General features: G+C 64.6%; 53 protein-coding genes (1 of these 53 only partly in view). 32 read left to right on the top strand and 21 right to left on the bottom strand.

All coding sequences use genetic code 11. The annotated features are described in order from the left end of the window. From ileS to dut, 5 genes are all read left to right on the top strand, one after another. Window positions 1-2001: the 3' portion of an isoleucine--tRNA ligase gene (gene ileS, locus F3J19_RS11775; RefSeq protein ID WP_167041128.1), read on the top strand. The gene continues 837 nt to the left of window position 1, outside the view; the window shows 2001 of its 2838 coding nt (coding positions 838-2838); its start codon lies beyond the left edge, outside the window; the stop codon is at window positions 1999-2001. Beyond that, window positions 2001-2510, top strand: a complete 510-nt coding sequence (gene lspA, locus F3J19_RS11770; protein WP_167041125.1) for a signal peptidase II — start codon at window positions 2001-2003, stop codon at window positions 2508-2510. Before ileS ends, lspA begins: the two co-directional genes overlap by 1 nt. Before the next feature lie 129 nt (window positions 2511-2639). Further along, window positions 2640-3854 (top strand): bifunctional phosphopantothenoylcysteine decarboxylase/phosphopantothenate--cysteine ligase CoaBC, encoded by a 1215-nt coding sequence (gene coaBC / locus F3J19_RS11765; protein ID WP_167041122.1) that lies wholly within the window; start codon window positions 2640-2642, stop codon window positions 3852-3854. An 84-nt stretch (window positions 3855-3938) separates the two neighbouring features. Further along, window positions 3939-4955: an LLM class flavin-dependent oxidoreductase gene (locus tag F3J19_RS11760; protein ID WP_167041118.1), complete on the top strand. Its 1017-nt coding sequence runs from the start codon at window positions 3939-3941 to the stop codon at window positions 4953-4955. A 77-nt stretch (window positions 4956-5032) separates the two neighbouring features. Then, entirely contained in the window at window positions 5033-5479 is a 447-nt protein-coding gene (gene dut / locus F3J19_RS11755) for a dUTP diphosphatase (protein WP_167041115.1), read from the top strand. A gap of 181 nt (window positions 5480-5660) precedes the next feature. Here the strand turns inward: dut and clpA are convergent, their stop codons facing one another. Further along, complete coding sequence (clpA, locus tag F3J19_RS11750; protein ID WP_167041112.1) at window positions 5661-7958, bottom strand: ATP-dependent Clp protease ATP-binding subunit ClpA; 2298 nt, start codon at window positions 7956-7958, stop codon at window positions 5661-5663. After that, window positions 7955-8269: an ATP-dependent Clp protease adapter ClpS gene (gene clpS, locus F3J19_RS11745; RefSeq protein WP_008919570.1), complete on the bottom strand. Its 315-nt coding sequence runs from the start codon at window positions 8267-8269 to the stop codon at window positions 7955-7957. The genes clpA and clpS overlap by 4 nt, the downstream gene beginning before the upstream one ends. A 560-nt stretch (window positions 8270-8829) precedes the next feature. On the opposite strand from clpS, the gene F3J19_RS11740 reads away from it, so the two are divergent. Next, a complete protein-coding gene (locus tag F3J19_RS11740; RefSeq protein WP_007180614.1) occupies window positions 8830-9036 on the top strand; it encodes a cold-shock protein in 207 nt (68 codons plus the stop codon). On the opposite strand, the gene F3J19_RS11735 is transcribed toward F3J19_RS11740, so the two are convergent. Both F3J19_RS11735 and icd read right to left on the bottom strand, forming a co-directional pair. Then, a complete protein-coding gene (locus F3J19_RS11735) occupies window positions 9021-9296 on the bottom strand; it encodes a hypothetical protein (protein ID WP_167041109.1) in 276 nt (91 codons plus the stop codon). The two genes, F3J19_RS11740 and F3J19_RS11735, sit on opposite strands and share 16 nt — an antisense overlap. Before the next feature lie 3 nt (window positions 9297-9299). Further along, complete coding sequence (icd, locus tag F3J19_RS11730; RefSeq protein ID WP_167041106.1) at window positions 9300-10556, bottom strand: NADP-dependent isocitrate dehydrogenase; 1257 nt, start codon at window positions 10554-10556, stop codon at window positions 9300-9302. Window positions 10557-10988: 432 nt separating this feature from the next. On the opposite strand from icd, the gene F3J19_RS11725 reads away from it, so the two are divergent. The 10 genes from F3J19_RS11725 (at window position 10989) to F3J19_RS11680 (ending at window position 23683) form a co-directional block, all read left to right on the top strand. Further along, window positions 10989-11558 (top strand): pseudouridine synthase, encoded by a 570-nt coding sequence (locus F3J19_RS11725; protein WP_167041103.1) that lies wholly within the window; start codon window positions 10989-10991, stop codon window positions 11556-11558. Between the two features lie 451 nt (window positions 11559-12009). Continuing rightward, a complete protein-coding gene (locus F3J19_RS11720) occupies window positions 12010-12201 on the top strand; it encodes a hypothetical protein (protein WP_167041100.1) in 192 nt (63 codons plus the stop codon). A gap of 144 nt (window positions 12202-12345) precedes the next feature. Further along, on the top strand, window positions 12346-12861 hold the full coding sequence (locus F3J19_RS11715; RefSeq protein ID WP_167041096.1) for a DUF192 domain-containing protein: 516 nt from the start codon (window positions 12346-12348) through the stop codon (window positions 12859-12861). Between the two features lie 394 nt (window positions 12862-13255). Beyond that, window positions 13256-15361 carry an elongation factor G gene (gene fusA, locus F3J19_RS11710; RefSeq protein WP_167041093.1) on the top strand — a complete coding sequence of 702 codons (2106 nt, stop codon included), beginning with the start codon at window positions 13256-13258 and terminating at the stop codon, window positions 15359-15361. A 285-nt stretch (window positions 15362-15646) separates the two neighbouring features. Then, window positions 15647-16165: a cupin domain-containing protein gene (locus F3J19_RS11705; protein ID WP_167041090.1), complete on the top strand. Its 519-nt coding sequence runs from the start codon at window positions 15647-15649 to the stop codon at window positions 16163-16165. Between the two features lie 432 nt (window positions 16166-16597). Continuing rightward, window positions 16598-18304: an ABC transporter substrate-binding protein gene (locus F3J19_RS11700; protein ID WP_167041087.1), complete on the top strand. Its 1707-nt coding sequence runs from the start codon at window positions 16598-16600 to the stop codon at window positions 18302-18304. A 77-nt stretch (window positions 18305-18381) separates the two neighbouring features. Then, complete coding sequence (locus tag F3J19_RS11695) at window positions 18382-19395, top strand: ABC transporter permease (RefSeq protein WP_167041084.1); 1014 nt, start codon at window positions 18382-18384, stop codon at window positions 19393-19395. Further along, window positions 19392-20345 carry an ABC transporter permease gene (locus tag F3J19_RS11690; protein ID WP_205192757.1) on the top strand — a complete coding sequence of 318 codons (954 nt, stop codon included), beginning with the start codon at window positions 19392-19394 and terminating at the stop codon, window positions 20343-20345. The genes F3J19_RS11695 and F3J19_RS11690 overlap by 4 nt, the downstream gene beginning before the upstream one ends. 42 nt (window positions 20346-20387) lie before the next feature. Further along, entirely contained in the window at window positions 20388-22646 is a 2259-nt protein-coding gene (locus F3J19_RS11685) for an ABC transporter ATP-binding protein (RefSeq protein ID WP_167041082.1), read from the top strand. Window positions 22647-23212: 566 nt separating this feature from the next. Continuing rightward, window positions 23213-23683, top strand: a complete 471-nt coding sequence (locus F3J19_RS11680) for a hypothetical protein (protein ID WP_167041080.1) — start codon at window positions 23213-23215, stop codon at window positions 23681-23683. A 100-nt stretch (window positions 23684-23783) separates the two neighbouring features. On the opposite strand, the gene F3J19_RS11675 is transcribed toward F3J19_RS11680, so the two are convergent. Next, entirely contained in the window at window positions 23784-24629 is an 846-nt protein-coding gene (locus F3J19_RS11675) for an aldo/keto reductase (protein ID WP_167041078.1), read from the bottom strand. Window positions 24630-24941: 312 nt separating this feature from the next. On the opposite strand from F3J19_RS11675, the gene F3J19_RS11670 reads away from it, so the two are divergent. Then, window positions 24942-25688, top strand: a complete 747-nt coding sequence (locus F3J19_RS11670; protein ID WP_167041076.1) for a GntR family transcriptional regulator — start codon at window positions 24942-24944, stop codon at window positions 25686-25688. A 343-nt stretch (window positions 25689-26031) separates the two neighbouring features. Here F3J19_RS11670 and F3J19_RS11665 read toward each other — a convergent pair whose 3' ends face one another. Continuing rightward, entirely contained in the window at window positions 26032-27429 is a 1398-nt protein-coding gene (locus tag F3J19_RS11665) for a CoA transferase (protein WP_167041074.1), read from the bottom strand. A 126-nt stretch (window positions 27430-27555) separates the two neighbouring features. Here F3J19_RS11665 and F3J19_RS11660 point away from each other — a divergent pair, with 126 nt between their 5' ends. Next, window positions 27556-28791: a citrate synthase family protein gene (locus F3J19_RS11660; protein WP_167041073.1), complete on the top strand. Its 1236-nt coding sequence runs from the start codon at window positions 27556-27558 to the stop codon at window positions 28789-28791. A gap of 150 nt (window positions 28792-28941) precedes the next feature. On the opposite strand, the gene F3J19_RS11655 is transcribed toward F3J19_RS11660, so the two are convergent. Continuing rightward, window positions 28942-29247 carry a DUF2917 domain-containing protein gene (locus tag F3J19_RS11655; RefSeq protein WP_167041071.1) on the bottom strand — a complete coding sequence of 102 codons (306 nt, stop codon included), beginning with the start codon at window positions 29245-29247 and terminating at the stop codon, window positions 28942-28944. A 180-nt stretch (window positions 29248-29427) separates the two neighbouring features. Here F3J19_RS11655 and F3J19_RS11650 point away from each other — a divergent pair, with 180 nt between their 5' ends. The 3 genes from F3J19_RS11650 to F3J19_RS11640 all read left to right on the top strand — a co-directional run bounded on the left by F3J19_RS11650 (window position 29428) and on the right by F3J19_RS11640 (window position 34037). After that, window positions 29428-30846, top strand: coding sequence for a PLP-dependent aminotransferase family protein (locus F3J19_RS11650; protein ID WP_167041069.1), 1419 nt, complete (start codon window positions 29428-29430; stop codon window positions 30844-30846). A 120-nt stretch (window positions 30847-30966) separates the two neighbouring features. Further along, the gene (gene mdtD, locus F3J19_RS11645) at window positions 30967-32421 is read left to right on the top strand and encodes a multidrug transporter subunit MdtD (protein ID WP_205192755.1); all 1455 of its coding nucleotides are present in this window, start codon (window positions 30967-30969) and stop codon (window positions 32419-32421) included. A gap of 341 nt (window positions 32422-32762) precedes the next feature. Continuing rightward, window positions 32763-34037, top strand: a complete 1275-nt coding sequence (locus F3J19_RS11640) for an EAL domain-containing protein (RefSeq protein WP_167041263.1) — start codon at window positions 32763-32765, stop codon at window positions 34035-34037. Here the strand turns inward: F3J19_RS11640 and F3J19_RS11635 are convergent. After that, window positions 33993-35039, bottom strand: coding sequence for a sigma-70 family RNA polymerase sigma factor (locus F3J19_RS11635; protein ID WP_167041260.1), 1047 nt, complete (start codon window positions 35037-35039; stop codon window positions 33993-33995). The genes F3J19_RS11640 and F3J19_RS11635 overlap by 45 nt on opposite strands. Before the next feature lie 268 nt (window positions 35040-35307). On the opposite strand from F3J19_RS11635, the gene clpP reads away from it, so the two are divergent. After that, window positions 35308-35958 carry an ATP-dependent Clp endopeptidase proteolytic subunit ClpP gene (gene clpP, locus F3J19_RS11630; RefSeq protein ID WP_167041064.1) on the top strand — a complete coding sequence of 217 codons (651 nt, stop codon included), beginning with the start codon at window positions 35308-35310 and terminating at the stop codon, window positions 35956-35958. Window positions 35959-36110: 152 nt separating this feature from the next. Then, window positions 36111-37577 carry an NYN domain-containing protein gene (locus tag F3J19_RS11625; RefSeq protein ID WP_167041054.1) on the top strand — a complete coding sequence of 489 codons (1467 nt, stop codon included), beginning with the start codon at window positions 36111-36113 and terminating at the stop codon, window positions 37575-37577. Window positions 37578-37726: 149 nt separating this feature from the next. Here F3J19_RS11625 and F3J19_RS11620 read toward each other — a convergent pair whose 3' ends face one another. Both F3J19_RS11620 and F3J19_RS11615 read right to left on the bottom strand, forming a co-directional pair. Then, on the bottom strand, window positions 37727-37957 hold the full coding sequence (locus tag F3J19_RS11620) for a hypothetical protein (RefSeq protein WP_167041051.1): 231 nt from the start codon (window positions 37955-37957) through the stop codon (window positions 37727-37729). Window positions 37958-37997: 40 nt separating this feature from the next. Next, window positions 37998-38549: a glycine zipper family protein gene (locus tag F3J19_RS11615; protein ID WP_167041048.1), complete on the bottom strand. Its 552-nt coding sequence runs from the start codon at window positions 38547-38549 to the stop codon at window positions 37998-38000. A gap of 276 nt (window positions 38550-38825) precedes the next feature. Between F3J19_RS11615 and F3J19_RS11610 the strand changes: the two genes are divergently transcribed. Continuing rightward, the gene (locus F3J19_RS11610) at window positions 38826-39086 is read left to right on the top strand and encodes a hypothetical protein (protein ID WP_167041046.1); all 261 of its coding nucleotides are present in this window, start codon (window positions 38826-38828) and stop codon (window positions 39084-39086) included. A gap of 351 nt (window positions 39087-39437) precedes the next feature. Here the strand turns inward: F3J19_RS11610 and sodB are convergent, their stop codons facing one another. Both sodB and xseA read right to left on the bottom strand, forming a co-directional pair. After that, a complete protein-coding gene (gene sodB, locus F3J19_RS11605) occupies window positions 39438-40016 on the bottom strand; it encodes a superoxide dismutase [Fe] (protein ID WP_167041043.1) in 579 nt (192 codons plus the stop codon). Window positions 40017-40235: 219 nt separating this feature from the next. Further along, window positions 40236-41615, bottom strand: coding sequence for an exodeoxyribonuclease VII large subunit (xseA, locus tag F3J19_RS11600; RefSeq protein ID WP_167041040.1), 1380 nt, complete (start codon window positions 41613-41615; stop codon window positions 40236-40238). A 585-nt stretch (window positions 41616-42200) separates the two neighbouring features. On the opposite strand from xseA, the gene lpxK reads away from it, so the two are divergent. From lpxK to F3J19_RS11575, 5 genes are all read left to right on the top strand, one after another. Continuing rightward, the gene (lpxK, locus tag F3J19_RS11595) at window positions 42201-43217 is read left to right on the top strand and encodes a tetraacyldisaccharide 4'-kinase (protein WP_167041037.1); all 1017 of its coding nucleotides are present in this window, start codon (window positions 42201-42203) and stop codon (window positions 43215-43217) included. Further along, window positions 43198-43401, top strand: coding sequence for a Trm112 family protein (locus F3J19_RS11590; RefSeq protein ID WP_007180583.1), 204 nt, complete (start codon window positions 43198-43200; stop codon window positions 43399-43401). The genes lpxK and F3J19_RS11590 overlap by 20 nt, the downstream gene beginning before the upstream one ends. 232 nt (window positions 43402-43633) lie before the next feature. Further along, window positions 43634-44428 (top strand): 3-deoxy-manno-octulosonate cytidylyltransferase, encoded by a 795-nt coding sequence (gene kdsB, locus F3J19_RS11585; protein ID WP_167041034.1) that lies wholly within the window; start codon window positions 43634-43636, stop codon window positions 44426-44428. Between the two features lie 219 nt (window positions 44429-44647). Beyond that, window positions 44648-45313, top strand: a complete 666-nt coding sequence (gene adk / locus F3J19_RS11580; protein ID WP_167041031.1) for an adenylate kinase — start codon at window positions 44648-44650, stop codon at window positions 45311-45313. Between the two features lie 218 nt (window positions 45314-45531). Continuing rightward, window positions 45532-46290: a 3-hydroxyacyl-CoA dehydrogenase gene (locus tag F3J19_RS11575; protein WP_167041028.1), complete on the top strand. Its 759-nt coding sequence runs from the start codon at window positions 45532-45534 to the stop codon at window positions 46288-46290. Window positions 46291-46461: 171 nt separating this feature from the next. Here F3J19_RS11575 and F3J19_RS11570 read toward each other — a convergent pair whose 3' ends face one another. The 3 genes from F3J19_RS11570 to F3J19_RS11560 form a co-directional block, all read right to left on the bottom strand. Continuing rightward, window positions 46462-47304 carry a SirB1 family protein gene (locus tag F3J19_RS11570; RefSeq protein ID WP_167041257.1) on the bottom strand — a complete coding sequence of 281 codons (843 nt, stop codon included), beginning with the start codon at window positions 47302-47304 and terminating at the stop codon, window positions 46462-46464. A gap of 5 nt (window positions 47305-47309) precedes the next feature. After that, window positions 47310-48860: a murein biosynthesis integral membrane protein MurJ gene (murJ, locus tag F3J19_RS11565; protein WP_167041026.1), complete on the bottom strand. Its 1551-nt coding sequence runs from the start codon at window positions 48858-48860 to the stop codon at window positions 47310-47312. A gap of 422 nt (window positions 48861-49282) precedes the next feature. Then, window positions 49283-49453: a hypothetical protein gene (locus F3J19_RS11560; protein ID WP_167041025.1), complete on the bottom strand. Its 171-nt coding sequence runs from the start codon at window positions 49451-49453 to the stop codon at window positions 49283-49285. Here F3J19_RS11560 and rpsT point away from each other — a divergent pair. Continuing rightward, window positions 49452-49730 (top strand): 30S ribosomal protein S20, encoded by a 279-nt coding sequence (rpsT, locus tag F3J19_RS11555; RefSeq protein ID WP_167041022.1) that lies wholly within the window; start codon window positions 49452-49454, stop codon window positions 49728-49730. The genes F3J19_RS11560 and rpsT overlap by 2 nt on opposite strands. A gap of 219 nt (window positions 49731-49949) precedes the next feature. On the opposite strand, the gene F3J19_RS11550 is transcribed toward rpsT, so the two are convergent. Then, complete coding sequence (locus F3J19_RS11550) at window positions 49950-50297, bottom strand: DUF3579 domain-containing protein (protein ID WP_167041020.1); 348 nt, start codon at window positions 50295-50297, stop codon at window positions 49950-49952. Window positions 50298-50793: 496 nt separating this feature from the next. Between F3J19_RS11550 and argF the strand changes: the two genes are divergently transcribed. Next, window positions 50794-51723: an ornithine carbamoyltransferase gene (gene argF, locus F3J19_RS11545; RefSeq protein WP_167041017.1), complete on the top strand. Its 930-nt coding sequence runs from the start codon at window positions 50794-50796 to the stop codon at window positions 51721-51723. Between the two features lie 191 nt (window positions 51724-51914). On the opposite strand, the gene murB is transcribed toward argF, so the two are convergent. After that, window positions 51915-53051 (bottom strand): UDP-N-acetylmuramate dehydrogenase, encoded by a 1137-nt coding sequence (gene murB, locus F3J19_RS11540; RefSeq protein ID WP_167041015.1) that lies wholly within the window; start codon window positions 53049-53051, stop codon window positions 51915-51917. Between the two features lie 204 nt (window positions 53052-53255). Between murB and F3J19_RS11535 the strand changes: the two genes are divergently transcribed. Further along, window positions 53256-53741: a YajQ family cyclic di-GMP-binding protein gene (locus tag F3J19_RS11535; RefSeq protein ID WP_167041012.1), complete on the top strand. Its 486-nt coding sequence runs from the start codon at window positions 53256-53258 to the stop codon at window positions 53739-53741. A gap of 175 nt (window positions 53742-53916) precedes the next feature. Here the strand turns inward: F3J19_RS11535 and plsY are convergent, their stop codons facing one another. The 4 genes from plsY to F3J19_RS11515 all read right to left on the bottom strand — a co-directional run bounded on the left by plsY (window position 53917) and on the right by F3J19_RS11515 (window position 56891). Continuing rightward, window positions 53917-54552: a glycerol-3-phosphate 1-O-acyltransferase PlsY gene (plsY, locus tag F3J19_RS11530; protein ID WP_167041010.1), complete on the bottom strand. Its 636-nt coding sequence runs from the start codon at window positions 54550-54552 to the stop codon at window positions 53917-53919. 148 nt (window positions 54553-54700) lie between these two features. Then, the gene (gene ybaK, locus F3J19_RS11525) at window positions 54701-55192 is read right to left on the bottom strand and encodes a Cys-tRNA(Pro) deacylase (RefSeq protein WP_167041007.1); all 492 of its coding nucleotides are present in this window, start codon (window positions 55190-55192) and stop codon (window positions 54701-54703) included. A 248-nt stretch (window positions 55193-55440) separates the two neighbouring features. Continuing rightward, a complete protein-coding gene (gene xerD / locus F3J19_RS11520; RefSeq protein ID WP_205192753.1) occupies window positions 55441-56418 on the bottom strand; it encodes a site-specific tyrosine recombinase XerD in 978 nt (325 codons plus the stop codon). Between the two features lie 2 nt (window positions 56419-56420). Then, window positions 56421-56891: a methylated-DNA--[protein]-cysteine S-methyltransferase gene (locus F3J19_RS11515; RefSeq protein WP_167041005.1), complete on the bottom strand. Its 471-nt coding sequence runs from the start codon at window positions 56889-56891 to the stop codon at window positions 56421-56423. Between the last annotated feature and the right edge of the window lie 55 nt (window positions 56892-56946).

Below are 56946 nucleotides of genomic sequence, written 5' to 3'. Positions count from 1 at the left end.
GCCGAGGAACGCGTCGAGGCGTGCCTCAAGCTCTACGGCCTCGAAGGCACCGTCATCGCGACCACGCCGGGCGCGAAGCTCGTGAATCTGCGCTTCAACCATCCGCTCGCGTCCGCGCATCCAGCTTACAAGCGCACCGCGCCGGTCTATCTCGGCGACTACGTGACGACCGAAACCGGCACCGGCGTCGTGCACTCGTCGCCCGCCTACGGCGTGGAAGACTTCGTGTCGTGCAAGGCGCACGGCATGTCGGACTCGGACATCATCAACCCGGTGATGGGCGACGGCCGCTACATCGAATCGCTCGCGCTGTTCGGCGGCCTGTCGATCTGGGCGGCCAATCCGCAGATCGTCGAGGCGCTGCAAGGCGCCGGCTCGCTGCTGCGCACCGAGAAGTACACGCACAGCTACATGCACTGCTGGCGCCACAAGACGCCGATCATCTATCGCGCCACCTCGCAGTGGTTCGCCGGCATGGACGTGAAGCCGAACGACAGCGACAAGACGCTGCGCGAAACCGCGCTCGAAGGCATCGAGAACACGGCCTTCTATCCGTCGTGGGGCAAGCAGCGCCTCTTCAGCATGATCGCCAACCGCCCTGACTGGACGCTGTCGCGTCAGCGCCAATGGGGCGTGCCGATGGCGTTCTTCGTGCACAAGGAAACCGGCGAGCTGCATCCGCGCACGCTCGAACTGCTCGAACAGGTCGCGCAGCGCGTCGAGCAGGCGGGCATCGAGGCGTGGCAGACGCTCGATCCGCGCGAGCTGCTCGGCGACGACGCGAATCTGTACGAAAAGAACCGCGACACGCTCGACGTCTGGTTCGACTCGGGCACCACGCACTGGCACGTGCTGCGCGGCTCGCACAAGGACGAGCTGCAGTTCCCGGCCGACCTGTACCTCGAAGGCTCGGACCAGCATCGCGGCTGGTTCCACTCGTCGCTCCTGACCGCTTCGATGCTCGACGGCCGTCCGCCCTACAACGCGCTGCTCACGCACGGCTTCACCGTCGACGGCGAAGGCCGCAAGATGAGCAAGTCGCTCGGCAACGGTATCGATCCGCATGAAGTGGCGAACCGCCTCGGCGCGGAAATCATCCGCCTGTGGATCGCCTCGACCGACTACTCAGGCGAACTCGCGATCTCCGAGGAAATCCTCAAGCGCGTGACGGAAAGCTATCGCCGCATCCGCAACACGCTGCGCTTCCTGCTCGCGAATCTGTCGGACTTCGACTTCGCGCAGCACGCGCGTCCGGTCGAAGACTGGCTCGAAATCGATCGTTACGCGGTGGCGCTCTCGGCAAACCTGCAGAACGACATCCTCGCGCACTACGAAAAGTACGAGTTCCACCCGGTCGTCGCGAAGCTGCAGACGTTCTGCTCGGAAGACCTCGGCGGCTTCTACCTCGACGTGCTGAAGGACCGCCTCTACACCACGGCGGCCGATTCGGTCGCGCGCCGCTCGGCGCAAACCGCGCTCTACCACATCGCGCACGGTCTGCTGCGTCTGATGGCGCCGTTCCTGTCGTTCACCGCCGAAGAAGCGTGGAAGGTGTTCCAGCCGGATAGCGAAACCATCTTCACCGAGACCTACCACGCGTTCCCGGCCATGCCGGACGCGGGTGCGCTGCTCGACAAGTGGACGCTGCTGCGCGCCGCGCGCGGCGACGTGACGAAGGCGCTCGAAGAGGCCCGCGTGGCGAACCTGATCGGCTCGTCGCTGCAGGCCGAAGTCGAAATCCGCGCGAGCGGCGCGCGTTACGACGCGCTCGCGAGCCTCGGCGAAGACCTCAAGTTCGTGCTGATCACGTCGGCGGCGAAGGTCGTGAAGGTGGACAGCGAAGCGGACGAAAGCGTCGAGGTGATCGCCTCGAAGTATCTGAAGTGCGAGCGCTGCTGGCACTATCGCCCGGACGTCGGCACGATCGCCGAGCATCCGTCGCTGTGCGGCCGCTGCTTCAGCAATCTGTTCGGCAATGGCGAAACGAGGAGCGCGGCATAATGGCGGGAAGCATCTCGAAAACATCGGCCCGAAGCGGCTCGCTGGCCCCTTGGCTCGGCATCGCGCTGATCGTCATCCTGTTCGACCAGTTGACGAAAATCGCGGTCCGCAAGGTGTTCGCCTACGGTGTGCCGCACGAGATCACGCCGTTTTTCAACCTGATCCTCGTGTACAACCGCGGCGCCGCGTTCAGCTTCCTCGCGATGGCGGGCGGCTGGCAGCGCTGGGCGTTCACCGCGCTCGGCGTGGTCGCCGCGCTCGTGATCTGCTATCTGCTCAAGCGGCATAGCGGGCAGAAAATGTTCTGCACGGCGCTCGCGCTGATTCTCGGCGGCGCGCTCGGCAACGTGATCGACCGGCTCGCCTACGGCCACGTGATCGACTTTCTCGATTTCCACGTGGGCGGCTGGCACTGGCCGGCGTTCAATCTCGCCGACAGCGCGATCACGATCGGCGCGATCCTGCTCGTGATCGACGAGCTACGGCGCGTGCGCGGTTCATCACGCTGACGCCACCGACGCGAGGCACGGCCGCGCGGCGCGTCGGGTTTGAAACGCACGGCAGCGGCAACGGGTGACGGGTAACACCACCGCGCCCTTGCGCCGCCGGGCGCCATCATGCTTTGTCGGAGGCTTTCGTTGGCAACCGCAGAACTCGCAGGCAAACACCTCGTCCTCGGCATGACGGGCGGCATCGCCTGCTACAAGATCGCCGAACTCACGCGTCTGCTGACCAAGGCGGGCGCGACCGTGCAGGTCGTCATGACCGAAGCGGCCACCCAGTTCATCACTCCCGTCACGATGCAGGCGCTCTCGGGCCGGCCCGTCTACACGAGCCAGTGGGACGGTCGCGTGCCGAACAACATGGCGCACATCGATCTGTCGCGCGAAGCCGACGCGATCGTGATCGCGCCCGCCTCGACCGACTTCCTCGCCAAACTCGCGCACGGCATGGCCGACGATCTGCTCTCGACGCTATGTGTCGCGCGCGACTGCCCGCTGCTCGTCGTGCCGGCGATGAACCGGCAGATGTGGCAGAACCCGGCCACGCAACGCAACGTCGCGCAACTGCGCGCGGACGGCATCGAGGTGCTCGGCCCCGATTCGGGTCCGCAGGCCTGCGGCGAAGTGGGCGACGGGCGCATGCTCGAAGCAGCCGCGACCTATGAAGCGATCGCGTCGTTCTTCGCGCCGAAAATCCTCGCCGGCCGCCGTGTGCTGCTGACCGCCGGGCCGACCTTCGAGCCTCTCGATCCGGTGCGCGGCATCACGAACCGTTCGAGCGGCAAGATGGGCTTCGCGCTCGCGCGCGCCGCGCAGCAGGCCGGCGCCGAGGTACACCTGGTGGCCGGTCCGGTCGCCCTCGAAACGCCGTGGGGCGTGTTCCGCGAAGACGTGCAAACCGCGCAGCAGATGCACGACGCGGTGATGCGGGCTGTCGCCGACGCGGACGTGTTCATCGGCGTCGCCGCCGTGGCCGACTGGCGCGTCGATCACGTCAGCGAACAGAAGATCAAGAAGACCTCCGAGCGCACGCTGCCGAGCTTCTCGTTCGTCGAGAATCCGGACATCCTCGCCGCGGTCGCCAAGTTGCCGAAGCCGCCGTTCACGGTCGGTTTCGCCGCGGAAAGCGGCAACCTCGAAGTCCACGGCGAGGAAAAGCGCGCGCGCAAGAACGTGCCGCTGCTGATCGGCAACCTGGGCCCGCTGACGTTCGGGCTCGACGACAACGAAGTGATCCTGTTCGAAGCAGGCAACGCCACCAGACTGCCGCGCGCCGACAAGCAGACGCTCGCGCGCGCGCTGATCGCCGAGATCGCCGGGCGCCTGCCCGACACCGGCCCGGGGCGCTGAAGGCAAACGGCGGCGAGCCCGCGTGGCTGCCGTCGGCGCTGACTACGCTGACTCGTGGCCGGAATCATCTGGAGCACTACTGACATGACGCTACTTTCCGTGCTCGATCAAACGCCGGTGATCTCCGGGCACTCGGTGGCGGACGCCATCGCCGCCACGGTCGAACTCGCGCAGCTCGCCGACGACCTCGGCTACACGCGCTACTGGTGCGCCGAGCACCACGGCCTGCGCGGCGTGTCGAACCCCTGCCCCGAAGTGATGCTGGCGCGCCTCGGCAGCGTGACGAAACGTATTCGCCTCGGCTCCGGCGGCGTGATGCTGCCGTACTACAGTCCGTTCAAGGTCGCCGAGCAGTTCATGATGCTCGAAGCGCTGTTCCCGAACCGTATCGACCTCGGCGTCGGACGCGCGCCGGGCGGCGATATGCGCACCGCGCAGGCGGTGGCCGCCGGCGCCTACAATCGCGGCGAAATTTTCCCGCAGCAGGTTGCCGATCTGCTCGGGCTCATGCACGGCACGCTCCCCGCCGATCACCTCGCGCAAGGCGTGCTGCTGCAACCGCAAATCGATACGCGCCCGCAACTGTGGATGCTCGGTTCGAGCGAATTCGGCGGCCTGCTCGCGGCGCAGCTCGGCATTCGTTTCTCGTTCGCGCATTTCATCAATGCGCATTTCGGCAGACAGGTCGCGCTCGCGTATCGCGAGCGTTTCCAGCCGAGCGCGGAAGCGTCGCAGCCGTATCTCGCCGCGGCGGTTTTCGTGATCTGCGCCGACACCGACCAGGAAGCCGCCGACCTCGAAAAAGCCGTCGATCTGCGCCGCGTGCAAATGGCGCACGGCCTGAACGAGCCGATTCCGACGATCGAACAAGGCGTCGCGCAGGAGTACGGCGAGCGCGAACGGCTCGTGATCGACCGCGAAAAACCACGCAGCATTATCGGCACGCCGGAGCGCGTCACCGAGCGGCTCGCGGATTTGCAGGAGCAGTTCCAGGCCGACGAACTGATGGTGCTCACGGTCGCCGGCAGTTATCGCGCGCGGCTGCGCTCCTATGAACTTCTCGCCGAGGCGTTCCAGCTCGGCTCGCATCCGGCGGCTTGACGGGCGGCACCTCCGTGCCCCTGCCCGCCGTCCATCCCAACGACCACGACAACCCCAACATTCCCGATCGAACCCGAATGAAACTCGACCTGAAGATTCTCGATGAGCGCATGCGCGAACAGCTTCCCGCCTACGCGACGACCGGCAGCGCCGGCCTCGATCTGCGCGCCTGCCTCGACGAACCGCTGACGCTGAAACCGGGCGAAACCGCGCTGGTGCCGACCGGCCTCGCGATTCACGTCGGCGATCCCGGTTATGCGGCGCTGATTCTGCCGCGCTCGGGTCTCGGGCATAAGCACGGCATCGTGCTCGGCAATCTGGTCGGCCTGATCGATTCCGATTACCAGGGGCAACTGATGATTTCGACGTGGAATCGCGGCGCAACGACGTTCGTGCTGAATCCGATGGAACGCCTCGCGCAACTGGTGATCGTGCCGGTCGTGCAGGCCGAGTTCAATATCGTCGATGACTTCGAGGAAAGCGCGCGCGGCGCGGGCGGATTCGGCAGCACCGGCAAGCATTGATTGCCTGATTGCCGCGGTGCGACACGGCTGCCGCGTTTTTCAGCGCACCCGGCTAGCGGAAAACCGGAGCGTAAACGGAGCATAAAAAAACGGCGCGGGATAAAACCCGCGCCGTTCTGCTTCTGGCCTTTGGTCGTTTAGCCGGCTTGACGCCACACCGGCCACGCCGACCTCACCAACATCACTCCACTTCCACCGCTTCCGGATTCGGATTGCGCGGCGCCGGATGCTCGTCGAAGGTCAACTGCACCTTGTCTTCGGCATCGACGTCGACCGTCACCCGGCCGCCGTTCATCAGCTTGCCGAACAGCAATTCGTCGGCGAGCGCGCGCCGGATCGTGTCCTGGATCAGACGCTGCATCGGCCGCGCGCCCATCAGCGGATCGAAGCCGTGTTTCGCGAGGTGCTTGCGCAGCGCGTCGGTGAAGAGCGCGTCGACCTTCTTCTCGTGCAACTGGTCTTCGAGCTGCATCAGGAACTTGTCGACCACGCGCATGATGATTTCCTCATCGAGCGAGCGGAAGCTGATCGTCGCATCCAGACGGTTACGGAACTCCGGCGTGAACATGCGCTTGATGTCGACCATCTCGTCGCCCGCCTCGCGGCGGTTCGTGAAGCCGATCACCGACTTGCCCATCGCCTCGGCGCCCGCGTTCGTCGTCATGATGATGATGACGTTGCGGAAGTCCGCCTTGCGGCCGTTGTTGTCGGTCAGCGTGCCGTGGTCCATCACCTGCAGCAGCACGTTGAAGATGTCCGGATGCGCCTTCTCGATTTCGTCGAGCAGCAGCACGCAATGCGGCTTCTTCGTGATCGCTTCGGTCAGCAGGCCGCCCTGGTCGAAACCGACGTAGCCCGGCGGCGCGCCGATCAGCCGGCTCACCGCATGACGCTCCATGTATTCCGACATGTCGAAGCGGATCAGCTCGATGCCGAGCGTGAACGCGAGCTGCTTCGCCACTTCCGTCTTGCCGACCCCGGTCGGACCCGAGAACAGGAACGCGCCGATCGGCTTGTCGAGCTTGCCGAGGCCCGCGCGCGCCATCTTGATCGCGGCCGACAGCGCGTCGATGGCCGGGTCCTGCCCGAACACCACGCTCTTGAGGTCGCGGTCGAGCGTCTGCAGCTTGCTGCGATCGTCCTGCGACACGCTTTGCGCCGGCACGCGCGCGATCTTCGAGATAATTTCCTCGATCTCGTTCTTGCCGATCGTCTTCTTCTGCTTCGACTTCGGCAGAATGCGCTGCGCCGCGCCCGCTTCGTCGATCACGTCGATCGCCTTGTCCGGCAGGTGGCGGTCGGTGATGAAGCGCGCCGACAGCTCAGCCGCCGCCGACAGCGCACCCGACGAATACTTGACACCGTGGTGCTCTTCGAAGCGCGACTTGAGCCCGCGCAGGATCGCCACCGTCTGCTCGACGGTCGGCTCGGTCACGTCGACCTTCTGGAAACGACGCGACAGCGCCGCGTCCTTCTCGAAGATGCCGCGATATTCGGTGAACGTGGTCGCGCCGATGCACTTCAGCGTGCCCGACGAGAGCGCCGGCTTCAGCAGGTTCGAGGCATCGAGCGTACCGCCCGACGCGGCGCCCGCGCCGATCAGCGTATGAATTTCGTCGATGAACAGAATCGCGTGCGGACGCTCCTTCAATTCCTTCAGCACCGTCTTCAGGCGCTGCTCGAAGTCGCCGCGATACTTGGTGCCCGCAAGCAGCGCGCCCATGTCGAGCGAATACACCTGCGCATCCGCCAGAATGTCCGGCACTTCGCCGCGCGTGATGCGCCAGGCGAGCCCTTCGGCGATCGCGGTTTTACCGACGCCCGCCTCGCCGACCAGCAACGGATTGTTCTTGCGCCGGCGGCACAGCACCTGTACCACGCGCTCGACTTCCGACTCGCGCCCGATCAGCGGATCGATGCGGCCGTCCTTCGCCATCTGGTTCAGGTTCTGGGTGAACTGGGCGAGCGGCGTTTCTTTCTGCGCGGCGGCCTCGTCGGCCTCGGCGTTCGCGTCGCTCGCTTTCGCGGCGTCCGAACTGCTCGTCTTGGCGATGCCGTGCGAGATGAAATTGACCACGTCCAGGCGCGTGACGCCCTGCTGCTGCAGGTAGTACACCGCATGCGAGTCCTTCTCGCCGAAGATCGCGACCAGCACGTTCGCGCCGGTCACTTCCTTCTTGCCGTTCGAGGTGGACTGCACATGCATGATCGCGCGCTGGATCACACGCTGGAAACCCAGCGTGGGCTGCGTATCGACGTCGTCCGTGCCCGGCACGGTCGGCGTGTTGTCATGAATGAAGTTGCGCAGGTTCTGGCGCAGATCCTCGATATTGGCCGCGCATGCACGCAACACCTCCGCCGCCGTCGGGTTATCCAACAGGGCGAGCAAAAGATGTTCGACCGTTATGAACTCGTGCCTTGCCTGGCGTGCTTCCATGAACGCCATGTGCAGGCTGACTTCCAGTTCCTGGGCAATCATGCTTCCTCCATCACACACTGCAGCGGATGCCCGGCCTGCCGTGCGTGGGTAACGACTTGCTCGACTTTGGTCGACGCGATGTCCCGCGTATAGACCCCACAAACTCCCCTGCCTTCGCGATGAACCTTCAACATGACCTGCGTTGCGGTTTCACGATCTTTATTGAAATATTCCTGCACGATCATCACGACAAATTCCATCGGCGTGAAGTCGTCATTCAGCAGCACTACCTTGTACATGGACGGCGGCTTGAGTTTCTGCTCCTGCCGCTCCAGTACGGTGCCGTCCTGCTTGTCCGGGATAATCGCCATACACCCATTCTAAACAACTAGGACAGGCCCGCAATCCTGTCAAAACCCGGCCAGCGGCCGATGCCCCCGTTCGCTGCGGACAGCCGGTCATGACTTCGTCATGACCGCCCGCGCCCGCGCGTTGTCGACGGGCCGATTGCGGAGCCGGCCCCTATCCTGTGATGCCGCGCGATGTTGCTGCGCCGCGGTCGGATCGAGTATCGCATAACCTGCCGGAGCCGGTGGGGGGCACGCGCCGCGGGCACTCCCGGCGGCCCGGCCCCAGTCCAGCATGTGAGTCGATTATGCGACTTTTCAAGACGCGACGCTTGCGCAACCGCACATAACGGAAGCGGGAAAAACCCCTGGAAAGCAGCCTGTTTGCAATGCGACAACGGCGTCTCAAAATTTTCTTGACACTCGAATAAAGAGCCTCAACAATCAAGCTGGCACTTTTTTCACCAAGCCATAATTTCGAAAAAATGCCGATGGTGAGCTTGTGAGGAGGGAGCGGCTGCCTCGTGTGGTCGTGGCTTTTCGAGGGGCTCGTGGTGGTCACATGAGTAACAGGGGAAGTTGGAATGGCAACTGGTACGGTCAAATGGTTTAACGACGCAAAGGGTTTCGGATTCATCACGCCTGACGAGGGTGGCGAGGATCTGTTTGCACACTTCTCGGCCATCCAGATGAATGGCTTCAAGACGCTGAAGGAAGGCCAGAAGGTCACCTTCGAAGTCGTGCAAGGCCCGAAAGGAAAACAGGCTTCGAACATTCAGGCACCTGCCTGAGGCGGTTCGTCCCCGTCCTTTTTGAAACCCGGCTGCACGCCGGGTTTCTTTTTATGCGGTGCGATTCGGTGTTGAGAAGCGATGCAAAAAAACGATGCTGAAAAGCGGCGCTGAAAATCCAGCGTCATTCGATACCGGCCGCCGCCGATATTCCGGCCGTAAAAAACCGGATACGATTTCCAGAAAAATACCCCGGCCGCGTAATCGCGCCGGGGTATTCCAGTCAAGCCATTAATGCGCGCTGGATAATTCCAGCGCATGAATTACATATTCTCGATCATCACCTGCCCAAATCCTGAGCACGATACCTGGGTCGCGCCTTCCATCAAGCGCGCAAAATCGTAAGTGACACGTTTTTGCAGGATCGATTTTTCCATCGAGCCGATAATCAGGTCCGCCGCCTCGAACCAGCCGAGATGGCGCAGCATCATTTCCGCCGAGAGAATTTCCGAACCCGGATTCACGTAATCCTTACCGGCGTATTTCGGCGCGGTGCCATGCGTCGCCTCGAACATCGCCACCGAATCCGACAGGTTCGCGCCCGGCGCGATGCCGATGCCGCCGACCTGCGCGGCGAGCGCGTCCGAAACGTAGTCGCCGTTCAGGTTCAGCGTCGCGATCACGTCGTATTCGGCCGGGCGCAGCAGGATCTGCTGCAGGAACGCGTCGGCAATCACGTCCTTCACGACGATGTCGCCGCCCGTCTTCGGATTCCTGACCTTCATCCACGGGCCGCCGTCGATCAGCTCCGCGTTGAATTCCTTCTGCGCGAGCGCATAGCCGTAGTCGCGGAACGCGCCTTCGGTGAACTTCATGATGTTGCCCTTGTGCACCAGCGTGACCGACCGGCGCTCATTGTCGATCGCATACTGGATCGCCTTGCGCACGAGACGCTCGGTGCCTTCGCGCGACACCGGCTTGATGCCGATGCCCGACGAATCCGGGAAGCGGATCTTCTTCACGCCCATTTCTTCGCGCAGGAACTTGATGACCTTCTTCGCCTGCTCCGATTCGGCCGCCCATTCGATGCCGGCGTAGATGTCTTCCGAGTTCTCGCGGAAGATCACCATATTGGTTTTCTCGGGCTCGCGCACCGGCGACGGCACGCCCTTGAAGTACTGCACCGGCCGCAGGCACACATAGAGGTCCAGCTCCTGGCGCAGCGCGACGTTCAGCGAGCGGATGCCGCCGCCGACCGGCGTGGTGAGCGGCCCCTTGATCGAGACGATGTATTCCTTCACCGCCTGCAGCGTTTCTTCGGGCAGCCACACGTCCGGGCCGTACACCTTGGTCGCCTTCTCGCCCGCGTAGATTTCCATCCAGTGGATTTTCTTCTTGCCCGCGTACGCCTTCCCGACCGCCGCGTCCACGACCTTGATCATGACCGGCGTGATGTCCAGACCGGTGCCGTCGCCCTCGATAAACGGGATGATCGGCTGGTCGGAGACATTGAGCGAGAAATCGGCGTTGACAGTGATCTTGTCGCCACCGGTCGGAACCTTGATGTGCTGATACGGCATGATCGGACTCCAGTGAAAGCTGTGAAAAGCTGATGGGAGACTGCGAAAGGGGGCGCCCCTCGCCGCGCAATGCCGGACGCTCGCGAGCGGCCTGGCCGTTATTCTAGCCCACGCCTCGCGCGCGTCGAAACGGCCATGGCTCGGGGTTTTCCAACATGGACGAACGCGGCTGCGAGCCTCACTCTTCTATAAGACATAAGAATGGCGATGCCGGTTTATGCATTATCATCGCGCCATCCCTAACCGGACCCTGAGCGCAACGGCCGGCGCCCGCGATGCGGCCGGCTGCCGTCGCCGAAACTTCACGCGGCACGATCGGCACATCGTGTGACGTTGCCGCGACGTGCGTTGACGTGCATGAGCGTGCATTGGCGCGCTTCGATACGTTTCGATACGCCGCCGCGCCCTGGTCCGCCGACTCTTCTTTCCCGTATGCGCCTTCTCGCCCTGAACAAGCCGTTCGGCACCATCTGTCAATTCTCGCCGCATGAAACGCGTGCCTCGCTCGCCGACTGGGTCAAGGTGCCCGGCGTCTATCCGGCGGGCCGGCTCGATTCCGATAGCGAAGGCCTGCTGCTTCTCACCGACGACGGCGCATTGCAGGCGCGTATCGCCGAGCCGCGTCATAAGCTCGTTAAACGCTATTGGGCGCAGGTCGAAGGCGCGATCGACGAGGTCGCGCTAAAGAAGCTTGCACGCGGCGTCGATCTCGGCGACTACGTGACACGCCCCTGTCGCGCGAATCATATAGAGCCGGCGAGCACGCTATGGACTCGCACTCCGCCGATCCGCCACCGCGCCGCGATCCCGACCACGTGGATCGAACTCGCGATCACCGAAGGCAAGAACCGCCAGGTGCGCCGCATGACCGCCGCGGTCGGCTTTCCGACGCTGCGCCTCGTGCGCGTCGGTGTCGGTGCGCTGGACATTTTTTCGCTGGGTCTCGCGCCGGGAGAGAGCATCGAGTTGCCGGCGAACGCGCCATGGGACGGTATCGTGTAAATGCGCGAATACGGGGGGACGTCATGCGTATCGTGAGTGTTTCACGCTTGCCTCGATTGGCCTAAGCCGTTGTATCGGCAAATAAAAACAGGCGTGAAACCACGCCGTGAAGCAGCCCCGGAAACGTGAAACATGCACGCTCGCGAATGCCGTCGCAAGGGGTCGTCGCCGCAGTCCATCGCGATGAAAATTTTCCGGCGAATTCTCGTCAACCGCTGCGCAACGCGACGCGTTATTCGACGCAGATGCCGCCGAAGCTATCCGGCATTCAGCCTTAAAGACCTTTGCATAAGCCGTTTGCGCGGCGAATACGAAAGTCCGAACGCTAGCAGACGCGTCGAGAAATTTGTTCGATGCGGCTGTCAACCGAAAGGTGGATGGCACGTTTACCGACTTGACTCTACATAAGCCGGGTCATTTGGTTAATTAACTCAAGCTGAGGATCTACACAATGAACAAACTGATCGCCGCTCTGGTCGCTGGCCTCTTCGCAACGGCAGCATTCGCACAAGCTTCGGCTTCGGCAGCTCCCGCAGCTCCGGCAGCAGCTTCGGCAGCCAAGAAGGCCACCAAGCACGCTCACCACAAGAAGGCGCACAAGAAGGCAGCAGCAGCCGCTGCAGCTTCGGCAGCTTCGGAGTAAGTTGCTTGTAAAAACGCAGTCAAGAACTCGCTTCATTGCCGTTCTTACGGCGTTGTAAGGCAGATCACCGCAAGGCGATCTGCCTTTTTGTTTTGCACGCGCTCGCGTAACATGCGCGAGTTAATTTGAGCAAGGAGTCCTGCCGTGCGATTTTCCATGCGCTCGCTGATGGCGCGTTTCGCTGTTGCCGTTGCACTGCCGCTCGCGGCCATCTCGTTGGCGGCCACCACCGCCCCCGCCCATGCGCAGCAGATGCCGCCGGGCGCCAAGCAGCCTGGCGAATTTCCGCGCGTCAAGCTGACCGCCGGCATGTTCGTGATCGACGCGGCCGTCGCCGCCAACGATGCGGATCGCGAACAGGGCTTGATGTATCGCACGAATCTCGCGCCGAACGAAGGCATGCTATTCGTGTTCAACGAGAACGCCGGCCACTGCTTCTGGATGAAGAACACGCTGATTCCGCTGTCGATCGCGTTCATGCGTGCGGACGGCACGATCACCGACCTCGACGAGATGCAGGCCGAGACCACCAACAATCATTGCCCGACGCACAACGGCGTGTTCGCGCTCGAGATGAGCAAGGGCTGGTTCGCGTCGAAGGGCATCAAGCCGGGCATGCAGATCCAGGGCTTGCCACCGGTGCCGGGCATCACGCAGTAAGCTGCAATTCTGGCGGCCCCTGCGGCAGCTTGCCGGGCCGCCGGCCGCTCGGGGGGCGCATCTCGGGGGGCGCCCAGGCAGCAACTGAGCACCAACTGGGCGGCACCTCATAGGCACGCCATGGGCATCTCACCCAGCCCTCCCGGCCGCCCCATCGCCGCGACGTTTTCCGGAAAAAGCCGGCGCCCTTCCCAGGCGCCGGCTTTTTTTCGTCCGCGCCGCCTTGCGCGAGCATGCTTGCCGCCCGCCAGCGCGATTCATGCAAAAGACCAACCGACGCGCTATCCTTGTAATCTCGATAAAGCACCACCACATCAAGCAGCACCCAGACTCCCCGGGCGGCCCAACGGTCGCCCGGCATGCGTTTCAGGCGCACCATTCCAAGGAGGTTCACGTGCCCCGCAAGACTCCCATCGAGCGCTACCGGAATATCGGCATCAGCGCTCACATCGATGCCGGCAAAACCACCACCACCGAACGGATCCTGTTCTACACCGGCGTGACCCACAAGATCGGCGAGGTTCACGACGGTGCGGCGACGATGGACTGGATGGAACAGGAGCAGGAGCGCGGCATCACGATCACCTCGGCGGCCACCACGGCGTTCTGGAAAGGCATGGCCGGCAACTACCCCGAGCATCGCATCAACATCATCGACACTCCGGGGCACGTCGACTTCACGATCGAAGTCGAGCGCTCGATGCGCGTGCTCGACGGTGCCTGCATGGTGTACGACTCGGTCGGCGGCGTGCAGCCGCAATCGGAAACCGTGTGGCGCCAGGCGAACAAGTACAAGGTGCCGCGCATCGCGTTCGTCAACAAGATGGACCGCATCGGCGCGGACTTCTTCCGCGTGCAGCGGCAGATCGGCGATCGTCTGAAGGGCGTCGCGGTGCCGATCCAGATTCCGATCGGCGCGGAAGATTATTTCCAGGGCGTGGTCGATCTCGTCAAGATGAAGGCGATCTTCTGGGACGACGACAGCCAGGGCATCAAGTTCGAGTACCGCGACATTCCGGCTGAACTCGCGGCCACCGCGAAGGAATGGCACGACAAAATGGTCGAATCCGCGGCCGAGGCCAATGAAACGCTGCTCGAAAAATATCTCGGCGGCGAGCCGTTGACCGAAGAGGAAATCAAGCACGGCATTCGCGCCCGCACGATTGCCAACGAGATCGTGCCGATGCTGTGCGGCAGCGCGTTCAAGAACAAGGGCGTGCAGGCGATGCTCGACGCGGTGATCGACTATCTGCCCTCGCCGGTCGACGTGCCCGCGATCACCGGCCACGATGAGCACGACAAGGAGATCGAGCGCCATCCGAACGACGACGATCCATTCTCGGCGCTCGCCTTCAAGATCATGACCGACCCGTTCGTCGGCCAGCTGATCTTCTTCCGCGTGTACTCGGGCGTCGTCAATTCGGGCGACACGGTCTACAACGCGATCAAGGAAAAGAAGGAGCGCCTCGGCCGCATCCTGCAGATGCACGCGAACGAGCGCAAGGAAATCAAGGAAGTCTACGCGGGCGACATCGCGGCGGCCGTCGGCCTGAAGGAAGCGACCACGGGCGACACGCTCTGCGATCCTAACCACGTCATCATCCTCGAAAAGATGATCTTCCCCGACCCGGTGATCTCGCAGGCCGTCGAGCCGAAGACCAAGGCCGACCAGGAGAAGATGGGCATCGCGCTGAACCGGCTCGCGCAGGAAGACCCGTCGTTCCGCGTGCAGACCGATGAGGAATCCGGACAGACGATCATCTCCGGCATGGGCGAGTTGCACCTCGAAATTCTGGTCGACCGCATGAAGCGCGAGTTCGGCGTGGAAGCGACCGTCGGCAAGCCGCAGGTGGCGTATCGCGAAACGGTGCGCAACAAGGTCGAGGACGTCGAAGGCAAGTTCGTCAAGCAGTCGGGCGGGCGCGGCCAGTACGGTCACGCGGTGATCACGCTCGAACCGTCGGAGCAAGGCAAGGGCTACGAGTTCGTCGATGCGATCAAGGGCGGCGTGATTCCGCGCGAATTCATTCCCGCGGTCGACAAAGGCATCGTGGAAACGCTGAAGGCCGGTGTGCTGGCGGGCTACCCGGTGGTCGACGTGAAGGTCACGCTGACCTTCGGTTCGTACCATGACGTCGACTCGAACGAAAACGCGTTCCGCATGGCCGGCTCGATGGCATTCAAGGAAGCGATGCGCAAGGCGAAGCCCGTGCTGCTCGAACCGATGATGGCCGTCGAGGTGGAAACACCCGAGGACTTCATGGGCAACGTGATGGGCGATCTGTCGAGCCGGCGCGGCATGGTGCAGGGCATGGAAGACATCGCGGGCGGCGGCGGCAAGCTCGTGCGCGCGGAAGTGCCGCTCTCCGAGATGTTCGGCTACTCGACCTCGCTGCGCTCGGCCACCCAGGGCCGAGCGACCTACACGATGGAATTCAAGCACTACGCCGAAACGCCGAGCAACGTCGCCGAAGCGGTGATCAACGCGAAGAAGCAATGATGCTGGTGGCATTGAGGAGTGCGGCAAGGCAGCCCTTGCCGCGCTTCACCGCAGCCGCAATGCCACCGCCGATACCAACGGCTCGAAGCCCGCTCCCCGTGAGCGGGCTTTTTTTCGGTTCTTCGTCGATGTGCGCGGTCGGGCCCCTGCTGCCCGCCTCGTCACACCACGCGTGCGTGTTCCGAACGTGCCAGAATGTCGAACGGCCATGCAACACCGGCATCGATCAGGCCACGACCGCAGCGCAGGACTCGAACGCGGCACCCACGCCCGCAAGGAGACACCATGAGCCACGAGCACGAACATCCGCATTACCGGGCCGAGCACGAGGCCGCCGCGCAGGTCGACTGGCGCGAGCACGGCGTGAAGGTCATCCGCGGCGATCAGCTCGATGCCAACACCGCGCAGACGCCCGGCATGAATCGCGCCGCCGCGATCAACGCGGCGCGCGTCGGCGCGCAGAAGATCTGGGCAGGCACCGTGACGATCCATCCGAACGCGAAGACCGGCGCGCATCATCACGGCGCGCTCGAAAGCGTGATCTACGTGGTACGCGGCCAGGCACGCATGCGTTGGGGCGAGCACCTCGAATTCACCGCCGAAGCGGGCCCCGGCGACTTCATCTTCGTGCCGCCCTACGTGCCGCATCAGGAGATCAACGCGAGCACCGACGCACCGCTCGAATGCGTGCTCGTGCGCAGCGACAATGAAGCGGTCGTGGTCAATCTGAACATCGACGCGGTCGAACAGCCCGAGACGGTGTACTGGGTCGATCCGATTCACAAGCACCCGCACGATCGCTAAAGCGCGCGGGGGGCAGCCTACAGCGCTTGCGATGCGCGGTGCTTGCTGTCAATCCCGCTGTACGCATGATGCAATCGGTCAGGATTCCAGCGCGTTAGGGGTGATCCATTCGGGCGATCCATTCGCGCTCGCGCCGAACGCCTGCCGCCATGCCGCGCGGCGCTAGCGATCACCGTGGCCCACGCCGTGCTACCGTTGCAGCGACGACACACCACCACGCCGTTATCGGCCGATCGGCAAGCCCACGGCGGCGCAAGCGCGCCGCAGCCGCAAGCAATCGCTTACACTGAAACCGCTTTGCGCAGCATTGCGCTTTCGTCGGGCGCCGAGGCTCGACGCCACGGGCGCTGAAAGCGCGCTGCACCTCGCGCTGTCGCGCGGCTCGCGCGACGTCTTCCGAACCGGCAGCAGAATGGACTGGACACGCCATCGATGAAAACGCCCGCGGACCGACTTCCCGCCCCCCATGCGGAACCTCATGCGCCGCTGCAAGCAGCCCGCCGCACCGCCGACGCCTACGGCAACCATGCCATCGATGAATTCCTGGCCGGCCGCCTCACGCGGCGCGAATTGCTGCGTTACGCGAGCGTGATCGGCCTGTCGCTCGTGGGCGGCGGCCTGCTCGACACGCCGCGTGCCGATGCACAGAGCGCGCAGAACGCACAGGGCACGGCGGCCCCATCGAACCAGACGATCCGCGTCGCGCATCTGACGCCCGCTGGCGCGGTCGACCCGCTCACCGTGACCGACGCGGCGAGCCTCGCGCTGCTGAACCAGACCGGCGAATTCCTGATCGACGACGACGGCGAAAAGCTCATGCTGAAGCCCGCGCTCGCGCTGTCGTGGAAGCCGAACGACAAGGGCGACGTGTGGACCTTCAAGCTGCGCCCGAACGTCAAATTCCACGACGGCCAGCACTTCGGCGCGAAGGACGTGGCCGCCACCTTCGACCGTCTCGCCGATCCGGCCAGCGGCTCGGCCGCGCTCTCGGTATTGAAGGGCGTGCTGTCGAAAGGTGGCGCAAAGGTTATCGACGAATACACGGTCGAGTTCCATCTCGATGCGCCGAACGGCAATTTCCCGTACTACGTTTCCTCGGACAACTACAACGCCGTGATCCTGCCCGCCAACTACGCGGGCAATTACGAAAAGAGCTTTATCGGCACGGGTCCGTTCAGGCTGGAAAAGTATCAGCCGAAGGTCGGCGCATCGTTCGTACGCAATCCCGACTATTGGGGCGAAAAAGCGTTACCGCAACACGTGCAGTTCACCTTCTACGCCGACGAGCAGGCGCAGCTGCTCGCGTTGCAAGGCCATCAGGCCGACGTGATGGGCACCTTCACCGTGCAGGGCGGCGCAGGCATTCTGAACAATCCCGACTACAAGGCGGTCGGCGTGAAGTCGAGCGCCCATCGGCAGATTCATATGCGCAACGATAGCCCGCTCTTCAAGGACAAACGCGTACGCGAGGCGCTTGCGCTGTCGATCGATCGCGACGTGCTGGTGCGCGGTCTCTTCAAGGGCCGCGCTCAAGCCGGCAACGACAGCCCGTTTGCGCCGGTGTTTCCGTCGTCGGATGCAGGTGTGCCGCAACGCAAAATCGACGTCGCGAGGGCGAAGCAACTGCTCGCGCAGGCCGGCGTGCCAAACGGCTTCGACGTCACGCTGACCACCGAAAAATACATGGAGATTCCCGACCTCGCCGTGGTCGTGCAGAACGCGGCGAAAGCGATCGGCGTGCGCATCAACCTGAAGGTCGAAAGCCAGTCGCTCTATTACGGCGCGGGCACCCCCGGCAAATCCGACTGGCTCGACTCGCCGCTCGGCATCACCGACTACGGCCATCGCGGCGTGCCGAACGTGTTCCTCAACGCGCCGCTCACGAGCAACGGCACATGGAACGCGGCGCATTTCAGGAATCCGCAATACGACCGGCTGGTCGCGCAATTCGTCGCGGCGCTCGACCTTGCCACGCAAAGGAAAATCTCCGGGCAGATCCAGACGCTGCTGCTCGACGAAACGCCGGTCATCATTCCGTTCTTCTACGATCAGTTGATCGCGATGCGCAAGGGCGTGAACGGCGTGCGCTTCACCGCGCTCGCGCAACTGTATTTCGACCGCGCGACGCTGAGCGCTTGAGCACATGGCTCGAGTACCCGGCCTGAACACTTAGGCACCGCGCGCTTAGGCACCGCGCGATTTCGCAGGAGTTCACGATGTCGGCCACGGCGTCCCCTTCATCATCGCGAGCGGCGGCACACGGCCATGCGAGCCGTGTCGCGCGTTTTCTCGCGACGCGCGCGGGCCTCTCGCTGATTACGCTGTGGCTGCTGTCGCTGATCGTGTTCGCGGGCGGCCAGTTGCTGCCCGGCGATATCGGCCGCGCGGTGCTCGGCCCGCTCGCCGATGCGCGCGCGGTCGCCGCGCTCAATCACCAGCTCGGCGCGGATCGGCCGCTGCTCACGCAGTACGTCGACTGGATCACGCATGTCGTGCGCGGCGACATGGGACTTTCGTACGCGTATCGCGAACCGGTCGGGCCGTTTATCGCCGACGCGCTCGCGCATTCGGCCAAGCTCGGCTTCCTCGCCTTCATCGTCGTCGTGCCGCTCGGCATCGCGGGCGGCGTGTGGTCGGCGATGCATGCGGGGCGCTGGCTCGATCGCGCGATCAGCATCGCGGGTTTGTCGGCGACGGTGGTGCCGGAGTTCGTATCGTCGATCGTGCTGATTCTGGTGTTCGGCGTGTGGCTGCGCTGGCTGCCGATCGAAGCGTCGTATGCACCCGACGCGAGCGTGTTCGAGCAGTTGAGGCATCTCGTGCTGCCGGTGCTGCCGCTCGTGTTCGTGTTCTTCGGCTATATCGCGCGGATGGCGCGCGCGGGCACCGTCGAAGCGCTCGACGCCGACTACACGCGCACCGCCATCCTCAAGGGCCTGCCGCGCCACGTCGTGATCTGGCGGCACGTGCTGCGCAATGCGCTGCTGCCGACCGTCACGGTAGCCGCAACGCAGCTCGGCTACATGATCGGCGGACTCGTCGTGGTCGAGACGCTGTTCCACTACCCCGGCATCGGCTCGCTGATCTACAACGCGGCCAAGGCGAAGGACTTTCCGATGCTCGAAGCGGGCGTGCTGACGATCGGCGTGGTCTATACGCTTGCGAATCTCGTCGCCGATGCCGTGCATGTGCTGCTCGATCCGCGGCTGCGTGTGAGGAACGGCGAATGAGCGCGACTGTGCCGCCATCGGTGCCACCACCCTCAGTGCCGCCGTCCATGCCGCCGGCTTCGCCTGCGCCGCCCACACCGCCTGTGCCGGGCACGCCCGGCTCCGCATCGCACAACCGCAATCAACCGCGCTATCAACACCTGCTTCTGCTGCTGCGCTCGCCGACCTTCGTCGTGGGCGCGCTAATCGTCGCGTGGTGGATCGGCTGTGCGATGGCCGGGCCGTGGCTCGTGCATCTCGACCCCTACGCATCCGATCCGCTCAACTCGCTCACGCCGCCCGATCGCACGCACTGGTTCGGCACCGATCAGCTCGGCCGCGACGTGTTCTCGCGCGTGATCGTCGGCGCGCGCGACATCCTCACGATCGCGCCGCTCGCGACCTTGCTCGGCACCGCTGCCGGCACCGCGCTCGGGCTCGTCGTCGGCTACTTCGAGGGCTGGGTCGACCATCTCGTGGGCCGCGCGATCGACGCGGTGCTCGCGCTGCCGCTCGTGATCGTCGCATTGCTCGCGCTCGCCGCGCTCGGCGCCTCGAACCTCACGGTGATCGTCGTGATCGGCCTTACGTTCACGCCGATCACCGCGCGCACCGTGCGCGCCGCCGTGTTCGCGGAACGCCATCTCGACTACGTGGCCGCCGCGCAACTGCGCGGCGAACGCGCGCCCTACATCATGTTCGCGGAGATCCTGCCGAACGTGCTGCCGCCGATCGTCGTCGAGGCAACCGTGCGGCTCGGCTATGCGATCTTCGCGGTCGCGACGCTATCGTTCCTCGGCTTCGGCATCCAGCCGCCGTCGGCCGACTGGGGGCTCGCGCTGTCGGAGTCGTACACGCTGATGGCAGGCGGCGCCTGGTGGACCGTCGTGTTCGCGGCGGGCGCGATCGCCTCGCTCGTGGTCGGCGTGAATCTTGTGGCCGACGGCGTGCAGGGCGTGCTTGACCCATAAATGGCCAATGAGAATAACCACTGAGCGAGCGATAAACGAGCGATGAGCGCACAGCCCTCTTCCTCTGCCGCGTTCGCGGCCTTCGACGTGTTGAAGAGCGAGCGCACCGATGCGCTGACCCTCGTCGGCCTGACGGTCGCGTACCGCGTGCGCGGGCGCGATCGCGAGGTGCTGCAGGACGTCTCGTTGCGCGTGCGGCGCGGCGAAGCGTATGGACTCGTCGGCGAGTCGGGCTGCGGCAAGTCCACGGTCGCGCTGGCAACGCTGCGCTATCTGCCGCGCAACGGCAAGGTGAAGGCGGGCAAGATCGCGATCGCCGGCGAGGACGTGCAGAAGCTCGGCGCCGAGGCGCTGCGCGGCATGCGCGCGACGACGGTCTCGATGGTCTATCAGGACCCGGGGCGCGCGTTGAATCCCTCGCTGACGATCGCGCGGCAGGTCTCCGAAGCATTCGAAACAGCGGGCGCCACACGCGACGAAGCACGGCAACGCACGCTCGAAATGTTGAAGCGCGTGCACATCGCGGCGCCCGAGCGCGTGATGGACAGCTATCCTCATCAATTGTCGGGCGGCATGCAGCAGCGCGTCGTGATTGCGATGGCGCTCGCGTCGAACCCCGCGCTGCTGATTCTCGACGAACCGACCACCGGGCTCGATGCAACTGTCGAAGCCGAGGTGCTCGATCTCGTCGCGCAACTGCGCAAGGAACTCGGCACCGCGGTGCTGTTCATCAGCCACAACCTCGCGGTGATCGGGCGCATGTGCGAGCGCGTCGGCGTGCTGTACGCGGGCAAGCTCGTCGAGGAAGGCGCGACGCGCGACATCTTCACGCGGCCGCGCCATCCGTACACGGTCGGGCTGCTGCGCTGTCTGCCGACGCCCGGGCGCAGCAAGGACAGCGAGCGGCTCGATACGATCGCGGGCAACCTGCCCGCGCCGGGTTCGGTCACGCAGGGCTGCATCTACGCGGAGCGCTGCCGTCTCGCCGACGAACGTTGCCGCCGCGAAGCGCCGCCGCCTTACCGGCTTGGCGCCGCGCATGGCGATCAGATGGCGCGTTGCCACTATCACGAGCGGGCGATCGAATTGCCGCGGACGGTGGCGGATGGGGAGACGGGGTTGGCCGACGGGTTGACTGCTGCGTCATCGAACGCGCCATCTAATGCGCCGCCGGCTGCCCCACGTACGGTAAGCGATGCGCGGCAACGCGAACCCTCGTCCACCGTGCTGCGCGCGCGCAATCTGTCGAAGACGTTCCACGTTGCCGGCGTGCCGCTGCGCGCCGTCGACGACGTTTCGCTCGACCTCGCGAGCGGCGAAACGCTCGGGCTCGTCGGCGAATCGGGTAGCGGCAAGACGACGCTCGCGAAGCTGATGCTCGGCCTGCTCACGCCCGACGCGGGCAGCGTGCTCGAACTCGACGGCGCACCGCTCGCCGCACGCGTCACGCGCCGCGGCGGCGAGCAACTGAAGTCGCTGCAGATCGTGTTCCAGAATCCGGACTCGGCGCTCAATCGCGCGCATTCGGTGAAGCGGCTGCTCGGCCGAGCGCTCACGCGCCTGAGCGCGCTGCGCGGCCCCGCGCTCGACGCGCGGCTCGCCGCGTTGACGGCCGCCGTGCGCTTGCCGGAGCGCTATCTCGACGCGCGCTCGCGGCAGTTGTCGGGCGGGCTCAAGCAGCGTGTCGCGATTGCGCGCGCGTTTGCCGGCGAGCCGCGTGTCCTCGTCTGCGACGAGCCGACCTCGTCGCTCGACGTATCGGTGCAAGCCGCGATCCTGAACCTGCTTGCCGACCTGCAGCGCGAGCGCGACGTCAGCTACGTGTTCATCTCGCACGATCTGCACGTGGTGCGCTATGTGTCGGATCGCATCGCGGTGCTCTATCTCGGCCGCCTGCTCGAGATCGGACCGGCCGCCGCGGTGTTCGACGGAGCGCAGCATCCGTACACCGAGGCGCTGCTGTCGGCGGTGCCGACGCTGCGCGACCAGGATGAGCGTGACGGCCGGCAATGGCCGAAGCCGGCGCGCATCCGGCTGTCCGGCGAACTGCCGGGGGCGGGTGCGATGCCGTCGGGCTGCATTTTTCACACGCGCTGTCCACGCAAGCTCGGCGCGATCTGCGAGGAGCAGGACCCGCCGTTTCTCGATGCCGGCAACGACGCGGATAAAACCCGCGCGCATCTGATCCGCTGTCATATTCCACCGGAGACGTTGCGTGCGTTGCAGAGCACGGCGCGCGATGACGGCGCGGGCAAGATGGCGGACGCGGACGATTCCGGCGACGCCGTGCCCAACGCCTGACGGCCCGGCATTCAACGTCCGGTAGCGCTGCCAATCGGTTCACGGTTCACTCGCTCCCGTGGCCCAGCTCCGTTGCCTGACCGGCCTCGCACAGCGCCACATCGAAGCCGCCGCGAGTAACGACGGCAACGCGAGAGTTCCGGCAGGTCGGGGGCCGACAACAGCCGGGGCAATCGCGAAAACAATGGCGAAAGCAAAGGCAGCGCCGCCAATGACAACGGCGGCGTGAACGCGTACCCGCCATCGCCCAGTCTCAGACCGGGCTCACGCGCCCTACCCGCCGGCGGCATGTACCGGCATACTGTCCGCTATCCGCCGGCAACGGCGGTGACGTCCCGATCCCCCGGTCGCGCGTCACCGATCGAGGCCGGTCGGAGCGGCCCACCCGCCTTCGGCACGAGCGCCGACGAAAACGCGGCAGAGCGCGCGCCGGCAAGCGCCGGCGCGTCGCGCGAACCGCGCCGCAGGCGGCGGAAACACCACCCCCATTGCGTGCGAGTGTTATGGAACCAATCCGAGACGATCACCTCATATCAGATTCAACGTTCGATATGAGGGCCCACAACATGCAACGAAACGTCCCCCCTTCCGCGACACGCGCGGCCGCCGCCGTGCTGATGGTTGCCGCGCTGGGCCTCGCATCGCTCGCCAACGCGCAAACGCCGGCGGCCAAGCCGGCGCAACCGCTGCAGCAAACCCTGTCGCAAGCCGCGCCGCCGGTCGATCCGACGTTCTCGGCTTACTCGCTCCTGCAAACCTGCAAGCAGCGCAACGACAATGTCGCGGAAGCGCAGTGCGTCGGCGCGATCCGCGGCATCATTCACGGCTACCAGTACGGCGTGCTGTTCCTCAGCCAGCGCGCCCCGCTGCCGGCCAACGAAACGCAACGCGTCTCGCTGTGCCTGCGCGACGTGCCGGTGTCGTCGATCGTCGACGACTTCGTCGCGGACGCCGCCCAGGTCGACGACTCCCTCAAGCACACCCCCGCCGAAGTCGCGGTGCTCGGTTCCGTGCACCTGCACCACGCCTGCACCTGAGCGCATCGGTAACGTCAGGCTCCGCCGGCCGGGTCACCGGCATCGTTCATGAAGCGCACCGCCGTCTCGGCGGCGGCCGCGCTTGAGCCTGCGTCGGCCCTCACAGCATTTCGAGCGGACGCTTGCTGCGCGGCGGTTTGAAGTACGCGTCGAGCGCGGCGAGTTCACCGGCTTCCAGCTTCAGTTGCGAGGCGCGATGGTTGTCGCGCACATGCTCGACGCGCGCGGCCTTCGGAATCGCGCAAATGCCGGGCTTGCCCAGCACCCACGCCAGCGCCACCTGAAACACCGAGATGCCGCGCGCGTCGGCGATGTCGTCGAGCGGCGAGCGCTTCGGCAAACGCGCATGATCGACCGGGCTGTAGGCCATCGCCGGCATCCCGCGCGCGGCGAGCCACGGCAGCAGATCGAATTCCGGCCCGCGGCGCGCGACGTTGTAGAGAACCTGATTGGTCGCGCAGGCATCGCCGCCGGACGCCGCGACGAGTTCGTCCATGTCGTCGGTGTCGAAGTTGCTCACGCCCCAGTGACGGATCTTGCCCGCGCGACGCAGCGCCTCGAACGCATCGACGGTTTCGGCGAGCGGCACCGAGCCGCGCCAGTGCAGCAGATACAGATCGAGCCGATCCGTTTTCAGACGCTTGAGGCTTTGCTCGCAGGCGGCGATCACGCCGCGCCGGCTCGCGTTGTGCGGATACACCTTGCTGACGAGGAACACCTTGTCGCGCAAGCCGGCCAGCGCTTCGGCGAGCAGCGACTCGGTCGCGCCGTCGCCGTACATTTCGGCCGTGTCGATCAGCGTCATGCCGAGTTCGATGCCGCAGCGCAGCGCCGCGATTTCCGCCGCGCGCTGCGCCGGCCTCTCGCCCATTTCCCACGTGCCCTGCCCCAACGCCGGAATGCGCTCGCCGCCTGGCAGGCTTACGCTCGCGATATCGCTCGTCATGCTGACTCCTCGAAGTGGCTCGATTCAATGCGGTTCAATACCGTTCAATACGGTTCAATGCGTTTCATGCGATGCGACGCACGGCCCGGTCCGGCACCGTGCGCGAAATAGCGCCAACCGGCGCAATGCGGCTTGAGGCGCCGGAATACATCGGAACGCCACGGGGTGCATCGGGACGCGACGCATGCCGCAAAAGCTTAGCGACGAGTTTAGCGGCTCGGCGGCCTCGCGGCGGTGCGCCAGGCAAAAGCCCGCTATAACGCGGCGCGCCGATGTTCTAGAATTGCCGCTTGCCTATCTCGCGTGAGCCCCATGACCTCTGCCTCGGAAGACCGCTGGCGCGACCTGCGCCCGGACCCGGAAAACGACACGCCGCTCTATCTGCAGCTCGCCCGCAAGCTCGGCAGCGCGATTCACGAAAACCGCTGGAACGCCGGCGAGGCGCTGCCTTCGGAGCGCGTGCTGTCGGAGGCGCTCGGCGTCTCGCGCATCACGTCGCGCAAGGCGATCGCGCTGCTCGTCGAGCAGGGTTTGATCCGCCGCACCCAGGGCGCGGGCAGCTTCATCACGCCGCGCTACGAAGATCCTTTGTCGCGGCTGTCGAGCTTCAGCGAAATGCTGCGGCGGCGCGGCTTCACGCCGAGTTCGAAGTGGCTGTCGCGCGAAATCTCGCCGGCCAATCGCGATGAAGTGATCCAGCTCGGGCTGTCGCCGGCCGCGGCGGTGACGCGGCTGCGGCGGCTGCGGCTTGCCGACGGCATCGTGATGGCAGTCGAGAACTCCACGTTTCCGGCGGCGGTCATTCCCGATCCTCAGGCGATCGGCGATTCGCTGTACTCGTATCTGGAGAGTCGTGGGCTGACGATCGTGCGCGCGCTGCAGCATTTTCGGGCGGTGAACGCGAGCGAGGAAATCGCGCAGCAGATGAGCATCGCGCCCAACGAGGCGCTGCTGCTGATTACGCGCGTCGGTTATACGGCGGATCAACGGGCGATCGAGTTGACCGATACGTATTGCCGGAACGATTACTACGATTTTGTCGCGGAGTTGAGGAAGTAGGGGTGGAGATGCGAGGTGCCGTGATGTGTGGTCGCGGTGCATTCGTCTGTCTTGTGCGGCGGGATGCTGAGCGGTTGCGGTTGCGGTTGCGGTTGCGGTTGCGGTTGTGATGTGGCGTAGCCTTGGCGCTACGCCTGTCTCGCCTCGCGAGTCGACATGCGCCAGCGGTAACGCTAAAAACGCGGGCGTCTCCTCTCGCCCGTTCCGGGGGCGGCCTGTTGCGCGTGCGGCCGATCGAGCCCGATTGCGAATTGCCGTGTCGCGACGCAATCACTCAGGTGTGGTCGGACAAGAAGTCGAGCAGCCAACCCGTTGCCGCGATACGTCGCACACGCACCCGGCGCTACGCCCATCTCGCCTCATGCGCGCCGATACGCGCTGGCGGCAATGCATAAAACGCGGGCGTCTCCGCCAACTCTTCCGCCGGCTGCACACCAAGCACGCGGCCGAATTCCGACTGCACGCTCGCGACGCAATCACCTATCTCGTCGAGCGCGACCTCGGGCGCCTGCTGTCCATCGGGTAGCAGCCCGAACGACTGAAGCCAGCGCCCTGTCTGCGCAAGCGACACCTTCACGTGCCAGCTGCCGCCTTCGCTGGCTCGCCGCGCGAGCGCGACCATCGCGCCGAACGCCGCCAGATAGCCGGTTGCGTGATCGAGCGCCTGACACGGCAGATGCCGCGGCTCGGCGCTGCCCGCTGCGGCGCGCTCGTGCCACGCGATGCCGCTCGCCGACTGCACGAGGCTATCGAAACCGCGCCGCTGCGCCCACGGCCCCGTATGCCCGTACGCGCACACCGACACATAGACGATGCCGGGCCGCAGCCGCGCCAGTTCCGGAGGACCGAAGCCGCGCGCGGCGAGCGCGCCCGGGCGATACGCCTGCAGGAACACGTCGGCATCGCGCGCGAGTCCGCCCAGCGTCTCGCAGCCGGCCGCGTCGCGCAGATCGACGACGGCCGAGCGCTTGCCGCGACCGTTGTCGATCACGAGCGGCGCGATGTTCGGCAGATGCGGCCCGTTGATCATCAGCACGTCCGCGCCGTGATGCGCGAGCGCGCGTCCAGCCACCGGTCCCGCGATGATGCGCGACAGGTCCAGCACGCGCACGCCCGCGAGCGGCCGGTCAAGCCCGCTCCCGACACGGCGCGGCGGCTCGGCCGGCGCATCGCCGATGCGCTCGATCTCGAACAGCGGCAAGCCCGCGATCGCCCGCGCCTGTTCGAGCGCGGCCCATTCTTCCGGCGTGCGAATCAACGCGGCGCACAGGCCCTCGTCGGCCAGCGTTTGATCGAGCGTCGCGCCGTCCCAATTGCGAATCGCGGCGGCCACCGGCTCGCGCCCGTTCTCGCAACCGAGCACCCGCAGCACGCCCTGCAAGTGATGCGCGAAGTTCGTGTGCAACTGGACCCAGCGGCCATCGCGCGTTTCGTAGAACCCCGTCACCGGATCGCGCAGCACGGGCGGCGGCCCGTCGTCGATACGCAGATAGCGTTCGCTGCGAAACGCCGCGAGCGCGCGCCGCATCTGCACAGCCACGTGTTGCCTGCGGCCGCTGCGCAAGCGCCAATACTCGGCCGCGGCAAGGCCGGTCGCCGCGATCGTCGCCGAAGCGAGGCTGCCGACGCGGTAGACCGACGGCAGGCCCGGGTCCGCGCCGCTCAGCGCAACGGAATGCAGGGTAACCGGATCGCATCCGGCAAGCGTCCAGATATGTTTGAGAGCAAGTTCGGGCGTCATGGCATGGGGCGCGTTCGGCGCGCTGACGGAAATGAAGTGACCCGAGTCTAGAATTCCGCCTTGCCGCAATCAATCTTGATTATGATAATCAATATATATTGATTTCTTCGGTTTCCACACGTTTTCATGCCAGCCCAGACTTTCCTCACCGCCGCCGAAGCGGCCGCAATGCTCGACATCAGCCTGCCCACGCTGTATGCGTACGTGAGCCGCGGCATGCTCGGCTCGTCGCCGGACGCGCAAGGCCGGCACCGCCTCTACGATGCCGCCGAAGTACGCCGCCTCGCGCGCCGCAAGGCCGACGGCAAGCGTGCGGGCAAGGTCGCACAGAAGGTGCTGGACTGGGGCGTGCCGGTGCTCGAATCGTCGATCACGCTGGTCGCAGACGGGCGTCTTCTGTATCGCGGACACGATGCGATGGAGCTCGCGCGCAGCGCATCGCTCGAAGACGTCGCGGCGCTGCTGTGGGAATGCAGCGCGCGGCGCATCGCCAACGCGCCGGCCGTGCCGCTCGCGCCCGCGCAATGGGGCGCGTGGCTCAAACTGTGGAGCGACAGCACGCCGCTCGATCGCGCGCTCGTGCTGCTGCCGGCCGCCGCGGCGCAGATGCCGCGTGTGTGGGCGCTCGGCCGCGACGCGCAACTCGACACCGCATGCGCCGTCATGCGGCTGCTGGCTGCGGCGATGCTGCCGGCGGCGCCGTCGAACGAACCGCTACACCGGCAACTCGCCGCCGCGTGGCAGGTCCGCAACCGGCAACAGAGCGCACTGCTGCGCGCGGCGCTGGTCGCCTGTGCGGATCACGAACTCAACGCGTCGACGTTTACGGTCCGCTGCATCACCTCGACGGGGACGCACCTGTTCGGCGCGGTGGCGGGCGGACTCGCGGCGCTGGCCGGTCCGCGTCACGGCGGGGAAACGGTGCGCATCGCCGCACTGCTCGAAGAAGCGGCGCGCGCGCCCGATCTGGACCGCTACCTCGCGAACCGTCTCGCGCATTCCGAACAAGGCGCGCAGGGTCCGCTGCTGTCGGGCTTCGGTCATCCGCTTTATCCAGATGGCGATCCGCGCGCGCAATTACTGTTGACGATGCTCGCCGACCGTGCGCCCAGCCGCTCATCGCTCGACAATGTGCTGAGGCTCGCGCGCGCGGTGCGCGACACGACCGGCGCCGAGCCGACTGTCGATTTTGCATTGGCCGCGATCGAGCGGGTGCTCGGCTTGCCGGCCGGCGCGGCGTTCACGTTATTCGCGGTCGGGCGCGTGGTCGGCTGGATTGCTCATGCGATGGAACAGGCACGCGACGGACGGTTGATCCGGCCGCGCGCACGGTATATCGGGGAATATGAGGTGGACAGGTGATTCGCGGCGATGGGTGCATGGGCTGCTGAGCTGGAGCACGCGGCGAGACCCAGGTGCGGATGCGCCGATCCCCTCGTCTCTTGAGGCTCCGCGCGCTACCACGAACGGGCATGGGCTAAACGCGCGCCAACCACCGCTCGTGGAACGGCTTCAGACCACGCTCGGGCGGCGTGCCAGCCAGGCCAGCATCGGCCGGCCGAATAGTGGCTTCGGCACCGCGTGCTCAGAACCGCTCGCGAGCGCAAAACGCGCCCCCGCCTGCCCGGCGCTGATCCACGCGACCGCGCCGCGCGGCAGTTCGATCGACTCGCCCATCGCCAGCCAGTGATCCTCGTGCTCGCCCTCGACTGTCAACCAGACCTCGCCCGAGATCACCTTGAATATCGACGGACGCGCGACACGCCAGGCCGCCGCGGGCTCGCCATGTTCGAGTTCGAAAATCCGGACTTCACGCATCGCCGTTCTCCTAAAAAAACTTTTCTGTTGTACCGATTATTGACGTGCGATGATCGGAGACCCATGCACAGTTCCGAACACTTTCATCGGAACTGTTCAGTTAAAAAACCGGACAGTTGGCCTGATTGGCTCGACGTGAGTGGCAATTTCGGCTCGCCGGCCCGCGGAGGAGACCACGGTATGAAGCTCGATATCCAGCTCGATCGGGACAACGGCGTGCCGCTAACCGAACAGATCGTCGCGGGCGTCACCGCCTGGATTCGCTCGCGCAACGCGCACCCCGGTTCGAAATTGCCGTCGATTCGCCAGTTCGCCGCCGACTTCGGCGTAAGCCGCTTTCCGGTAATCGAGGCTTACGACCGGCTGGTGTCGCTCGGCTATGTCGACTCGCGTCACGGCTCCGGCTTCTACGTCGCCAATCGTCAACCGGCGAGCACGCTCTGCACAGGCGCCTCGGACCCACGCCGCGCCGAGGATGAATCGGACCACCTGCTGCAGCAGTTCAGCCATCCGGGCGAAACGCTGAAGCTCGGCAGCGGCTTTATTCCGGAAAGCTGGCGCGATATGGACGGCATCGCCCAGGCGATCCGCCACGTGTCGCGCACCGATCCGGCGAGCATGGTCGATTACGCGACACCGCTCGGCAACCCGCTCCTGCGCGAGCATCTGCGCACCCGCATCGCGCAGTTGGGCATCCACGCCGAAGTGTCGCAAATTCTCATCACCAACGGCGCGAGCCAGGCGTTCGATCTGCTGATGCGCTACATGCTGAAGGCCGGCGATACGATCTTTGTCGAAGACCCCGGCTACTACAACCTGTACGGCCTGCTGAAGCTGCATGGCGTCAGGCTGGTCGGCATTGCCCGCGTCCACAACGGACTCGATCTCGACGCGATGGAAGCGCAGCTCAAGCTGCACCGGCCGAAGCTACTGCTGATCAACACCGTGTTCCATAACCCGACCGGCACCACGGTAGCGCCGCAGGTCGCGTTCCGGCTCCTGCAAATGGCGCGCGAGCATCGCTTCGCGATTATCGAAGACGATATCTACGCCGACTTCCAGACCGATCCCAGCGACCGCCTCGCCACGCTCGATCAGCTCGAACAGGTGATTTACGTGGGCGGACTGTCGAAGACACTGTCGTCGTCGCTGCGAATCGGCTGCGTGGTGGCAAGCCACGCGATCATCAAGGACCTCGTCGATATCAAGATGCTGACGAGCATCGGCGGCTCGCGCTTTGCCGAAGCGGTCGCGGTATCGATGCTGGAGCGCGGCGCGTATCGTAAATACCTCGAACGTCTGCGCCGCCAGATGCGCGACGCGCTCGGCTCGACTATCCAGACGCTCGAGGACGCCGGCTGGGAAATTTTCGAGAAACCGGCGGGCGGCAAATTCGTCTGGGCACGCGTGCCGCACGTCGCCAACGCCGAGCGGCTCGTGGAATGCGGCGCCCCGTTCGGGGTGACGGTCGCGCCGGGCCACCACTTCCGGCCAAACCAGGAGCCGAGCCCGTGGACGCGGATTCATGTGGCATTCGGAAACGATCCGCGCGCGTTGGCGTTTTTCCGCGCGGCCGCGAAGCTGACGCCGGACGACTGAAGGCAGGGCAGGCAAGCCGCCCCATGCACCCGCCCCCGTAAATGGCTGCGCCAGGCCACGCTTTTCCATAAAATAGCGACTCCCAGCCCGTCCCTGCGTGCCAAGCCGCCCTCCATGCCCATGACGCCGACTCCGCCCGCCCTCGCCAGCGACACGGCCCCGACCCCTTCGGCCCGTTCGCTCACCGTCATGCTGTGGCTCGTCGCCACCGGCTTCTTCATGCAGACGCTCGACTCGACGATCGTCAACACCGCGCTCCCCGCGATGGCGACAAGCCTCGGCGAGTTGCCGCTGCGCATGCAATCGGTGGTGATCGCCTATTCGTTGACGATGGCGGTGATGATTCCCGTGTCCGGCTGGCTCGCCGACAAGCTCGGCACGCGCCGCGTGTTCTTCAGCGCGATCCTCGTGTTCGCGGTCGGCTCGCTGCTGTGCGCGAACGCGCATACGCTGAATCAACTGGTGATCTACCGCGTTCTGCAGGGCGTGGGCGGCGCGATGCTGCTGCCAGTGGGACGACTCGCCGTGCTGCGCACTTTTCCGGCGGAACGCTACCTGCCGGCGTTGTCGTTCGTGGCGATTCCAGGCCTGATCGGGCCGCTGATCGGGCCAACGCTTGGAGGCTGGCTCGTCAAGATCGCATCGTGGCACTGGATCTTTCTGATCAACGTGCCGGTCGGCATCGTGGGCTGCATTGCGACGTTTATCTTCATGCCGGATAGTCGCAACGAAGACACCGGCAAGTTCGATATACAGGGTTACCTGTTTCTGATTGTCGGCATGGTGGCGATTTCTTTCGCGCTCGACGGCCGTACCGAATTCGGCATTCAGCACGCCACGGTGCTGGTTCTGCTGATTCTGAGCCTCGCCTGCTTCGTCGCCTATGGTTTGCACGCGGTGCGCGAGCCGGCGCCAATCTTCCCGCTCGATCTGTTCAAGATCCACACTTTCAGCGTCGGCCTGCTCGGCAACCTGTTCGCGCGGATCGGCAGCGGCTCGATGCCCTACCTGATTCCCCTGTTGCTGCAGGTGAGTCTCGGCTATAGCGCCTTCGAAGCCGGCCTCATGATGCTGCCCGTCGCGGCTGCGGGCATGGTATCCAAGCGTCTCGTGACGAAGCTGATTGTCAGGTACAGCTACCGAAGCGTGCTGATGACCAACACAATCCTGGTCGGCCTGATGATGGCAAGTTTTGCGCTCACGAGCGCGAGTCAGCCACTGTGGCTGCGGCTCGTGCAACTCGCGATTTTCGGCGGCGTCAACTCCATGCAGTTCACCGCAATGAATACGTTGACGCTGAAGGACCTCGGCACTGGCGGCGCAAGCAGTGGCAACAGCCTGTTCTCGCTGGTACAGATGCTCTCGATGAGCCTCGGCGTAACGGTGGCCGGCGCGTTGCTCGCGACCTTCACCGGCATCATGCAGCGCGTGACCGCAGCCAATTCGCTGCCCGCGTTTCATGCCACGTTCCTCTGCGTCGGCATCATTACCGCTTGTTCGTCATGGATCTTCGCGCAGTTGGCGCCGGACATTCGCACTCCCGCGAAAAAAACCGATCCGTCAGAACGGGCCTGATCGTTGAACTGAACGCTGGACCGGGCGCGAGGCCGATCGCCGGACCCGTTGCGACGAGGTAAAGCGCCTTCTCGAGTGGCCCGCGGCACGGGCCATCGACGAGCGCTGCCGACCTGCAACAGGGCGCGCCGCGCACCAGCGAAGTGCGAATCATCGCCTTCACGCTTGAGCGGGCGCACAATTGTGGCCTCGAAGGTCGAGTCGGAGCATGGTGGCTGGACGCCCACGCAGTGTTTGTGCACGCGCATAGTTCTTGCTGGCCTATCCTGTAAACTTTCGTATCTGCGCGTGCGAACTCGTGCCGAGCCTGCAAGCGCCGCCACTTCCACACGACTGACATGATGAGCATGATCGAACTCGATCCTCCCGGCTTTCAGCCACCCCGCCCGATGGCCGGCGACGAAGGCTCCCGGCGTACCGTTCTGTATGGCGGATACACCGTTTTCAGTGTGTTTCAGCCCGTTTTTTCGGTGTCGCACCGACGTGCAATCGGGTATCACGCCTCGCTGCGCGCTCACGACGAACATGCTCAGCACGTGCCCTCCCACGAAGTTTTCACGCAAGCCGCGCGCCGCGGCGACCTGCTTGAACTCGGGCGCCTGGCTGAGTCGCTGCATCTCGGCAATTTCAACGCGTTCGACAGTCACGACGAATGGCTCTTCCTGAGTCTGCATCCGGCCGCGCTGATGGACACCAGCTACGGTGACGCGCTGCTTGCCAGCCTGAAAACACTTGGTTTGCCGCCGCAACGCGTGGTGCTCGAAGTGCCCGAGCAGGCGGGCGGTGAAACCACGCGCTTTACCGAAATCATCGACGTACTGCGTAAATCCGGCTTCCTGATTGCGCTCGACGGCTTCGGCGTGAAGCATTCGAATATCGACCGCGTGTGGAATCTGCGACCGGACATCGTCACACTCGACCGCTGCATCCTCGCGCAAGCCAGCGAACACTCGCATATCGAACGCGTACTGCCGGGCCTCGTCTCGCTGCTGCACGAATCGGGGCAACTGGTGCTGATGGGCGGCCTGAGCACCAAGCGTGATGCCCTGATCGCGCTGGAATGCAACGTGGACTTCGTCCAGGGCGCTTTTTTCGCGGGCCCAAGTGTCGAACCGGTCAAGCCGCAAGCCGCAGCAGGCCTCATGGATACGCTCTCCGCCGCGCTGCGCCAACGGGTTGCAACGCGCGAGAAGGCGCAGTCCGAGCGGCTCGCGCCCTATGCCGCCGCGCTGGAGACGGCCGCCGCGCAATTGGTTGCCGGAGAGTCGCTCGACGAAGCCACCGCGCCGCTGCTCGCACTTGACGAAACGGCTCGCTGCTTCGTGCTGGACGGTTCGGGCCGGCAGATTGGCGACAACGTGTTGCCACCGGGCCGCACGTCGCAACGCGCCAAGCGCTTCCGCCCGCTGCTGCATTCGGAAGGCGCAAGCTGGGAGCGACGCCCGTACTTTATTCAGGCGATGCGTCAACCCGGTCAGGTGCATCTGACGCCGCCGTATCTGTCGATCAACGAAGCGCACCTGTGCGTCACTGCCTCGATTGCTGCCCATACGCCACACGGCACGCAGGTGCTATGCGTCGACATCAATTGGGAAATTGCGGCTCACCGGAGCTAAAGCCCCCGGACGCTGCTGAATCCGGGCAAGCAGTTCCTTGACCGCCTCCCGGCCCAGCATACGGTTAGCGGCCTCCAGACGCGCGGCGCTGGTCACGATGCGCAACGAGACGATCCTCGCCGAACTGTCCGTTGCGCCGTCCGTCAGCACGTCGATGACTCCAACGACGTCGCCCTCGCAGAACAGCGCGATACACACGGCCCCTTGCATCGATACCACCTCGGCATTGGTCGCCTGCTGCGCGAGCGAGGTTATCGCGTTCATCCAGTCGGTGGGCGCCGGCTCGCCTGCACGCACGGGTTCACGCGCCGGTGCCGGAACTGGCTCGCTCAGCGCGGCATGCACAGGCGCATTCTGCGGAACGCACAAGGGGGCGTCGCTCATCACTTCAGGCGCGTCGCTAAAGAGCCGCAGCAGACCCGCCCGGTCCTGCATTTCCAGCGCCACGCGCAAACGCTCGACGATCTGCCCATGCAACGCCGGATCGTGCCGCTTGAGCGGTGCGCCGGCACGTTGTAGCCGCGCCTTGGCCCGATGGACGATCTGCCGGCAAGCGGTCGGTGTGCGTTCGAGAATCGAGGCGATCTCCGCATAGTCGCAATCGAAGGCTTCGTGCAGCACGAACGCTGCGCGCTCCTCCGGCTTCAGATGTTCGAGCAGCAGCATCACGCCATATGACATGTCTGCCGTGCGTAGCGCCAGTTCCTCCGCGGATGGCGCGACTTCGTCGAGCCACGGCTCCGGCAGCCAGCCGGTGGTTTGCGATGCGCGCTCCCGCTGCACCTGCCGAAAGCGGTCAATCGCCATGCGCGTGGTCAGCGTGGTGAGCCAAGCGACCGGTGTTTGCACCGCTTGCGTATCGGCCAGATGCCATTTGAGCCAAGCGTCCTGCACCAGGTCTTCCGCTTCCGCCCGACTGCCCAGCATCCGGTACGCGAGCGCGAGCAGACGGGCGCGCGCGGCCTCGAAACTGGATGCCTTGTCGATTCCCTGTTCCGTCATGCGTGACCTCCAGTTCGTGCGTGGTGAAAAAGTGTGCCTGCGGCGTTGCGAGGGACGTTCGCCATCGCCGGTATTCCTTGCTTGACGTCCGGGCGCTCGACGATGTGACAGCGGCATACAAAAAAATTCCTGTCACACGGCGGGTCGCCGCTTCGTCATATGAGCAACAACCGGTGCATGAAGCGCGCGGTTTCCAAACCAGCGTCGCCCACGCATCTACTCACCACTGGCGCCACCCATGTGTCACGTCACGCGTAACGAGGACTCCATGCCTTCCAGCCCCCCATCCGCTTCCAGTCTCGTGCCAACGGTAATCGAACAGTCCGGCCGCGGCGAACGCGCGTACGATATTTACTCCCGTCTGCTGCGCGAGCGCATTGTGTTTCTGGTCGGGCCGGTGAACGAGCAATCGGCCAGTCTGATCGTCGCGCAGTTGCTGTTTCTGGAATCCGAGAACCCTGACAAGGATATTTCTTTTTACATCAACTCGCCGGGCGGTTCGGTGTACGACGGTCTCGCGATTTACGACACGATGCAGTTCATCAAGCCCGCGGTCTCGACCCTGTGCACGGGCTTCACCGCAAGCATGGGAACGTTCCTGCTCACTGCGGGGCAACGTGGCAAGCGGTACGCGCTGCCGAACGCGCGCATCATGATTCACCAGCCGTCCGGCGGCGGCCAGGGCACCGCGGCGGACATCGAGATTCAGGCAAAGGAGGTGCTGTATTCGCGCGCGCGCCTCAACGCGATGATGGCGGAACGCACTGGCCGCAGCATCGAAGAAATCGCGCGCGACACCGACCGTGACAACTTCATGTCGGCACTCGAGGCGAGGCAATATGGATTAATCGATGAAGTGCTGGAAACTCGCGGGCCAAGGCATGCGCAGAGCGGCACGACTCAGAGCGAAAACATTTAGCGGGACTGATTGGTAACGGCCGTTTGTAGCGACCCAAAGCGCTTTTTTTACCCGAATCGGTGCGACCAGACCACAAAAGCTGCCCACCTTCGCTGGAATCGCTATCATGTCGCGATTCGTCGACTGCGACGATCGCTTCAATGGAGAGATACATGGCGTCATCCAACGAAAACGTCAGCATGGCGCTATTTTGCGACTTCGAAAATGTCGCGCTCGGCGTGCGCGACGCGAAGTACGACAAATTCGACATCAAGCTGGTGCTCGAACGCCTGCTGCTCAAAGGCAGCATCGTCGTCAAGAAAGCCTATTGCGACTGGGACCGCTACAAGAGTTTCAAAGGAGCGATGCACGAAGCCAATTTCGAATTGATCGAGATCCCGCACGTGCGTCAATCGGGCAAGAATTCCGCGGACATCCGGCTCGTGGTCGACGCACTCGATCTCTGCTACACGAAATCGCACGTCAATACGTTCGTCATCATCAGCGGCGATTCGGATTTTTCGCCATTGGTGTCGAAGCTGCGCGAGAACGCCAAACAGGTGATCGGCGTCGGTGTGCAGCAGTCCACATCGGATCTGCTGATTGCCAATTGCGACGAGTTCTTTTTTTACGACGACCTCGTGCGTGAAAGCCAGCGCTCCGTCGCAAGACGTGAATCGTCGCGCCCGCAGCAGAGTGCTCAGCAGACCGCCAAACGCGCGCCCGATGAGGACAAAGCCCGACCTAAGGAAGATCTGGAAAAACGCCGCAGCAAGGCGGTCGAAATTGCGGTGCAAACCTTCGATGCGCTCGCTTCCGAACGAGGCGACAGCGGCAAGATCTGGGCGTCCGTGCTGAAAAACGCCATCAAGCGGCGCAAACCGGATTTCAACGAGACGTACTACGGTTTTCGCGCTTTCGGCAATCTGCTGGAAGAAGCACAGGCACGTGGGCTGCTTGAATTCGGCCGCGATGAGAAGTCGGGCGCGTACGTGTATCGAAGCGCCGCAGCGACTGTCGCGGGGGAAACCGTGAGCGAGGCGGTTGAAGCTGAGCCGGCTGAGCACTCCTATAAGGCGCAGACGGCGGAAACCAACACTGGCGAACCGGGTGGCAAGCACGAATCACGTCGCAAAGACCGCAACAAACGCAAAACGGGTCGCGGCCAGCAAGAAGTTGTTTCTGAGGAATCCGCTGCGGTCGGGCCGGCCGTCACCGAGTTGGTGATCCTCACCGAGCCGCAGGAAGACAAGACGCATGAGCAGCTGCGGTCCGCCAACGAGTTCGTGGCAATCGCGGCAATGCAGCCCGAAACGCCCTCAGTAGCATCGGAACACGCGAGCACGGAATCTGTCACTGGCGGCGAAAGCACTCCGGAAGACGAAGGTGACCAACCCGAACGTCCACAGAACGCGAAAAAACGCGCGTCACGCAAGACAACTGCGAAGAAGGTGAAGAAGAGCACGCCGCGACCGATCGACGAGGTGCCCGAGATCGCCGCACCGACCGAGACCTCTGCGTCGCCGGGAAGCGAGGGAGAAGCGCCTGTGGCTGCGAGGAAAACGGCTCGCAAGACAACAGCACGCGGCCGTCGTCCGCGTAAGGCAACAACGGCGGACAAGCCGGAGAGCACGGAATAAACCACCACGGCATATCCGCTCCCAGTCGCTGAGCAGGTACACGGTTTGCCATGCACGCGTCCGCGTACCCGCTCGTACCACCCAAAGTGCCCGCCCTGCCCTGCGTATCGAATCACGACGGCCGAAAGGCTCAACGACCCAATAACCCGTCAAAAGGCAATAACCTTGCCAGTCATGCAGGACCGCAAAACAATATCGCCTGACATACCGCGATATGTCAGGCGATAGCTCACCGCGATCCCATCCAAGCCCACGGCCTTCGCCAGGAACTCGCCGACCTCATTTCGCACGTTTCCGCCAGCAATAAAATCTTTACGGCAACCGGCAAACCCGCTCACCTGCTCGAAAAGACCCGACCTCCCGGCAACGCTGAACACCAAGGCCCATCCACACAGATTGACCGCCCATGGGCTCCGATGCTCAATAGTACGGATAAGGCGAATACATGACCGGAGGCGGCGCGTAATAAGGACGAGGCGCGACATACACCGGTTGCGGCGCTGCATAGTACGGCTGCGGTTGCGCAATCGTGTCGCCCTTGGAGGTCATGCATTGAGCGTACGCCGCGTCATAACTCGCCTGCAGACCGGCCGCCGAATACTGGGCGCTATTCGCGCCGTTCGCGCCGCCGATCAGCAAGCCACTGCCCGCGCCGATCGCCGCTCCAGCACCGGCATTGCCCGCCGCCGCGCCAAGCAGCGCGCCGATCGCCGCGCCGCCAAGCGTGCCCAGCGCCGCGCTGTTCACGCCATTCGTCGTAGCAGCCTGCGCCGCGCCGGATGGATTGATTGAGCGATTCGCGTAATCACGGCATGCGTAGTCGTCCTGCTGGAACTGCTGGAGCGGTTGGCCGCTACGCGGCAGCGCGACCACGCTAGGACCGCTCGGTGGTACCACGGCGCAACCGCCGAGTACGAGTGCGATAACGGCCGCCGGGATGGCCAGGCCGATCGATTTATTGTTGGAAGTCATGGTAGTGCACTTCAGGAAATTGGAATTCAAACGTTAGGCTAATCGCCAAATTCCGTGGTTACTGCTTCGTTACAGAAAGTTTTTCGCCGCGCCACGCCGGTTGGGTGTGCGCATCGCGAAAACACGATGATCGCGCGCGTCATGGCAGGTAATGCTTGTAAGCGCATCGGCAATCAAATTATGCGGGGCACCGGCCTACACTCGCGTCAAACGAACCCCGCCGCACGCTCGCACGGCAACGCGGTCACCCATCGTGTCGAAACAAAGGATACCTCAATGAACCGGCTCATTCTTGCCGCGAGCGCAGCTTGCGTCGCATGGGCGGCGCCCGCCTTCGCCCAGTCCACGCCGGGCGCGCCTGATAGCGCGCCTCAGCAACCAGCCACGACGTTTTCAAGTGCCGCCATTGCGCAGAATTTTCAATACATCAATCATCCGCCGCCACCGCCCGCGCCAGCCAGTTCGGTAACGTCGACGGGTAGCGGCCGGGGTCATCGGCATCGGCAGATGTCGGGCAGCTCCGATTCGGGCGGCTAAAAAACCGCTAACAGGCGGCTGGCAAGCACCTCGTTAACAGCGCGCGGCTCAACGCAACGCAAGCGCTTCTCCGCGTCCATTTCACGTCGTCAGCACAAAACCGCGGTTACCAACTGTAACCATGTTCTACGCAAAAACAGCGGAAAAGACACACGCCGGCAACATAACAGGACGTGCCGATTCAGCCGTTGTCGAAGCAGAACCCCAAACCACGCCGCAAAAAAACAGAAAGCCCTCGCACAGGAGGGCTTTCTTGATTCGCTACCGCGCTCATCGCAACCGCGACAGTCAGTTTTGACTATCGCGATCTTCGTGCCACGAAAGCACGGCAGATCACGGCAACCGGCAATCTCACGCGAAGTTTTTCGCTGCGAAGTCCCAGTTGGCGATGTTCCAGAATGCTTCGACGAACTTCGGACGCGCGTTACGATAGTCGATGTAGTAAGCGTGTTCCCACACGTCGATCGTCAGCAGCGGCTTTGCGTCGGTGGTGAGCGGCGTTGCGGCGTTGCTGGTCGACACGAGGTCGAGCGAACCGTCAGCCTTCTTCACGAGCCATGCCCAGCCCGAGCCGAACGTGCCGACTGCGGTCTTCGTGAATTCTTCCTTGAACTTGTCGAACGACCCCCACTTCGCGTTGATCGCGTCAGCGAGCGCACCGGTCGGCGCACCGCCACCTTGCGGCGACAGGCTGTTCCAGAAAAACGTGTGATTCCAGATTTGCGCCGAGTTGTTGAAGATGCCGCCCGACGACTTCTTGACGATCTCTTCGAGCGACAGGTTTTCGAACTCCGTGCCCTTGATCAGATTGTTCAGGTTGGTCACATAGGTCTGGTGATGCTTGCCATAGTGAAACTCGAGCGTCTCTTCCGACATATGCGGTGCGAGCGCGTTTTTCGCGAACGGCAGCGGCGGGAGCGTATGTTCCATGGTGCTTTCCTTCTGTCTGTATCTGTTGTGGGGGGAGTCTGCGGATGACGCTATCGAGCACTCGATTGTAGGCGAGTTGGAATAACCCCGCAAACCAACGGACTTTATGCCGGGCATGCCGAAGATGCCGCGCGCAAAGCCTTCTCAGCGAATGCGCACGGCGCGTGCCTGCTTTCCGGAAAGCAAAAAAAGATGCGACACGCGCCCATGGGTGAAACATCAGAAGCCATCGTCAAGACGCGCCTGCACATCGGCGAGCGCGATGTCGGCCGAGCCTTCGGCGAGATGCATCGTCAAACGCCGCCCCGGTTTCAACGAAGACGGTGCGCGAATCGCGCGGCCGCTCTGCGCGTCGAGCACGGCCGCATAACCGCGTTCGAGCGTGCGCTGCGGGCTCAGCACTTCGAGCCGCGCGGCGAGCGTATCGATCCGCGCAAGCTGACGTTCATGCTGGCGTAACCATGCCATGTGCAAACGTTGCGCGAGATTGCCAAGCCGCACGCGCTCGGCCGCGAGATCGGGACGCCAGCGCTGCCAGCGCATCTGCAACAGCGAAAACCGCGCGCGCGCATCGCGCACCGGACGCGCACCCGCCGACGCAAGCCTCGCGCTCAACTGCCGCAGATGCACGCGCTGCCGCGCAAGCCGTTCGGCCGGCGACACAAGCCGGCGCGAGAGCCAGTCGAGCTGCTGCGCGCGCCGCTCCATCATGCGGCCGAACGCGCGCGCGAGCGTCGCATGCCGATGATCGAGTTCGCGCAGCAGCAGCACGCGCTGCGGACTCACGAGTTCGGCGGCACCGGTCGGCGTCGGCGCGCGCACGTCGGCGGCGAAATCGGCAATCGTGAAATCGGTTTCGTGACCGACCCCGCTCACGACGGGAATCACGCTTTCCGCGATCGCGCGCGCGAGCACTTCTTCGTTGAAGGCCCACAGGTCTTCGATCGACCCGCCGCCGCGGCACACGATCAGCACGTCGACCTCGCGCCGCGCGCCGGCCGCCTCGACCATCGCGGCAAGCTTCGCGCTGACGCCCGCGCCCTGCACCGGCGCCGGATAAACGATCACCGGAATATGCGGCGCGCGGCGCGACAGCGTGGTCAGCACGTCGCGCAGCGCGGCGGCCTGCAACGACGTGACGATGCCGATCGCGCGCGGATGCGCCGGCAACGCGCGCTTGCGTTCGGCCGCAAAGAGGCCCTCGGCTTCGAGCTGCGCCTTCAGCCGCAAAAACGCTTCGTAGAGACGCCCCTGGCCCGTGCGGCGCACCGCTTCCACGTTCAGTTGCAACTCGCCGCGCGGCTCGTACATCGTGACGAGCGCGCGCACCTCGATACGGTCGCCTTCACGCGGCGTGAATTCGGCGTACTGCGCGCGGCCGCGGAACATCACACAGCGCATTTGCGCCTGCGCGTCCTTGATCGAGAAATACCAATGACCGCTCGCGGCGCGCGTGAAATTTGACACTTCGCCCGCCACCCAGACCAGCGGAAACGAGCGTTCGAGCATCGTGCCGATCGCACGATTGAGCGCGGACACGGCAACGACGACCTCGCCGCCGGGCATCGCCGGCGAGGAAAAGGGGCTTTCGGAATTCATGCGAGGAATAAGTAGGACTGGCCGGACAGACGATAGACCGAGCGGCCATCGGCGTCCAGCCTGATCGCCAAACTGTTAAAAGTGTCCACATGGCGGGAATGGCCTGACGAATTCCGCCAGAACCCTCTTCACAACATGTGAATTCGAGGCATGCTATTGATTTATATGGCGTTTATATCTCAATAAAGACCGGGCAGGCCGATCCGGAGCGCACGGAGCGGCGCTTTCCACGAATCGGCAGGCTGGTTCTCCACAAAGTTATCCACAGGCTGCGGATCGCGGCAGAAGACGTGAGCAGACGCTTAACACGCGCCGCGCGACTTGCCGGGCGGGATGCCCGCGCGCTAGAGTGGCGGGTTCGGCGGCATGCCGAACCCGCCGCGAACGCGGCGATGCCGGCCGTCGCGGCGTGCCGTCACGACACGACACGACAGACGCCGCTTGCCGCCACGTCATTTTTCGCCTCACCACGATTGCCCGGAGAACCGCGTTGATGCAGACCCCGCGTATTGCGCATGACGCCTTCGCGTCGCCGCGCCGCCCTCGTCCGGCGTACGGCGCGCAAGCCGTGTCCGTCACTGGCTCATGAGCGAACTCAACGACCGTCTCGAAGCGCGCCTCGCGCGCGAGTGGCAGCAGCGCGGACCGCTCGCATGGGCGCTCACGCCGTTCGCCTGCGTGTTCGGCGCGATCGCGGCTGCGCGCCGTGCCGCCTTCTCGCTCGGCTGGTTAAAAACGGTGCGCGTTGGCGTGCCGGTGGTCGTGGTCGGCAACGTCACGGTCGGCGGCACCGGCAAGACGCCGACCGTGATCGCGCTCGTCGAGGCGTTGCGCGCCGCGGGCTTCACGCCCGGCGTCGTCTCGCGCGGCTACGGCGCACGCGTGAGCACACCGACACCCGTCACGCCGGGCTCTTCCGCAAGCGTCGGCGGCGACGAGCCGCTGCTGATCGCGCGCCGCACGAGCGCGCCGGTGTGGGTCTGCCCGGATCGCGTGGCGGCCGCGCAGGCGCTGTGCGCCGCGCATCGCGACGTCGACGTGATCGTCAGCGACGATGGTCTGCAGCATTACCGGCTCGCGCGCGACGTCGAACTGGTCGTGTTCGATCACCGGCTCGGCGGCAACGGTTTCCTGCTGCCGGCCGGTCCGCTGCGCGAGCCGCTGTCGCGCCGCCGCGACGCGACGCTCATTAACGATCCGTACGCGCGCACGCTGCCCGCCTGGCCCAACACGTTCGCGCTGCAGCTCGCGCCGGCCGACGCATGGCATCTCGACAATCCCGCGCTGCGCCGGCCGCTCGCGCAATTCGCCGGTCAGCGCGTGCTGGCCGCGGCCGGCATCGGCGCGCCCGAGCGCTTTTTCGCGACGCTGCGCGCGGCCGGCCTCGCGCCGGCGACCCGCGCGCTGCCCGATCACTACGCCTTCGAGCGCAATCCGTTCGCCGACGTCGACGCCGATGCGATCCTGATTACGGAAAAGGATGCGGTAAAATTGGCGGCCTGGCACGATGCGCGCATCTGGGTAGTCCCGGTCGAAGCCGCGCTCGATCATCGCCTCACTGCATTAGTTGTGGAGAAAGTCCGTGGACGCTCGCCTGCTTGAAATCCTCGTCTGCCCGATCTGCAAGGGCCCGCTCAGCTACGACCGCGCCGCGCAGGAACTGATCTGCAACGCGGACAAGCTCGCCTATCCGATCCGCGACGGCATCCCCGTGATGCTCGTCGACGAAGCGCGGCAAACCGTGGAAGGCACGCCGGTCGATCTGAATCCGGGTTCGGTTGCCTGAATCCGGTTGCCCGAAGCAAAGCGGCGAGTGCGGCAGTACACGGTTGAGAGGCACGCGGTTTCGCCGAGTTCTTCGCATCGCCCGTAGCCGCCGGTTCGCCGCCTTTCCGCAGATTCGCACGTCGTTCCACCGTTTTGCCGTTCAGCGCTGCTTGTCGTTTCAGCCCGAATCCGCGGCTCGCCGCGCGCGCAACCGCTTCCCTCGCTTTTATCGCCGCCCGCCTTTTCATTCGATGACCCACACCGCCACTCATCCGTTTATCGCCGTCGTGCCGGCCCGCCTCGCCTCGACGCGTCTGCCCAACAAGCCGCTCGCCGACATCGGCGGCAAGCCGATGGTGGTGCGGGTCGCCGAACGCGCGCGCGAGTCGGGTGCACAGCAGGTGCTGATCGCATCGGATGCGCAGGACGTGCTCGACGCGGCGCACGCTCACGGCTTCGACGCGGTGCTCACGCGCGCCGATCATCCGTCGGGCACGGACCGTCTCGCGGAAGTGGCGACGCGCTTCGGCTGGAGCGACGACACGATCGTCGTCAACGTGCAGGGCGACGAGCCGCTGATCGACCCCGCGCTCGTGCATGGTGTCGCCGCGCATCTCGCGGCCTCGAACGGCTGCGCGATCGCCACGGCCGCGCATCCGATCAGCGACCCCGCCGAAATCTTCAATCCGAACGTCGTCAAGGTCGTGCCCGATGCGCGCGGCGTCGCGCTGTACTTCTCGCGCGCGCCGATTCCGTGGGCGCGCGACGCATGGCAGCCGCACTGGCCGAACGTCGCGTCGATGCCCGCGCCGCCCGCCCCCGCGGTCGTGTACCGGCATATCGGCCTGTATGCCTATCGTGCGAAATTCCTGCGCACGTACCCGAGTCTCGCGATCTCGCCGATCGAACAGGCCGAAGCGCTCGAACAGTTGCGCGCGATGTGGCACGGCGAGCGCATCGCCGTGCTCGTCACGCACGACGTGCCGCTGCCGGGTGTCGATACCCCCGCCGATCTCGCGCGCGTGCGGACTTTATTCGGGTCTTGAGCGCGGGAAGCCATGGCATAATCGGACGGTTGTGCGTGCCCCCATAACAGGCGACACCCAGGGTTGTCCCGATCGCACCGTTGCCTTCCGCAGCGCCGTCGTTTTCGACGTGCAGCGCGAAACGCGCAACGGCCAGCCGATGCGAGCCCTTCGGAGAGTCAGCGTCGCCGGGATAGTTGCCGCGTCACCAAAGAATTCACATAGATCTGGAGATATCACATGCGTTTGATCCTGTTGGGTGCACCGGGCGCGGGCAAGGGCACTCAGGCAAACTTCATCAAGGAAAAATTCGGCATTCCGCAAATTTCCACCGGCGACATGCTGCGCGCGGCCGTCAAGGCAGGCACGCCGCTCGGTCTCGAAGCGAAGCGCTTCATGGACGCGGGCGAGCTCGTCACGGACGAACTCATCATCAACCTCGTGAAAGAGCGTCTGCAACAGCCGGACTGCGCGAACGGCTATCTGTTCGACGGTTTCCCGCGCACGATTCCGCAAGCCGAGGCCATGAAGCAGGCCGGCGTCGCGATCGACTACGTGCTGGAAATCGACGTGCCGTTCGACGAGATCATCGAGCGCATGAGCGGCCGCCGCTCGCATCCGGCCTCGGGCCGCACGTATCACGTCAAGTTCAATCCGCCGAAGGTCGAAGGTATCGACGACGTGACCGGCGAGCCGCTGATCCAGCGCGACGACGACAAGGAAGAAACGGTCAAGAAGCGCCTCGAAGTGTACGAGTCGCAAACCAAGCCGCTGATCGACTACTACAACGACTGGGCCAATCACGGCGACGCCTCGACCCAGTTGAAGGCACCGCAATACCGCCGCATTTCGGGCCTCGGCAGCGTCGACGAAATCCGCGCCCGCGCGTTCGACGCGCTCAAGTAAGCACGCCGTCCGCCGCCTGCGTTCGACGAAAAACCCGCCTATTCCGGCGGGTTTTTCATTGATGCGCGCCGCTCGGGACGCGACCGACTTTTGCCGGGAGAAGGCATAGCGTCACACGGACGCGCTAGCCTTTTGCATCGCAGCACAACCGCTACAATCGGTCGGCGAACCCAGACTCGATCGAAACAGCACTGAGTAACCGCAGCAAAGGAGAAGACATGGAAATTCGTGACAACGCATTCCTGATCACCGGCGGTGCATCGGGTCTCGGCGCCGCTACCGCGCGCCTCATCGCCGAAAACGGCGGCAAGGTCGCGCTCGCCGACCTCAACGTGGACGCGGGCGAAGCGCTCGCGGCGGAACTCGGCGGCGTGTTCGTCAAATGCGACGTGAGCCGCGAAGAGGACGCGACGCAGGCCGTCGAAGCCGCGGCCAAACTCGGCACGCTGCGCGGTCTCGTCAATTGCGCGGGCGTCGCGCCGGCCGCGAAAACCGTCGGCAAGGATGGCGCGCATCCGCTCGATCTGTTCGCGCGCACGATCTCGATCAACCTGGTCGGCACGTTCAACATGATCCGGCTCGCGGCAATGCAGATGTCGAAGAACGAACCGAACGCGTATGGCGAGCGCGGTGTGATCATCAGCACAGCGTCGGTCGCCGCGTACGATGGTCAGATCGGCCAGGCGGCCTACGCCGCGTCGAAGGGCGGCGTGGTCGGCATGACGCTGCCGATCGCGCGCGACCTGTCACGCAATGGCATTCGCGTCATGACGATTGCGCCCGGCATCTTCGAAACGCCAATGCTGCTCGGCATGCCGCAGGAAGTACAGGACGCGCTCGGTGCGATGGTGCCGTTCCCGCCGCGCCTCGGTAAGCCGGCGGAATACGCGATGCTCGCCAAGCAGATCTTCGACAACCCGATGCTGAACGGCGAAGTGATCCGTCTGGACGGCGCGATTCGCATGCAGCCGAAGTGAAATGACGGCCGCCTGAAACGCGAGGCCATGCCGCCCTCGCGCGGCCTGCGGCGCGAAGCGAAAAAAAGCCTGCACATGAACCCTGTGCAGGCTTTTGCGTTTTATGCAGGCTTAAAACCGCGCGCGGCCGTTATGCGCTGTTATGCGCCAGCGCGCGCCGCCCTGCCCCCGTCATGCGCCGCCATCGTGCCGCGTGCGCTGCCGCAACTCATGCAGTTGCGACTCGACCACCGTGGCATCTTCCGCATCGGGGCGGTCACCGAGATAGTTTTCGAGGTCTTCGAGCGCGGGACGCAGATAGTCGAGCCGCGCATACGCGAAACCGCGATCGCGCACTTCCTCGATATTGTCCGGCAGCAGAATGACGAGCCGCTGCTGCACCGCGAGCAGCCGCTGCCAACGCTCGGTCTGCAGATAGATCGCCTTCAGATTGCGCAGCATCCGCGCGATGATCTCGCGGCGCGTGGCCGGCTGCAGCAGCATGCGCAATGCGCGGCCGATCGAGTCGCCGGCCGACGCCACGTACGGCTCGAGCATCTCGACCATCTGCGCTTCGGACAGCGAATGGCCGTTGGTCGGATCGAGCATCACGTCGCCGTCGGGCGTCGTCACGCGCAGCAGAAAGTGGCCCGGAAACGATACGCCGCGCACCGGAATACCCACCTGCTCGGCCATCTCCAGATACAGCACCGCGAGCGAAATCGGAATGCCGCGACGGCGCTTCAGCACCGCATTCAGATGGCTGTTATCGGGGTCGTAATAATCGTTGAGATTGCTGGCGAAACCGAGTTCGCGGAAAAAGAACCGGTTCAGCACGCCGACCTTCTGCCGGATGTCGGCATCCTCGGGCATATGGCGCCGCAGACGCAGCACCAGTTCATCGAGCTCGGACAGCGCCGCCTGCAGATCGAGGTCGGGATAGGCGTCCTGCGCGAGCGAGAGCGCCGTCTCGGTCAAGGGCAGGCTTTCGTCATCGGCGACGAGCGTGCTGAAATAATCGAGAACCCGCGTCATCGTGATCACTTCACTCGCCTTTTGAAATACGCGTACTTGAAGCCCATCAGCCAAAGCATACCGAAATATAGCGCGGCGAACAGCACGAGGCATGCGCCGAGCAGCACGATGCGGTTGAGCGGCTGGCTATGCATGCCGATCCAGTCGAAGCTGATCGCGAGCCAGCGCATCACCCCGGCCAGCACGAGACACGCGCCGAGCAACTGCACGAAAAACCTGAGCCAGCCGCTCGACGGCATGTAAATGCCGCGTTTGCGCAGACCGATAAACAGCAGCAAGGCGTTCATGCAGGCACCGAGCCCGACGCTCAGCGTCAGCCCCGCATGCGAGAACACCGGCACGAACACGTAATTGCTCAACTGCGTCACGATCAGCACGCCAACGCCGATCCTCACCGGCGTCTTGATGTCCTGCTTCGCGTAGAAGCCCGGCGCGAGAATCTTGATCATGATCAGGCCGATCAGGCCAACGCCATAGGCGGCGAGCGCGCGGCTCACCATCACGACCGAGTTGCCGTCGAACTTGCCGTAGTTGAACAGCACGGCGGTCAGCGGCTCGGCGAAGAAGAACAGCGCCACCGCGCTCGGCGCCGCGAGTAGGAACGTGACGCGCAGCCCCCAGTCGAGCAGCGACGAATACTCGTGCGAATCGGCGTCGACATGCGCCTTCGAGAGGCTCGGCAGCAGAATCGTGCCGAGCGCGACACCGAGCAGCGCGGTCGGAAACTCCATCAGCCGGTCGGCGTAGTTGATCCACGACACCGCGCCCGGACCGATGTGCGACGCGATGTTCGTGTTGATGATGAGGCTGATCTGCGCAACCGACACCGCGAACATCGCCGGCACCATCTTCGCGAGCACCCGCTTCACGCCGCGATGCGCGAGCGCGCGCAACGGATTCAGGCCGATGCGCGGCACCATGTCGATCTTCTTCAGGCCCGGCAGCTGCACGATGAACTGCAGCACGCCGCCGACGATCACCGCCCACGCGAGCGCGTAGACCGGCGTCTGCAGATGCGGCGCGACGAACACCGCGGCCGCGATGAAGGCGAGGTTCAGCAGCACCGGCGCGAACGCGGGCAGCGAGAAGTTCTTGTACGTGTTCAGCACGCCGGACGCGAGCGACGTCAGCGAGATGAAGATGATGTACGGGAACATGATGCGCGTCATCGCGACCGCGAGATCGTACGCGTGGCCCTCGTGCGCAAGGCCCGATGCGACCACGAACACAACGCCCGACGCGCCGAGCACGCCGAGCACCGACAGCACGGCGAGCGCCCACGCGAGCACGGTCGAGGTCGCGTCGACGAGTGCCTTGGTGGCGTCGTGGCCTTGCTGGTTCTTGAACTCCGCGAGGATCGGCACGAAGGCCTGCGAGAACGCGCCCTCGGCGGAAATCCGGCGCAGCAGGTTGGGAATGCGAAAGGCGACGTAGAACGCGTCAGTGTATTGACTGGCACCGAACGCACGGGCGATCAGCGTTTCACGGGCCAGTCCGGTCACGCGCGACAGCAGCGTGAAGCCGCTGACCGTCAGCAGGGCTCGGAATAGATTCATGGGGCGCTTATTATACGGGTGCCGCAAATGCGGACGACGAGCCGGAACGCGATTCGGACCGATTTGCCGCGAGGACGTTCGCGGCAATGGGCTGCAAAGCGTTGTTTTTCGTACTTTTCTGTGCTTTTTCCGGCTCGACGCGGCGGATTTTGCCGGCGAGTCGGATGGATGAGCCTCCCGGTTCGGTTCTCTGTTCAGGCCTGGCGCATACGGCCAGCGCTTCGCCCTTTCCTCTGCGGTTTCATAAGGCCAGCGCCCGAAGCATAGGTTTCCGGCATGACACCACGCCGGCCGCTGTTGCACAGTCACGCATTGTCGTTGCCACGTGCCTGATTTTGTTGCTATAATCGTCGGTTTCGAAGCTCGCTCAGTTTTCGAACGGTTTTTCGGACAAGATTCTCGGGTTGGCGCCACGCCACCCGTCAATCCGCCGGAACAACCCGAAACACGGGCCCGCCTTCGCGTAGTTCGATCGATTTTTTCGACACTTTTGCGCCCTTGGGCAATCGCTTCCAGGGGTTCGGATCGAGAAGCAGCACCTCGCCACACGAATGGCGGGTACTGGAAACAGGAACAGGATAAGGAACCGTCATGGCTAACTCCGCACAAGCACGCAAGCGCGCCCGCCAGGCCGCGAAGGCAAACTCGCACAACTCGGCACTGCGCTCGAAGTTCCGCACGGCTATCAAGGCTGTCCGCAAGGCAATCGACGCAGGCGACCAGGCTAAGGCCGCTGAAATCTTCAAGGCATCGTCGAAGACCATCGACATCATCGCCGACAAGAACATCATTCACAAGAACAAGGCAGCTCGCCACAAGAGCCGCCTCGCTGCAGCCGTCAAGGGTCTGCAAGCGCCCGCAGCGCAGTAATTCCGGTCGGCCCGCTTCGGTGGGCCACCTCCTGTTTCCGCTGCACGAGAAGCCCGCTTTGGCGGGCTTTTTTGTTTCGCACGGGCCGTTTGCGCCCACGTTCCGGCAAACACACCGAGTTTGGCCCCGCCCGGCCGCAATGCCTCGCAATGCCTGGCCGTAAAAAAACCCGCTACTCGCGGGTTTTTGTTTTTGCCTCGACCGACCGGTCAGCCTGCCTCAGATCACGTGACGCTTGGCTTGCGGGGGCGGCGCGTGCTCGAGTTCCAGTTCGCAGGCCTCGGTCACGACGAGGTCGTTGTCTTTCGCGAAATTGAGCACGAAGTCGAAAGCCATCGGCTCGATGTCGCGCAGGCGCGAATCGAGAATCACGCATTTGAGGTCGCCGACCATGGTCGGCCGAACGTACAGCGAGTACTGCATATAGGCGTTCGGCCCCTTCCTCACACCGGGCCCAAAGGACGACATCACGCCCGCGAGCCGCTCCGACCAGTCGCTCGGCCGAAACTTTTTTCCGGTCGACGTGATGCCCTGAATGAAATATTCGATTGGAGCTGCTTCGGCCATGTAGGAATACCTGTGTAACTGCCCAGCGGATGACGGCAAACCGGCGATGCACCGGCCGTGCGCCCGGACTCGCCGCGGACGGCATGCACGGCAGTCGCTTGCGACCGCCTGCGACGCAGGCTGACGCAAACGCAAACACTAACGAACCCACCACGAGAACGGCTGCGGGAACCGGCTGAACCGCCTTGACGCCTGCCAAGACGGCCACGCCGCGACAGGCTTTCCGCACCTTGCGAGCCGCGTTTGCGCCGTATTTCTCGATACGGAACATCGGCTTGCCGGGCTTGGGATAACCCTGAGATTATAGCGCAGCGGACCTTCTTCCGCACCGCACACAGGCACGCCGCGGTGTCCGCGAGACGCTTTCAGACCCCTCTCCCGGCCCTCTGGCCGACTCGTCAAACGGGGAGAAATCCTTTATCCTGCATTGAGTTACCACCAAACGACGGCGGCGCAGTCCGGCAACCCTGCCGGGTGAGACCGCCGTATTTGTTTTATGACCGCCAAGAAAATTCGCCACTACCTGCAGTTCAAGGATTTCTCGCTGGAAGACTACGAGTACGTGCTCGAACGCGCGCGCATCCTGAAACGCAAATTCAAGAACTACGAGACCTATCACCCGCTGCACGACCGCACGCTGGCGATGATCTTCGAAAAGAATTCGACGCGCACGCGTCTGTCGTTCGAGGCGGGCATCTTCCAGCTAGGTGGCCACGCGGTGTTCATGAGCACGCGCGACACGCAGCTTGGCCGCGGCGAGCCGATCGAAGACGCCGCGCAGGTCATTTCGCGCATGGTCGACATCATCATGATCCGCACGTTCGGCCAGGACATCCTCCAGCGCTTTGCCGACAACTCGCGCGTGCCGGTCATCAACGGGCTCACCAACGAATACCACCCGTGCCAGGTGCTCGCAGATATTTTCACGTACTTCGAGCATCGCGGCCCGATCCGCGGCAAGACGGTCGCCTGGGTCGGCGACGCGAACAACATGCTCTACACGTGGATCGAAGCCGCGCAGATTCTCGGCTTCAAGCTGCGCGTGTCCACGCCGCCGGGCTACAAGGTCGACCACGCGCTCGTCGCCGCCGAAAGCGCGCCGTTCTACGAAGAATTCGACGATCCGAACGAGGCCTGCGCGGGCGCCGACCTCGTGACGACCGACGTCTGGACCAGCATGGGCTTCGAGGCCGAAAACGAGGCACGCAAGCAAGCCTTTGCTGACTGGTGCGTCGATGCCGACATGATGGCGCGCGCGCATCCGGACGCGCTCTTCATGCACTGCCTGCCCGCCCACCGCGGCGAGGAAGTCAGCGCGGAAGTGATCGACGGTCCGCAGAGCGTGGTGTGGGACGAGGCGGAAAACCGTCTGCACGTGCAAAAGGCGCTGATGGAATTCCTGCTGCTCGGCAAGCTCAACCACTGAGCATGGGCGCAAGCGCGACGGGGCCTTGAATACGAGGCAAGGCATCCGCCGCCGGCGTCACGCCCGGCATGCGTCCGGGGCGTCGCAAGCGCCCACGCAGCGGCACGACTGAAGCCAGAAACAAAAAAGCGCCGGGACAACACGCCCGGCGCTTTTTTTATTTCCGCCTCGACAAAACCCGAAACCGCGCGTCACAGGCACACCGGTTCCGCCTCCAGTTCCACGCCAAATTGTTCGAGGACGTCGCGCTGGATCGCCCGCGCGAGCGCCAGCACCTGTGCGCCGCTCGCGCCGCCGCGATTGACGAGCACGAGCGCCTGCCGGTCGTGCACGGCCGCCGCCCCCATCGCACGGCCTTTCCAGCCGCATCGGTCGATCAGCCAGCCCGCGGCCAGCTTCACCCGGCCATCGGGCTGCGGATAAGACACGACGTCGGGCTCGCGGCGCTTGAGCGCATCGAATTGCGCCGCTTCGATCACCGGATTCTTGAAGAAGCTGCCCGCGTTGCCGAGTTGCAGCGGATCGGGCAGCTTTGCGCGCCGCACCGCGACCACCGCGTCGAAGATCGCCTGCGCGGTCGGCTGCGGGCGCACGCCGCCGGCCGTCTCGGCGCTGACCTCATAGCCTTGCGCCGCCAGCTCGCGCGCCAGATCCGCGTAGCCGGCGCGCGGTTGCCAGTGCTTCGGCAAACGGAACGTCACCGAGGTAATCACGAAACGCTCGCGCCCTTCCCGCTTGAAGAAACTGTCGCGGTAGCCGAAACGGCACGCCTGCGCATCGAGTTCGATCGCTTCGCCGGTCGCCAGCTCGATCGCCCGCAGCGACACGAAGTGCTCGCACATTTCCAGCCCGTATGCGCCGATGTTCTGGATCGGCGCCGCGCCGACCGTGCCCGGAATCAGCGCGAGATTCTCGAGGCCGGGCAGCCCCTGCGCCAACGTCCACGCGACGAACTCGTGCCACGGCTCGCCGCCGGCGGCTTCGACGTACCAGGCGTCCTGATCCTCGCGCACGACGCGGCGGCCGCGCAGCGCCACCAGCAGCACGAGCCCGGCGAAGTCGCCGGTCAGCACGACGTTGCTGCCGCCGCCGAGCACGAGGCGCGGCAAGCCGGCGACGCGCGGATCGCGCACCGCGGCCAGCAGTTGCGGCTCGCGCTCGATCACGCAGGCAAACCGCGCACGCACATCGAAGCCGAACGTGTTGTGCGCCTTCAGCGAATAGTCGGCGAGAAGCGCGGCGGAATCGGCAACGGCATCGGCGGATGCCGCCACAGAAACGGCGGCAGAAGCAGCTACGGAACCGGCGGCGGAATCGGATCGGGACATCGGAGCGAAAATCAGGGGAAACGTCGACTGGCGACAAAGTAGCGCCGTCCGGCGCCGGATCGGCCGCTCTCGCGACACCGCGCGGCGGCCTTGGGCAAAAGGGAGCGGCGTCGGTAAAATGACGTCCGGTCCGTGATTATAGCGAGTGCCCCGCGAGCAGCCGACCGGCCGCGTCGCGCACCGCCGCACTATTGGGAGAATGCAATGCCATCGTTTGACGTCGTCTGCGAAGCGAACATGATCGAAGTCAAGAACGCGATCGAACAGTCCAACAAGGAAATTTCCACGCGCTTCGACTTCAAGGGCTCCGACGCGCGCGTCGAGCACAAGGAAAACGAACTCACCGCCTTCGCCGACGACGACTTCAAGCTCGGCCAGGTGAAAGACGTGCTGCTGTCGAAAATGGCCAAGCGCAATGTCGACGTGCGCTTTCTCGACTACGGCAAGATCGAGAAGATCGGCGGCGACAAGGTCAAGCAGGTCATCAAGATCAAGAAGGGCGTGTCCGGCGATCTGTCGAAGAAAATCGTGCGCATCGTGAAGGACAGCAAGATCAAGGTGCAGGCGAGCATTCAGGGCGACGCGGTGCGCGTGACCGGCGGCAAGCGCGACGATCTGCAAAGCGTGATCGCGCTGCTGCGCAAGGACGTGACCGACACGCCGCTCGACTTCAACAATTTCCGCGACTAGGCGACTAGGCGGCGAGGTTTGCGCGGGGCTGGCGGCAAGCCTCGCGCCAGCGCCCGGACGGCCTCCGCCGCCGCGGTATCGGAAACATCGGAAAGCCTTGCATCCGCGACGACTTGCGCGCCGAAGCGGACGTCAAAAAGCGGACGTCAAACCACCGCGGCCACTCAACCCCGCCTCAAAGATCGTTCCCCGCCGCCGGGCTCGCCGCCTTCTTCTTGTCGCCGATCCGGCTCTCCTGCCCGCGCATCAGCTTCGCGATATTGCCTCGATGGCGCCAGACGAGCAGCGCGCTCATCACGAGCACCGCCAGCGCGACGATGCGCGGCCCGAACAGGAACACGTAGAAGAGCGGCGCGAACACCGCCGAGCACAGCGCCGCGAGCGACGAATAGCGCGTGAAGAACGCGACGATCAGCCAGGTCAGCAGCGTGGCGACGCCGAGCGTCGGGTTGATCGCGAGCAGCACGCCGGCCGCGGTCGCCACGCCCTTGCCGCCCTTGAAGCGGAAGAAAACCGGATACAGGTGCCCGAGAAACACGGCGAGCGACGCAATTGCCACCGACTTGTCGTCGAGCCCGTAACGCGAGCCGACATGCACGACGAACCAGACCGGCAGCCAGCCCTTGAACGCGTCGCCGATCAGCGTGAGAATCGCCGCCTTCTTGCTGCCGCTGCGCAGCACGTTGGTGGCGCCGGGGTTGCCCGAGCCGTACGAACGCGGGTCGTCGAGACCCATCGCGGCGCTCACGATCACAGCGAACGACAGCGAACCGATCAGATAGGCAACGACAGCAACGATCACATTTTGCATGTGGGACTCTTATAAGGATCGCGGTCTGACACTCGACACCCCAACCGCATCAGGGCATGCCCGTCGAAACAGGGAGGCGCACATTCTACCGAACGCGTCCGCGCGAAAAACAGTCCGGCCAACATTCAGGCCGGCGTCGCCTGAAAAATCAGTCGACACTCGCGCACTGCACCGGCTGCGCCGCCAGCAATTCGGTGAGCACCTTCGGCTCGATGCAGACGAGAAAGCCGCGCCGCCCGCCGTTCAGCCAGATCCGGTCCATCTCGAGAATGCTCGACTCGACGTACACCGGCATCGGCTTGCGCGTGCCGAACGGCGACGTGCCGCCGATCAGATAACCCGAATGCCGGCTCGCGACGTCGGGCTTGCACGGCTCGACGCGCTTCGCACCGATCTGCCGCGCGAGGTTCTTCGTGCTCACGGTGCGGTCGCCGTGCATCAGCACGATCAGCGGCTTCGCATGCTCGTCTTCCATCACGAGCGTCTTCACGACATGATGCTCGTCCACGCCGAGCTGGCGCGCCGATTCGCCGGTGCCGCCGTGCTCGACATAGTCGTAAGGATGCTCGCCGAAGGTGACGCCGTGGCGGCGCAACAGCTGTGTGGCCGGCGTTTCGGAGACGTGTCTGGATTTGCTCATCGGCGCATTGTAATGGCGAGTCCGCGCGACGGCTATTTGCCGAACGGCCAATTGTGCGGGTCCAGCGGCTGTGGCACGATCGTTCGGAATCAGGCTGGCGTGAGGAGACAGCGTTGAATCCGGTTTCATCCATCCGTTCCACGATCGACATTGCCGCGTTGCTCGCCGCCCTGCCCGCGCGCATCAGCGAAATTCCGGCGCTTGCCGCCGCGCGCGACTCGCGACCCTACCACCGCGATCGCCAAACCTCACCCGCGCGGATGATGCTGCGCATGCAGCGACTTCAACCGCTCGCGCGCGACGTGCGTGTAGATCTGCGTGGTCGAGATATCGGTATGGCCGAGCAGCAGTTGCACGACGCGCAAATCCGCGCCGTGATTGAGCAGATGCGTCGCGAACGCGTGCCGCAGCGTATGCGGCGACAACGGCGCATGCACGCCGGCCGCCTGCGCGTGCCGCTTGATGATGTTCCAGAACTGCTGGCGCGTCATGCCTTCCGCGCGCGTCGTGACGAACAGCGCGTCCGCCGCGCGCGCGCCGAGCAGCGCCGGGCGCGCGTCGCGCAGATAACGCGCGATCCACGCGTGCGCCTCTTCGCCGAACGGAATCAGGCGCTCTTTCGAGCCCTTACCGGTCACGCGCACGACGCCGTCGTTCAGGCTCACTTCCACGCTCTTCAGCGTGACGAGCTCGGTGACGCGCAGGCCGCTCGCGTACATCAGTTCGAGCATCGTGCGATCGCGCAAGCCGAGCGACGTGTCGATATCGGGCGCGCCGAGCAGTGCTTCGACCTGCGCCTCGCTCAGCGTGGACGGAAAACGCGGCGGCTGTTTCGCCGAGCGGATGCGCAGCGTCGGATCGACGGCCGCGCGATGCTCGCGCACCGCCCACGCGTAATAGCGGCGAAACACCGAGAGCCGCCGGTTCGCCGAGGTCGCCTTGTCCTTCTGCCGCACCGCGCTGTAGGCGGTCAGGTCGGCCTCGCTCGCGGTATCGAGCGACGCGTTGCGCGCGTGCGCGAGCCATTCGCAGAAGAGCCGCAGATCGCGGCGATACGCGTCGAGCGTGTTGCGCGACAGGCCATGTTCGAGCCACAGCGCGTCGCAGAATGCGTCGATCGACGCGCCGCTCGTGACGAGCAGCGGCGACGCGTTCGCCGCGTCGCCGGTATGCGCGGCGGCCGGTGCGACCGCCGCGATATCGGTGGAAATGTCGGTATCGGTCATGCTCATGCGTACGGAACACCCTCATGCGCGAGCAGCCAGCGCTTCACGTTGCGAAAGAAACCGTCGCCCGCATGATGCGCGAATCCGCCGATCCCGCTCGCACTCACGACGCGGTGACACGGAATCACGATCGGAAAGAAATTCGAGCCGCACGCCTGGCCGACCGCGCGCGGCACGCTACCCAACTGTTTGGCGAGCTGTCCATAGGTCAGCACGACGCCGGGCGGAATCTCGCTGATCGCCTGCCACACGCGCCGCTGGAACGCGCTGCCGCATGCGGCGAGCGGCAACTCGAACGGCGCGGATGCCTGCTCGAAGTAACGCTCGATCTGCGCGGCGGCCTCGCGCGCGAGCGGCGTATCGGGCGCGATATTGCGCGTCGACTGCGGCAGATAGACGATCTCGCGCACGGCCTCGCCTTCGAGACGGATGCCGACCTTGCCGAACGGCGCATCGATCACTGCGTTGAACATGATTGCCTGCTCCTCATTCGCGCGGCCTGAAGGATTGCATGACGCGCGGCACGGC

This window comes from Burkholderia sp. Ax-1724, assembly GCF_011752995.1.
Classification (GTDB): Bacteria; Pseudomonadota; Gammaproteobacteria; order Burkholderiales; family Burkholderiaceae; genus Paraburkholderia.
Note: the sequence above shows the minus strand (reverse complement) of the source record. Positions and strands in the feature narration are given on the sequence as shown.

Bases quoted from the DNA above. Each gene is read 5' to 3' on its own strand.
- rpsT (WP_167041022.1), top strand. From the start codon at position 49,452: ATGGCTAACTCCGCACAAGCACGCAAGCGCGCCCGCCAGGCCGCGAAG.
- F3J19_RS11735 (WP_167041109.1), bottom strand. From the start codon at position 9,296: ATGCGCTGGAATTATCCAGCGCGCATTAATGGCTTGACTGGAATACCC.
- F3J19_RS11695 (WP_167041084.1), top strand. From the start codon at position 18,382: ATGTCGGCCACGGCGTCCCCTTCATCATCGCGAGCGGCGGCACACGGC.
- F3J19_RS11685 (WP_167041082.1), top strand. From the start codon at position 20,388: ATGAGCGCACAGCCCTCTTCCTCTGCCGCGTTCGCGGCCTTCGACGTG.
- lpxK (WP_167041037.1), top strand. From the start codon at position 42,201: ATGAGCGAACTCAACGACCGTCTCGAAGCGCGCCTCGCGCGCGAGTGG.
- xseA (WP_167041040.1), bottom strand. From the start codon at position 41,615: ATGAATTCCGAAAGCCCCTTTTCCTCGCCGGCGATGCCCGGCGGCGAG.
- F3J19_RS11560 (WP_167041025.1), bottom strand. From the start codon at position 49,453: ATGACGGTTCCTTATCCTGTTCCTGTTTCCAGTACCCGCCATTCGTGT.
- F3J19_RS11660 (WP_167041073.1), top strand. From the start codon at position 27,556: ATGCCAGCCCAGACTTTCCTCACCGCCGCCGAAGCGGCCGCAATGCTC.
- F3J19_RS11665 (WP_167041074.1), bottom strand. From the start codon at position 27,429: ATGACGCCCGAACTTGCTCTCAAACATATCTGGACGCTTGCCGGATGC.
- F3J19_RS11635 (WP_167041260.1), bottom strand. From the start codon at position 35,039: ATGACGGAACAGGGAATCGACAAGGCATCCAGTTTCGAGGCCGCGCGC.
- clpS (WP_008919570.1), bottom strand. From the start codon at position 8,269: ATGGCGATTATCCCGGACAAGCAGGACGGCACCGTACTGGAGCGGCAG.
- F3J19_RS11725 (WP_167041103.1), top strand. From the start codon at position 10,989: ATGCGCCTTCTCGCCCTGAACAAGCCGTTCGGCACCATCTGTCAATTC.
- dut (WP_167041115.1), top strand. From the start codon at position 5,033: ATGAAACTCGACCTGAAGATTCTCGATGAGCGCATGCGCGAACAGCTT.
- clpP (WP_167041064.1), top strand. From the start codon at position 35,308: ATGCCTTCCAGCCCCCCATCCGCTTCCAGTCTCGTGCCAACGGTAATC.
- xerD (WP_205192753.1), bottom strand. From the start codon at position 56,418: ATGACCGATACCGACATTTCCACCGATATCGCGGCGGTCGCACCGGCC.
- ybaK (WP_167041007.1), bottom strand. From the start codon at position 55,192: ATGAGCAAATCCAGACACGTCTCCGAAACGCCGGCCACACAGCTGTTG.
- F3J19_RS11575 (WP_167041028.1), top strand. From the start codon at position 45,532: ATGGAAATTCGTGACAACGCATTCCTGATCACCGGCGGTGCATCGGGT.
- F3J19_RS11550 (WP_167041020.1), bottom strand. From the start codon at position 50,297: ATGGCCGAAGCAGCTCCAATCGAATATTTCATTCAGGGCATCACGTCG.
- F3J19_RS11670 (WP_167041076.1), top strand. From the start codon at position 24,942: ATGACCTCTGCCTCGGAAGACCGCTGGCGCGACCTGCGCCCGGACCCG.
- F3J19_RS11740 (WP_007180614.1), top strand. From the start codon at position 8,830: ATGGCAACTGGTACGGTCAAATGGTTTAACGACGCAAAGGGTTTCGGA.
- murB (WP_167041015.1), bottom strand. From the start codon at position 53,051: ATGTCCCGATCCGATTCCGCCGCCGGTTCCGTAGCTGCTTCTGCCGCC.
- F3J19_RS11655 (WP_167041071.1), bottom strand. From the start codon at position 29,247: ATGCGTGAAGTCCGGATTTTCGAACTCGAACATGGCGAGCCCGCGGCG.
- F3J19_RS11615 (WP_167041048.1), bottom strand. From the start codon at position 38,549: ATGACTTCCAACAATAAATCGATCGGCCTGGCCATCCCGGCGGCCGTT.
- F3J19_RS11640 (WP_167041263.1), top strand. From the start codon at position 32,763: ATGAGCATGATCGAACTCGATCCTCCCGGCTTTCAGCCACCCCGCCCG.
- lspA (WP_167041125.1), top strand. From the start codon at position 2,001: ATGGCGGGAAGCATCTCGAAAACATCGGCCCGAAGCGGCTCGCTGGCC.
- F3J19_RS11675 (WP_167041078.1), bottom strand. From the start codon at position 24,629: ATGACGAGCGATATCGCGAGCGTAAGCCTGCCAGGCGGCGAGCGCATT.
- murJ (WP_167041026.1), bottom strand. From the start codon at position 48,860: ATGAATCTATTCCGAGCCCTGCTGACGGTCAGCGGCTTCACGCTGCTG.
- F3J19_RS11650 (WP_167041069.1), top strand. From the start codon at position 29,428: ATGAAGCTCGATATCCAGCTCGATCGGGACAACGGCGTGCCGCTAACC.
- F3J19_RS11515 (WP_167041005.1), bottom strand. From the start codon at position 56,891: ATGTTCAACGCAGTGATCGATGCGCCGTTCGGCAAGGTCGGCATCCGT.
- F3J19_RS11570 (WP_167041257.1), bottom strand. From the start codon at position 47,304: ATGACGCGGGTTCTCGATTATTTCAGCACGCTCGTCGCCGATGACGAA.
- F3J19_RS11690 (WP_205192757.1), top strand. From the start codon at position 19,392: ATGAGCGCGACTGTGCCGCCATCGGTGCCACCACCCTCAGTGCCGCCG.
- F3J19_RS11680 (WP_167041080.1), top strand. From the start codon at position 23,213: ATGCAACGAAACGTCCCCCCTTCCGCGACACGCGCGGCCGCCGCCGTG.
- sodB (WP_167041043.1), bottom strand. From the start codon at position 40,016: ATGGAACATACGCTCCCGCCGCTGCCGTTCGCGAAAAACGCGCTCGCA.
- clpA (WP_167041112.1), bottom strand. From the start codon at position 7,958: ATGATTGCCCAGGAACTGGAAGTCAGCCTGCACATGGCGTTCATGGAA.
- adk (WP_167041031.1), top strand. From the start codon at position 44,648: ATGCGTTTGATCCTGTTGGGTGCACCGGGCGCGGGCAAGGGCACTCAG.
- F3J19_RS11720 (WP_167041100.1), top strand. From the start codon at position 12,010: ATGAACAAACTGATCGCCGCTCTGGTCGCTGGCCTCTTCGCAACGGCA.
- F3J19_RS11700 (WP_167041087.1), top strand. From the start codon at position 16,598: ATGAAAACGCCCGCGGACCGACTTCCCGCCCCCCATGCGGAACCTCAT.
- F3J19_RS11625 (WP_167041054.1), top strand. From the start codon at position 36,111: ATGGCGTCATCCAACGAAAACGTCAGCATGGCGCTATTTTGCGACTTC.
- F3J19_RS11760 (WP_167041118.1), top strand. From the start codon at position 3,939: ATGACGCTACTTTCCGTGCTCGATCAAACGCCGGTGATCTCCGGGCAC.
- icd (WP_167041106.1), bottom strand. From the start codon at position 10,556: ATGCCGTATCAGCACATCAAGGTTCCGACCGGTGGCGACAAGATCACT.
- F3J19_RS11535 (WP_167041012.1), top strand. From the start codon at position 53,256: ATGCCATCGTTTGACGTCGTCTGCGAAGCGAACATGATCGAAGTCAAG.
- plsY (WP_167041010.1), bottom strand. From the start codon at position 54,552: ATGCAAAATGTGATCGTTGCTGTCGTTGCCTATCTGATCGGTTCGCTG.
- argF (WP_167041017.1), top strand. From the start codon at position 50,794: ATGACCGCCAAGAAAATTCGCCACTACCTGCAGTTCAAGGATTTCTCG.
- mdtD (WP_205192755.1), top strand. From the start codon at position 30,967: ATGACGCCGACTCCGCCCGCCCTCGCCAGCGACACGGCCCCGACCCCT.
- F3J19_RS11610 (WP_167041046.1), top strand. From the start codon at position 38,826: ATGAACCGGCTCATTCTTGCCGCGAGCGCAGCTTGCGTCGCATGGGCG.
- kdsB (WP_167041034.1), top strand. From the start codon at position 43,634: ATGACCCACACCGCCACTCATCCGTTTATCGCCGTCGTGCCGGCCCGC.
- F3J19_RS11705 (WP_167041090.1), top strand. From the start codon at position 15,647: ATGAGCCACGAGCACGAACATCCGCATTACCGGGCCGAGCACGAGGCC.